We start from the raw sequence: 43,419 nt of genomic DNA, 5'->3' as shown, positions 1-43,419 counted from the left end.
TGTTTGGAAACAAACAGAATGCTATCGCTGCATAGTTGAACAGTGATGTTCAGCAGTGTTCAGCGTAAATGTATCAGATTCATGATGGCCCAATAAGGGATCCCCACAGCAATGCTATCGCTTCTGACCATTCCACCGTAGCTCCGTAGGTATCGCCCGTGTGTCCTCCCAACTGGCGGTAGATCCAGTAGCCCACGGCCCAAGCCCCCAGAGCGGATCCCAGCGTCCAGAGCAGCAAAGGGGGCCAAGCCAAGATCCCAGCCCAGCCCAACCCCCCGGTGATGGCCAGCACAAGCAGAGTGCCCGGCCACAGGGATCCCGGCAAGGAGGTGGAGTCCTTGAGGAAGCGGGCGGATCCCTGCTCTCGCAGATAGGGGTACAGGGCAATGGCGAGCAACTGGCCCCAACGCCCCCAGGCGGGCACCAGCAGCAAGAGGGGCCAAGCTCGAACGCTGCTCAGGGCAGCAAATTTCAGCAGCAGCAGCAGCACCAAGGCCAGTACCCCATAGGCCCCGGTGTGGCTATCGCTCATCACCTGCAGACGGCGGGATCCCTCCGGGTCTGCCTGGGCTGCCGGTTGCGGATCCCCTGTGTGGGGAGGCTTGTGGACATTGATCGCCAAGCCATCGGCAGTATCGGCCACCCCGTCCAGGTGCAGTCCACCGGTCAAGAGAACCCACAGGGCCAAGAGCAAAGCGGCCCGCACCGGATTGGGGAAAACCTGCAGCAGGATCCCAGCCAGGGAGAGGATCCCGCCCAGCAACACACCTACCCCTGGCAGCCAGGCGGCAATGCCCTCAAACGGCAAGTCTCCGACCCACCCCAGAGGCAGGGCCGTGTAGAAAGTCAAGGCTGCCCAGAAGCGCCGCAATCGCTCAGTCCTTGAGTCTGTGTAAAGGGATCCGCCAATCCAGCCCTCTGGGAGAGAAAATAGGAATCCTTGCGAACGGTGCGCCCCACCACAATGGTGAGCTTGACAATGGTGAGCTTGGCCACCAAAGCTCCGATGGCGCCCACCGCGGCCAACACCAGAAAGAGGGCTGCTTTTTCAGAAAGACTGGGATCCGCGGAGTCTGGTTCGAGTTCATGCTGAAGATCCTCCATCGCGCGGGTTGGCAGTTCCAACTCAGTCTGCCTTAGGGGGCCGGGAACTCTCTTGGATCCCTTGCCCCGGCTCTCCCTGAGAGCTAGAAGGAATGGGCCCCAGAGTCACCGGATGTATTCCTTCAACACGCTGTTGCGGTTGGGGTGGCGCAACTTGCGCAGAGCCTTAGCCTCGATCTGCCGGATTCGCTCACGGGTGACATTAAAGATCTGGCCGATCTCCTCCAGCGTTTTCATGCGGCCATCATCCAAGCCGTAGCGCAACTTCAACACATCCCGTTCGCGGGCGGTGAGGGTTTCCAAAACACTTTCCAGATCTTCTCTGAGCAAGACTTTGGCCACCCGATCCTCCGGCGTCTCCCCATCCGACTCGATAAAGTCTCCCAGCCGAGAATCCTCTTCCTTGCCGATGGGGGTTTCCAAAGAGATGGGAAGCTGGGCCGACTTGGCGATAAAGCGCAACTTCTCGATGGTGATCTCCATGCGGGTGGCGATCTCCTCTTCGGTGGGCTTGCGGCCCAATTCCTGGGAAAGCAACTTGGTTACCTTTTTGATGCGGGAGATCGTCTCGTAGAGGTGGACAGGCAGGCGAATGGTGCGGGATTGGTCGGCAATGGCGCGGGTGATGGCCTGTCGAATCCACCACGTCGCATAGGTGGAGAACTTGTAGCCCTTCTCGTGGTCGAATTTCTCGGCTGCCCGGATCAGGCCCAGGGATCCCTCCTGAATCAGATCTTGAAAAGACAGGCCCCGGTTCATGTACTTTTTGGCGATGGACACCACCAAACGCAGATTAGACTGCACCATCTTTTCTTTGGCCCGCCGCCCCCGATGCAACCGCCGCCGAAATTCCGGCAAGGACATCTTGACCTCTTCTGCCCAGAGGGTGTCCGGCACCTCTTCTGGGTCTGACCAGAGGCCCATACGCTGAAAAACGGCCTCGCGAGCGCGCTCTAGCTCCAGCAGATCGGCAATTTTTCGGGCTAGCTCGATTTCTTCATCGGCCCGCAGCAGCCGGATACGCCCAATTTCTTGCAAATAGACCCGGATAGAGTCATCGGTGTAGGGCTTTTTCTTACTGGCCGCCTTGCGCTTTGAGCGACCTTTGGCACCGGCGGCGGCAGTCTCTCCATCCTCCTCTGCTGCCTCTTCGTCGTCGTCATCCTCATCAAAAGCATCAGTGTCACCGGTATCCAGTTCGCTCTCGAGGGTATCTGTCTCCGTGTCCAACTCCAGGGTGCCAGAAGGTGGATTTTCCAGATCCGATTCGAGAAGAGCTGTTTGACCAGATTTCACCAATTCCTTTGCTTGAGCCATGCTGAGTTCCTCGTGATCCTAATCACAGACAACTAAAGGTGACTAAGGGAGCTTAGACGCCAAAGGGAGAGGAGCAAGTTGCAGCCCTGCTGCATCCCACAACGCCAGAGTGAGGGAGCCGATATCCGCAAGCCAAAGCCTGAGTTGCCCTAGGCAAGCCTGCCCGCTTCTGGATAACCAATTGCTCGGGTCAATCTGGAAGCAGATATCGCTCATGGGGCTCAACTGAACTGGCGCAAGACCCGTCATCTTGGTGGGCGGAACCTCTCAAGATGGCGAGAGGTGGATCTTTCTCTTCGCCAATCCTGCGACGGAGTGCGAGGCACTTCACTGGGGGGGCGGAACATTCAGCACCTCAACCACTCCAACCCGCGAGGAGAAGATCGCTCTACAGCAGGCGGCAAGTGACCCTGGGAGGAACACTTGCGAGCAACTGTAGCCGTTCACACCAAAACGTCTTCCCTAAATTAGCCCGACCTGGGGGAAACAGCAACGGGGCAGGCAAAGAAAATGTTAAATTCGCCTCAACAATGGCCAGAATGGAAGCCCTGGCCAGGGATCCATCCTTCGGCCTAGTCCGAGCAAATGGCTCGATGCTAACTTAAATCAGACTCTAGGTCGATGACACCCTGCCTGACTTTGACTTCTATGACCCATCCCTTCCTGCAGCATCTCCAGGAACGTGTGATTGTCTTTGATGGGGCGATGGGATCCTCCCTCCAGGCCCAGAACCTGACGGCAGCGGATTTTGGTGGGCCGGAGCTGGAGGGTTGCAACGAGATGCTGGTGCTGACCAAGCCGGAGGCGGTGGAGCGGGTACACCGCGGCTTTCTGGAAGTGGGGGCCGACGTTGTTGAGACCAATACCTTTGGGGCTACCTCCATCGTTTTGGCCGAATATGGGATCCCGGAAAAAGCCTACGAGCTGAACGTGGCGGCGGCGCGACTGGCCAAGCGGGTAGCAGCCGAGTTTGCGACGCCGGAAAAGCCCCGTTTTGTGGCCGGCTCCATTGGCCCCACCACCAAGCTGCCCACCCTGGGGCACATCAGCTTTGATGAGATGCGGGCTGCCTACGAGGAGCAGGTGCAGGGGCTAGTTGACGGTGGGGCGGATCTGCTGATCATCGAGACCTGCCAGGACATTTTGCAGACCAAGGCGGCCCTGGTGGCCGTGCAGCAGGAGTTTGCCCGACGCGGGATCCGCCTGCCGGTGGTGGTGTCCCTCACCTTTGAGGTGCAGGGGACAATGCTGGTGGGCACGGAGATCGGGGCGGCTTTGGCCATCCTGGAGCCCTATCCCATCGATGTGCTGGGCCTCAACTGCGCCACCGGCCCCGACAAAATGGTGGAGCACATCCGCTACCTCTCTCGGCATTCCCCCTTTCCCATCTCCTGCATTCCCAACGCCGGCCTGCCGGAAAACATCGGCGGCAAAGCCCACTACAAGCTCACGCCGGAGCAGTTGCGCTTCCACCTGGAGCATTTTGTGCGGGATCTGGGGGTAGCGGTGGTGGGAGGGTGTTGCGGCACCCGTCCCGAGCACATTGCCGCCTTGGTGGAAGCCGTGCAGGGGTTGCGGCCCAAACGTCGTAGCATCGAACGGATCCAGGCTGCTGCCTCGATTTATGCCCCTCAGCCCTACCTGCAGGACAACTCGTTTTTAATCATCGGCGAGCGCCTCAACGCCAGCGGCTCCAAAAAGATGCGGGAGCTGCTCAACGCCGAAGACTGGGACGGCCTGGTGGCCCTAGCGCGGGAGCAGGTGCGGGAGGGATCCCACATCCTGGACGTGAATGTGGACTACGTGGGCCGGGATGGCGTGCGGGATATGCGGGAGCTGGTCTCGCGGCTGGTTACCCAAATCCCAATTCCCCTGATGCTGGATTCTACCGATTGGCAAAAGATGGAAGCGGGCCTCAAGGTGGCGGGAGGCAAATGTCTGCTCAACTCCACCAACTACGAGGATGGGGAAGAACGTTTCCTAAAGGTGCTGGAGCTGGCCAAAACCTACGGCGCCGGGGTGGTCATCGGCACCATCGACGAAGAGGGCATGGCCCGCACCGCCGACAAGAAGTTCCAGATTGCCGAGCGCGCCTATCGCCAGGCGGTTGAGTACGGGATCCCGCCCTACGAGATTTTCTTTGACCCCCTGGCTTTGCCCATTTCCACCGGCATCGAGGAAGACCGGGCCAACGGGGCAGCTACCCTGGAGGCCATCCGCCGTATCCGCCAGGCTTTCCCGGAGACCCACATTCTCTTGGGCATTTCCAACATCTCCTTTGGGCTCTCGCCGGCAGCCCGCGTGGTGTTGAACTCGGTGTTTTTGCACGAGTGCCGCGAGGCCGGCCTGGATGCCGCTATCGTCAGTGCCGCCAAGATCCTGCCCCTGAACAAGATCCCCGCAGAGCAGCAGCAGGTGTGTCGGGATCTGATCTGGGATCGGCGGCAGTTTAACGCCGTTCGCGTTAGCGGGACGGAGTCCTCGGGCATTTGCACCTACGATCCCCTGGCGCGGCTGACGGAGCTGTTTGCGGGAGTTTCCAGCCAAGAGCTGCGGGCAGCCAGATCCCTGGCCACGCTGCCTCTGGAGGAGCGCCTGCGGCGGCACATCATTGACGGGGAGCGGATTGGCCTGGAGGAGACCCTGGCGGAGGCACTGCAGAAATATCCCCCCCTGGAGATCATCAACACCTTTTTGCTGGATGGCATGAAGGAGGTGGGGGAGCTCTTCGGCGCTGGCAAAATGCAACTGCCCTTTGTGCTGCAGTCGGCAGAAACCATGAAAGCGGCGGTGAAATACCTGGAGCCCTTCATGGAAAAGGTGGGAGGGGAAGTGTGCAAAGGCACTCTTTTGATTGCCACCGTCAAGGGGGATGTCCACGATATTGGCAAAAACTTGGTGGACATCATCCTCACCAACAACGGCTACAAAGTCATCAACCTGGGCATCAAGCAGCCGGTGGAGAACATCATCGAAGCCTATGAAAAGTACAAGGCCGACTGCATTGCCATGAGCGGCCTGTTGGTAAAATCCACCGCCTTTATGAAGGAGAACTTGGAGGTGTTTAACGAGCGGGGCATCACGGTTCCCGTCATTTTGGGAGGGGCTGCCCTCACCCGCCGCTTTGTGGAAGAAGACTGCCGCCAGACCTACAAAGGCCAGGTGATCTATGGCCGCGACGCCTTCGTCGATCTCCACTTTATGGATCGGCTGATGCAGGCCAAAGCTGCCGGACGCTGGGACGACCGGCTGGGTTTTCTGGATGACTTGGAGCAGGGATCCCCCTCTGCCAATGGCCAGAAAGAGGCTTCTTGGGTTCCAGAGGAAACGGATCCCAGCCTGCCCCCTGCGGAGACCACCGTGGGAGCTGCTCCCGCCCTCACCCTCTCCGAGTCCCAAGACACCCGCCGCTCTGAAGCCGTTGCCCTGGAGACCGAGCGACCCATCCCGCCTTTCTGGGGATCCCAGGTTCTCACCTCAGATCAGATCCCTTGGCCGGAAGTCTTCTTCTACATCGACAAGCAAGCCCTGGTGGCCGGACAATGGCAGATTCGCAAGCCCCGCGACCAGTCGGCGGAGGAGTTTGCCGAGTTTATCGCCACCCAGGTGGATCCGGTGATCGAGCGCTGGAAAGAGCGGATCCTGGCAGAAGATCTGCTGCACCCCCAAGTGGTCTACGGCTATTTCCCGGCGCAGGCGGAAGGAAATACTCTAATCCTCTTCGACCCGGCCAGCTTCCCCGAGCTGTTTGCCCTGGAGCCCGACTCCACCACCTACTTCCAACTGCCGACGGTCGAGCGGCCCCAGCTTTCTCCCCAGGTGCGGGAGCTGGCCCGCTTCACCTTCCCCCGCCAAAAGAGCGGCCACCGCTACTGTATCGCCGACTTCTTCGCCGCTCGCTCCACAGGATTGGTGGATGTTTTCCCCATGCAGGCGGTCACGGTAGGGGCAGAAGCCACCGCCTATGCCCAGCGCCTGTTTGCCGAAGGCCAGTACACCGACTACCTGTATTTCCACGGCCTGGCTGTGACCCTGGCGGAAGCCCTGGCAGAATGGTGCCATGCCCGCATCCGGCGGGAGCTGGGGTTTGGCCACGAAGATAGCCCCGACATCCGCAAGATCCTGCACCAGGGCTATCGGGGATCCCGCTATAGCTTCGGCTATCCCGCCTGCCCCAACATTGCCGACCAACGGATTCTGCTGCAGGTGCTCCAGGCCGAGCGCATTGGCCTCACCATGGACGAAAGCGATCAATTGGATCCGGAACAGTCCACCACCGCCATCGTTGCTTACCATCCGGCAGCCCGCTACTTCAACACTTAGGCTTAGGCCCTCATCTCCAACCTCTCTCAGGGGGAGAGGGGGAACTGTCGAGAACGGCTAGCGGGATCCCAGGCGGGAGCGGCTGTTCGCGTCAGCGGTGCGGAGCACTCCGCAGGGGGAAGCCCACGACCAAGATCAAGGTAACCAGAATGATCAAGGTGGAGAGGGCATTGATTTCCGGGGTAACTCCTCGTCGCGCCGTGCTGTAAATCAAAATCGGCAGGGTCTGGCTTTCGGGGCCACTGGTGAAAAAGGAGATGACAAAATCATCTATCGAAAGGGTAAAAGCCAGCAAAGCGGCAGCTTGGATCCCTGGCATGGCCAAGGGCAAGGTGACATAGCGTAGCTTTTGCCAGGTGTTTGCATAGAGGTCATAGGCTGCTTCTTCCAGGGCGGGATCCAAAAGTTGGAGACGGCTGCGCACCACAATAGCCACAAAAGCAATCTGAAACGTAATGTGGGCCAAGATCATCGTCCCCAAGCCCAGCTCAAAGAGGCCCGTGTAAAAGCGCACAAACTGGTAGAACAGCAGCAGCGCGATGGCCATCACAATATCGGGGACGATCACCGGCAACAGCATCAGCCCCTGCAGGATCTTTTTACCGGGGAAGCGATAGCGATACAGCCCATAGCCCAGCAGGGATCCCAGCAGCGTGCTGACCAGCGTGCTGACCAACGCCAGGACGAGGGTATTTTGCGTGGCCTGCCAGACCAGGGCATTCTGAAACAGGGAAAGGTACCAATCGAAGGTAAAACCTGTCCACGCCAGGCCAAAGCGGGCTCGGTTAAAGGAGTAGACGGCGATCAGCAGAATTGGCAGGTAGAGAAAGCCATAGATGGCATAGCTCACGCCCCGCAGCCAGGTGGGTATCCTTGCCAACATTCGGCCAACATTCGTGTGTGATATCTCAGTTGTCTCTATCCCACTGTAGAGCAGACCGCCAAAATTGCAGCAACTCCCTAGGCTTTATACATCAGCCTGCAACCCTGTCTATCACGCCAAAGTCCGTGCCAATGTGAGGTTATCTGTGGCTGGATTTGTTGAATTGATGATGGGATCCCTGAAGCTGTAAAGACGGCAATCAAAGAACGTGAGCCAAACGAAATGTTTTGCTGTTCGCGTTAGGGGGACGGAGTCCTTGCCTTATTCGGGCAACCCGATACCTGTGACTGGGAAATTGGCAGCACAGGCATTCCCCAACGCCGGCAGTGGGCACTTCCGCGAGGATTGCTAAACTTAGGCTCGGAGTGGTGTGAAAAAGCTGCAACCCATGCCCAAAAGCAGTTCTGGTCGTCTTCGAGAAAAACAAAATCCAGAGGAACCGCACGCGAAAACCAAGGGTATGTCTCGGCCTGTCGGTCGCGTCAGCGGGACGGAGTCCAAACCGTTGCGGTGGGGCAATACGGCCTACTGGGAGGCGGCTGGGCTGATGTTGCTAGGGATCCTGCTGATCGTCTATCGCTGGCGGGGCACCCTGCTGATGTTGATCAATCCCGGCTATGTGAATGTGGCGTTGTTGGCTGGGCTATGTCTGTTGGGCTTGGGGATTGGCCGTTGGCGAGGAGCCAAAGTCCCTTCTTCTGAAGTCCATTCCTCGCTACTGGGGCCGCGGCTGGGCGCAGGACTGTTGATCCTGACGGCCCTGCTGGGGTTTTGGGTCGAGCCACGCCCGCTCTCCAGCCAAACTGCCCTCAACCGAGGGGTATCTCCATATCTGGGAGCATCTCGTAGCCAGCCGCAGGCTTTTCGCCCCAAGCTCGACCCCCGTCAGCGTACTCTGCTGGACTGGGTGCGCACCTTGGATGTTTACCCGGATCCCTACACCTATGAAGACCAGCCGGTGCGGGTGCAGGGGTTCGTCATTCCTGACGAGCGACCCGACCACTTTGTTATTGCTCGGTTTTTGGTTAGCTGCTGTGCTGCCGATGCTTACCCCGTGGGCTTGCCGGTGCGCTGGCCAGAGGCAGAGCAATTAACTGCCGACAGTTGGCTGCGTCTGGAGGGGCGCATGGCCGTGGAGCAGCGGGATGGCCAATCTCAGTTGGTAATCGCTGCCGAGCAGGTGGAGCCGATACCGGTGCCGCCAAACCCCTATGCCGACGAATAAGAGCAGGCGCTTAGATATCGGTTTAGATATCGGTTTCGCTCAGCTTAGCGCTCAGGTAATCGAAGGGCTCGGCCACAAAGCTGTAGTCTTCGCCAGAGCCAAGCAGCTCCAGGGTGCGGGTTTTCATGTTTTGAATGCCAATCACCGTCGGGGCGATGGGCACACCGAGGGAGTTGTAGGTCTCCCGTAAGCCGGCCAAGACTCGCTCATCCAAAATGCTGTTGTCGGCAGCCACCAGCGCGTAGGAAGCGTAGCGCAAGAAGTAGTCCATATCCCGCAAACAGGTGGCATAGCGGCGGGTGGTGTAGGCGTTGCCTCCCGGACGAATGAGATCTGGCACCTGGGCGAACATGGCCGCAGCAGCCGTTTTGACGATATCCACCGAGTTGAGATTGATCACGTTCACGGCCTTGATGCGCCGCAGCCCCGAGTCATAAAAAGCCTTGAGCGCATCCATTGCCTCCCGATCCAAGTAGCGGCCCGTCAGGTCGTAGGTTTTGATCAGTGTGGTTACGGCATCCCGCATATCCCCAGCTCCATTCTTGTGACTTTATTTTGTAAAGTAGCTTGAGATGAAAAAATGAGAAGAGATTTTGCCGGACAACATCCAAAGGTCAGCCCTGGAGAATTGAACCAGAGCCCGGCAACGGCAACGCTTCAGGCTCCCCTTCGCCCTCAGAAGTTTAGCATGCGGGGGTTTCTTTCCCACTTCCCTCTGAGACAATGGCCAATGTTGTTACAAAAATGTAACCTTTCTGCAACACTCTAGGGATCCGGCGACAACACCCGCAGCGGCTTGAGCTGGCCTGCCTGACCATACCCCAAGCCCAAAAACTTGCCCGCCTCGTCCAGCACCCGCAAAGTAGGGGCATCGACAACAGGCCGGTCGAGGAGAATGGCCCGACCCTGCAGCCACTGCTTCGCTTCGGCGGAAGAGAGCTGTACCGCACCCCAATCGGCAAATCCCCACTCGATGGGCAGCAGGGCAGCAGCGGGATCCCCGGATCCCTGCCATCTCTCCAGCGGCAGGCTTTCTGTGATGCGAAAGGGGCCACTTTGCAGCCGTCGCAGCCGGCTCATCAGCCCTCCACAGCCCAATTTTTCCCCCACATCGCGGGCAAGGGCACGAATGTAGGTGCCGGGGCCACAGGCAATTTCTAGATCCACTTCCGGAAAGTCTCCGGCTCGCCAGCCCAGGATGCGCAGTTGCCGAATGACCACCCGTCGGGGTTCCAACTGGAGTTCTGCAGCCTCTACGCCGGCCCGGGCCAACTGGTAGAGCTTTTTCCCCTGCCGCTTAAGGGCGCTGTAGAGGGGCGGTACCTGCCAGATCTCGCCGGTAAACTCCCGCAAACACTGCTCCACCTGCTCGCGACTCAACCCAGGACAAGGGGATCCCACCCGGATCTGCCCTTCGGCATCGTCGGTGTCGCTGCGCTGTCCCAATCGGAAGGTTGCTTGATACACCTTATCCCCCGACAAAAACGACAAAAAGCGTGTTGCCCGTCCCACCGCAATCGGCAAAACCCCCGTTGCCGCCGGATCCAAGGTGCCCCCATGCCCCACCTTGCGGGTGCGCAAGACCCGCCGCACCACTGCCACACAGTCGTGGGAGGTGAGCCCCGCCGGCTTGTCCAGGTTGAGAAAGCCCTCCAGGGATCCCATGCCAGGCATAATATGCATCAACAGTTAAGATTTGTAACTGAGCTGCCCCAGCGCTTAACATGGGGTTAACTTCCGTCTCCAAGTTTGAAGCACCTATGGCTCAGTCTGACCTGTTCTTTCAGCCTATCTGGCAACGCCTCCTGATGATTGCCCCCTTTTTCCTGTGGGGCTCAGCAATGGTGGTGATGCGAGACGCCCTCTCCGAGACCACCCCCCTCTTTATTGCCATTCTGCGGTTGTTGCCGGCAGGGATCCTGGTTCTGGCCTTTCGGCTCTGGCAGGGGCGGGGTTCTGCGTCTCACGCCTGGCATCCCAGAGGGCTGCGCGGCTGGCTATGGGTGTTGGCGTTTGCGCTGGTGGATGGCACATGTTTTCAGGGATTTTTGGCCCAAGGGCTGAAAGAGACAGGGGCGGGCCTGGGATCCGTGCTCATTGACTCGCAGCCGCTGGCGGTGGCTTTGATGGCCACCTGGTTTTACCGCGAGCGGATGGGATCCCTGGGCTGGCTGAGCCTGGGGCTGGGAGTTTTCGGCATTGGCCTCATCGGCCTATCCGGCGAGGGATCCCTGCAGTTGGGGGCCGGCGTCGTTTGGATGTTGATGGCCTCCCTGTCGATGGCCATCGGCACCGTGATGATGCCCAAGGTGGCGGAGGTGGCGGATCCGGTGCTGGCGACGGGCTGGCACATGGTGTTGGGCAGCCTGCCGTTGATCCTGCTGTCAGCACTAACAGAAACCCAGCAATGGCAACACCTGAGCGGGATCCACTGGCTGGGCCTTCTCTACGCTTCGGTGATGGGGAGCGCCTTGGCCTATGCCCTCTTCTTCTATTTCGCCTCTCAGGAAAACCTCACCGAGTTCAGTTCCCTGACCTTCCTCACCCCCATCTTTGCCCTGCTGTTTGGCAGCACCTTTCTGGGGGAATCGCTGACGCGGCTGCAATGGCTGGGAGTGGGCATCACTCTGGTCTGTGTGTACTTGATTAACCACCGGCAAGAATGGCAGGAGCGCCTCCACCTGGGCTGGAAAGGGATCCTCTCAGAGCTGGGTTTAGACTGGCTGGTGAGCGCCTTGAGCACCGTCGAGATCCGCGATGGCAACCCCGACTGATCAAAGCTTGGGCAGGGATCCCTTAGGGGGGCAAGAACCCCATGGCCTCTCTCACCCTTTGTAGCGTTTGCTCGGCGATGGCCCGGGCCTTAGCGGCATTCTCCCGAATCAGAACGAGCAGGTGGTCGGGGTTGCTCCACAGTTCCCGGTAGCGCTGCTGAATGGGCTCCAGGGCAGCGATGATGCTGTCGGCAAGGAGGGGCTTGAACTGCCCCCACCCCATCTCGGCACACTCAGCCGCCACCACCTCCTTGCTTTTGCCGGAGGTGAGCATGTAAATCGTCAACAAATTGTGGGCTTCGGGACGAGCCGGATCGTCAAAGGCAATGCCCCGAATGGGGTCGGTCTTGCATTTTTGGATCTTCTTGCGGATGGTATCCGGGTCATCCAGCAGATGGATACGGCTGAAATCCGAGGGATCCGACTTGGACATCTTGCGCGTACCATCGGTCAAGCTCATTACCCGCGCCCCCTCCGGACGAATCAGGGCCTCCGGGATCAAAAACACCTCTCCAAAACGGTCATTGAAGCGGCGGGCAATATCCCGACACAGCTCAATATGCTGCCGCTGATCCTCCCCCACCGGCACATACTTGGGCTGGTAGAGCAAAATATCTGCCGCCTGCAAAATCGGGTAGCTGAACAAGCCAACGCTGGTCTCCTCCCCCTGTTTTTCCTTCTTCTCCTTGTATTGGATCATGCGCTCCGCCCAGTTCATGGGGGTGATGGTGTTGAACAGCCAGGCCAGCTCCGTATGGGCAGGCACGTGGGACTGGACGAATAGCACGCAATGCTCCAGGCTGAGACCGCAGGCCAAATAAAGGGCAAACAGCGAACGGGTTCGCTCCCTCAGCAGCTTAGGATCCTGAGGAACGGTGATGGCGTGTTGATCGACGATGCAAAAAAAGTTCTCGTAGTGCTCCTGCTCGGCCACCCAATTCTTAATCGCCCCCAAGTAATTGCCCAAATGCAGTTCGCCAGAGGGCTGAATGCCAGAAAGGGTGCGCGGCTTGGCCATAGGGAAAGCAGATCTCAAACGCCAACAAGACGGAGGACAAGAGCAAGGAAAGTCTTTTTCAGGATATCAAGAGAGGCGCAACCTGTTGGTTCATGATGGAAGGAAGATGCCCAACCGCACACCATGTCAGACTCTGAACCCGAACTGTTGCGTGCTGCCAACCACTATGTGCTGCTGATACCGGGCTTGCCGGAGCAATTTCTCAGCCCTGAGGAATTGCAGGAGTTTCTCATGCGGCTGTTGCAGGAACATCCCCACTTGGTGGATGCAGATCTGGCCCGCTATCCCACCCCTCAAGCGCAGGCACAGCGGCTGATCGACACCGCCTGTGAGATCGAAGTTTCCCCCGGCGAAACCGTGCAGTGGCATCCTGTGCGCCTGAGCAAGCGCTCCTCGACACGGTCTTAACAGGCTCGGAAGTTCCTTGACAAGGCCGTTTGTGGCCTCGTCGCGACAGCGTTGCAGTTCCCCTGCCGCAGGCATAGCAAAAACCTCACCAGAGGTGGGGCGGGCAGTACGGGGTTGTGTTTCGGATCCCGCCTTGGGCGTGATACAACGCAAGAGTAGAGATCCTTAGTCCTAAACTTAAAAGGGGTCAGCCATGCCGCGCAGCATGAAGAACGACAACTTCATTGACAAGACCTTCACCGTCATGGCCGATCTGATCCTGAAGCTGCTGCCAGGGGTGAGTTCCGAGGAAAAGAAAGCCTTTGCCTACTACCGGGATGGCATGGCCGCTCAGAGCGAAGGAGAATATGCCGAGGCCCTAGAAAACTACAGAGAAGCCCTCGCCCTCGAGCAGGGGGAAGAAGACCGCAGCTACATTCTCTACAACATGGGCCTGATCTACCAGAGCAACGGCGAGCTTGACAAAGCCCTCGACCACTACCACCAAGCTCTGGAGTTAAACCCAAGACTTTGCTCTGCCCTGAACAACATTGCCGTATTGCTGCACCACAAGGGCGAGCTAAGCCTGCAAGCCGGGGATGAGGAAACAGCAGAGGCCCTGTTCAACGAGGCTGCCCAGTACTGGATTCGGGCCATTCGCATTGCGCCCAACAACTACATCGAGGCCCAAAACTGGCTGAAAACCACCGGGCGCGCCAACCTGGAGGTGTACTGAGCTTTCCTGCAGAAGGACTCCGTTCCGTTAACGCGAACGGTTGATCTCGGCTACCCTGGGCTAAGTCAAGTCGATAATCTGGGAGCCGGAGGAGAGGATGCTGAAACGGGAAGAAGTCCAACATGTTGCTCACTTGGCTCGTCTGGAGCTGACCGAGGAGGAAGAGATCCAGTTCACAGAGCAGCTAACAGACATCTTGGCCTACGTGGAGCAACTGAAGGAGCTGGACACGGAGGGGGTAGAGCCCACCTTTCACGTCCTGGACATGGAACTGCCCACCCGCCCCGATGAAGTTGAGCCCTACCCGGATATCGAAGGGATCCTGGCCAACGCCCCTGATCGAGCTGACATGTTCTTCAAGGTGCCTCGCATTTTGGAAGAAGAAGACTGACATGGGTCGGCAGGGATTCGAACCCTGGGCCAATCGGTTAAAAGCCGAGTGCTCTACCGCTGAGCTACCGACCCAAGTTTGCAGCTTTGTCATATTAGCAAAGCTTCTGTCACATTCGCAAAGGTTCTGGCCGTATCCCCAAAAATCTTGCTATGCTGGACTCAAGTCAACCCTGGGGCTGTAACGGTTTCGACGGGGTGGCGAACATGGGTTCATGATGCAGGTCGGGATTGAGCTTATCCCGTTACCACCAGGCTCAAAAAAGTACGTGCGAACAACGTCGTACCCTTTGCTCGTAAAGCAGCTGCTTTGGCTGCCTAAGGCTCAGTAACCGAAAACTTACTCTGAGCTCGAGGATCTGCTCACGACCCCGTTAAGTGGGCGGATCACAACCCCAACGGGTGCAGCTCTCTACTCCGGCTCCGTCGAGGGAGAGACTAAGATTAGGCGGAGAACTCCCATCGCCGGGATCCAAACGGCGATCCCCGCCTCGAGGGTCAAAGAGGCTAAACCTGTGAATGAGTGATCCCTCAGTACCCATCTCGGACACGGGTTCGACTCCCGTCAGCTCCATTTCCCAAAGTTGAACAATGCCCAGAAGTTCCTACACAGCAAGGCTTCTGGGCTTTTTGATATTCTTGACAGCCCACCCAAATCCGTTGGATCCCGATTCGGTCAGCGCGATGAGGGACAGGGGGTGGATATGGCGCTCACTGCTGGTTGGAATGACTCAAGCTGCAGCAGCCTTTGATCTTTGGCGGAGGCGGGGGCACATCCAAAGCCGGGTTGCACTCAAAGAAGCCCAGGGGCTTGAGCATAAAGCCGATGTAGCTAACCGGCATCACTGGCCAGTCCTCGGTGCGGGGGAAGTGATTGCAGCCAAAGCTATACCAGAGCACCAGGCGGGTGTTTTCCAGGGAGCGGTTCGCTTGCGTCCATTGCACCAGCCCTTCGCCACCGGGATGTTGGTTGGGGTAGTTCCCTGCTGGGAACTTCTCGCCGGGATGGTAGGGCGTGGCCCAGAGGTGGTGGGCCAGGTATCCTGCCCGTCGGTGCAGCCAAGAGTCGGGGTGGGCCAAAAGCTGGACGTTTTCCCCCGGCATCAGTTTGTAGGCCACCGGCTGTCCCAGGCGGTTGTGGCGATTGGGGTTGACAATCTTCCAATAGCGGCCCCGCAAGGGATCCACCGTTTGCTTAGCCTCCTGCTCGGTTTTGAGCAGGGTGGAGCGGGCGCGAAAGGCGTTGCCGTGAGGGTTATCCGGCCCCAGAGGCAGAGGTTCTGCATGCACTTCGTAGAGGGAATTGCACGGCCCATCCACTGCCATATCCAGGCGAACGGTGAAAAAGTGCTGGTGGTTGAGGCCGGACAATTGGGGTGCCACCAAGACGCCAAACTCCGGCTCTTCCCCCGGCAACGTGGCGCAAGTGTTGATGATGCCGGTGAGCTTGGCTTCAAACTCCAGCGTGCCATCCTGGTAGAAGTACCAGAAAAAGCCGTAGTCGTAGTTGCCAATGGTGGTGAAAAAGGAAAGCACCAACCGCCGCGAGCGCCGCACCTGCGCCCGTTCCGTGCGCCAGTCGGTGTGCTTCCAGAGCACCCCAAAGTCCTCCTCGTGCATACAGACGGCATTTTTCAAAAGCATGGGCTCACCGCTGTTGGTGGGCAGCCAGGCATCGAAGTAGTAGATTTCCCCCAGACAGTCGCAGCCCAGCTGCAGGGAATTGGCCTGCATGCCAATGCCGTATTCCCCCACATCGAAGGCATTTTTGCGACAGTGGGGATCCCGCGGATCCCCGTAGGGCACCACCATCTCGGCTACCGAAGCCCGATAGAGAATGGGGCGAAGGCGGCCTTGATCCTCGTAGCTCACCTGGTGGAGGACGAGCCCCTCTCGCGGGTTAAAGCTGATGCGCAGATCCCACTTCTGCCAGCGGATGTGGTGGCCGTCCACCTGGAAGCTCACCCCTTGGGGCTGAGTGATTTCTAGCGGCTTCAAGTCTTGGCGAAAATCTTTGAAAAACAGCTCGTCGAAGTTACCGGACTCCGGCGGCAAGGGCCACAGACCCCGATCCTCCACCTTGACAACTTGCATGCGGTTGAGGTCAATCCAGGGGTAGAGCCCCTCGATGGGGCGGGCATAGCCGTTGTCGCAAGGGGAAGTACGTAGGAAACAAAAGCCTCGCACCAGCCGCCGCCCTTCTTCTTCCGGGATCCCGAAGTAGCCCACCGTCCAGTAGTCCACCATCACCAAATCCACATCGGCAATCCCCCGCCGCTGCAGAGCCGCCAAAAATTGGGGATCCTCCTTGAGCAGGCGGTCGCAGGCGTACACCTCATCGTCGAGCAGAGGGGGCTGCACGCCCGCAATGAGCTGCCAAGAGCGCACCTGCTGTGTTGACAGAGAGACCACGGCTTCGTAGGTGTTGCCAGCGGCGGGATCCAACAGCACCACGAAAGCCTGCCGATCCCACGGCTGCCCCGGCTGCCAAGTTTCCATCCAAGGCCGATCCGGCTCGTGTAGCTGGATGGTTACAAAGCGCCACTGAGAACTGAGGGGCCGTTGCCGGCGCAGGATCTGCACCACCTGCCGCATTTCCTCGGCGCTAAGGGGATCCAAGGGGTGGCCTTGGGGCAATGAAGCCTGGCCAAGCAAAGCAGATTCACTCGACTGGCTATGTCGATCCAAACTGGGAGAAACTTTACAAACCACAGCAATAACCTTGAATTCTTCGGTTGGAAAATGATTGAGTTGAGCTAGGAAAAAATAGGGAGAAGTCTGCTGAGAAAGGTCAAAGGGATCCCTTCGCTCGCCATGCCGCGGGCCAGCCCATCAACCCAACTCAGAGAATCCAGAAAACCTAACAGCAGGCTAAACAGACTATCCTGTTGCCATCGCCAACATCGGGCAACTTTGCAAGAGATACCCAGGGAAAGGAAAACTTAAGCCAAAGCCCAAGGAAGTGAAGACAACCTCGGCCCTGCTAATTGTCCAGATCTAGCAATCTTCTGTTTCCCCGTCCGCTAACCAAATGAAGAGGGCAACGGCACCTTGAGAAGCCGCGCCAGGGCGAACAGGAAACCGTCAACCCATCGGGAAAATCTGAATACAGGTCTTACTACAGATAAACCCAAACTCGAGAGCAGGAGAAGTTTTCTGTGATTAAATGTCAGGCTTAACGTTGCACAGGAAAGCATAAAAAAGAGAAAACGCTTCACGCAGGCTAAGGGCAAGCTCACACCGAGAAGGCACAACCCAACGTCGACCTCTCCCGAAAACGCAAAAATGTCTCGAAACTTGCCCCAACCCTACCTGCCAGGGGGATCCCACTGCTTGGGATCCGAAATGCAACTGACGATACTATAGCAGAGGCACCCCCCTTTCCCACAAGCCCGGCCCAAAGCCTCCCGGTCGCATCAGCAGGGTGTGACCCTAGGCCTTCTCCCCGTGAAGTTGAAGTCCAGCTCAAGTTGAAGGTTTGGTGTCGGAGAACACATATCTAAGAGTTACCCTGGAGCCATGCTTAAGGTTAGCAATTTCTAACAGTTCGAATAGTAGGATCTCCCAGGTTCTCTGAAAATTGTCCACAATGAGGCAGGGCTCATAGAATCTGGTGAGGGAGATGGCTTCAACTCGATACCGCCTGGTGCCGGTGCGGCCAGGAGACGGCAGCTTTTATCCAGAGCATCTCTATTTGGCCTTAGAAGCCACCCAACTGGGCTATTGGCAACTGGATCTGCGCACCTGGGAGTTGAGTGCTTCTCCCCAGTGCAAGGCCAAATACGGGCTGGATCCCGGCCAAGATTTCACCCTGGAAGTGTTTTTGCAGCACGTTCACCCGGAAGATCGCCAAAGGGTGAAAGAAGCTTTGCAGACGGCTGGGCCCAGGGTGGTAGAGGGGGATCCCAACTTTTCGGTGGAATATCGGGTTTACCAGGCCGACGGCCAGATGCGCTGGCAGCTTTCCCAGGGGGTTGTCCTGCTGGGGCCGAAAGGGGATCCCGGCCAGGTTGTCGGCGTGACCCTGGATATCAGCGAGCGCAAGCAACTAGAGGCCACCTTGGCTGAGCGGGAGCGTCGCCATCGCCAGATCCTGGAAGCCCTGCCCGACATGCTGCTTCGTCTGGATCGCCAGGGCCGCTGTCTGGAGTTCAAGCCGCCCAGCCATTTTTCTGTCCCCCATCCCCCTGCCTACTACCTGGGCAAAACTCCTGAAGAGCTGTTTCCTGATACCGGTTGCACCGGTGGGGCGGAACCCATAGCCCAAGCCATTCGCGAGCATCTGGAGCTGGCCTTGGCAACCCGGCAAGCTCAAGAGATCGAATACCCCTGCCCAGAGGGATCCCCTCAGCCCCAATATCGCCAGGCCCGCATCGTTCCCTTTGGGGAAGATCAAGTGCTGGTGATCATCAGAAACATCACCCCTCGCAAGCAAGCTGAGCTGAAACTGCAGCGGCAATTGCAGCGAGAAAGACTGTTTAATCAGCTCATTCAGGCCATCAACACCTCTCTGGACTTACCCACCCTATTTGATGTGGCGGTGCGGGAAGTGGGGGCAGTGTTGCAGGCAGCACGAGTTACCCTTTATCAGTACCTGCCCGCTGAGGCCGTGTGGTTGGGCATTGCCAGCCATAGCCGATTTCCTAATTTGCCCAACAATCTGAACCTGCGACTGCCGGATAGCAGGGATTTTATGGTTTTCGATCATTTGAAACGGCTGCAAATTTTTCATGTCCAGGATCCGGAGCAGATTGCCGATCCCTTTGCCATTTATGAGAAGCGAGAATACCAACTGGGCCCTTGGCTGGTGATCCCGGTGGCTTGTCAGGAACAAATGTGGGGCGGGCTATCGCTGCGGCGCCTGACTTCAGATCCGGATTGGCAAACCGATGAGATCGAGTTGGCCAAGGCTATCGGGGAGCACCTGGCAGTGGCCATTCAGCAGGCAGAACTTTATCAAAAGCTGCAGCAGGCCAATGCCGAATTGGATTACCAAGTACGGGTGCGCAATGCAGAGCTCGAACAAGCTTACAACGACGAAGCGCTACTCCAGCTCATCACCGAAGAAATTCGCTCCACTTTGGACGAACAAAAAATCTTGGAAACGGTGGCCCGAGAACTGGCCCTGAGCTTGAACCTATCCAATTGCGCCATTGCCCTGTATGACCCAGAGCGGCAGGTCAGCGTTTTGGCGGTGGACTATTTGGCCGGAGAAGGGATCCGGCGCTTTCCCCTGGAGATCCCGTTTGCAGATTTTGCCGATGTGCTTCGTCAGCTCCGGCGCGGACAGCTTTGCCACTTCAGCAATCTCCATCACCCCTGCTGGCCTAACCATGACCGCTGTACCCTGATCGTCGCCCCCATCTGTGAAAAAAGGGATCTGGCAGGGCAAGACGAGGAACTGCTTGTTTTGGGGAATATTTGTGGATCCCGTCCACCGGGGCAGATATTTACCGAGCGGGAACAACGGCTTATCCAACGGGTAGCCGGCCAATGTGCCATCGCCATTCGCCAAGCACGTCTTTATCAGACAATTCAGCGTCAGGTGCGGCAGTTGCAGGAGCTCAACCAACTCAAAGATGAGTTTCTGCACATGGTCTCCCACGAAATGCGCACACCTCTCACCAACATGAAGCTGGCTATTGGGTTTCTATCTAAAGCCAACCTAACTGAGCGGGAAAGGCGCTACTTTCAAATTTTGGAGATGGAGACCAACCGCGAGCTGGAGTTAATCAACGACTTATTGGAATTGCAAGCCATCGAGTCCGGAAACAAAGTCCTCAGACTTACCTGTTTATCTCCCCAGGAATGGATCCCCAATCTTTGCGAGCCCTTCCGGCTGCGGGCTGCCCAACAGGGCCAACAGTTCCAGGTGGAATGGGATCCCGACCTTTGGCTCCTCTGCACGGATGAGAGCCTCTTGTCGCGGGTGGTCAGCGAGCTTTTAAACAATGCGTGTAAGTACACCCCCACTGGGGAAAGCATCTATTTGAGTGTGAGCCAGGCTAACTCCAATGGCCGTCCCGGCTGGCTGATCACGGTGCGCAATACAGGGGTGGAAATTCCTGCAGAAGCGTTGCCCCGCCTTTTTGAAAAGTTCTATCGCCTCCCCCAGTTGGATTGCCGCAACGCCGGGGGAACGGGCTTGGGTCTATCGCTGGTTCAAAAGGCAGTGGAGCTGATGGGCGGATCCCTGCGGGTGGAAAGCCACTCCCGGCAGGTGATGGTTCAGATGTGGTGCCCCCATCAGGGCAGCTTGTCGGAAACCCAAAACAGAGCCCAGCGCCTTGCGCAGGACTCGAACCTGCAACCATCGACTTAGAAGGTCGGTGCTCTATCCATTGAGCTAGCAAGGCCGAAGAAAAGGATGCAGAGCCATTATATCCCCGACCAAGTTCCCAATCCCCAACCCTGCCCACCTGCCTCTGGCTTGGATTTCCGCAGTGTTGTTTGGGCAAATTGCGCGGTTTGCCTTGGGGAGCCAGGGCGGGATCCCTTCACCATGGGAATGTTGGTTTTCGCTCAGGATATGAACGTCAAAGAGATCGTCTGCCAAGCTCTTGGAATGGGACGTCTGGGCGTCTCTCAGGAAACTTGACTGTACGGATAAGGAAGACTTGCAGACGGCAGATGCTTTGAGCAGATGCTTTGATCAGTGCCTTTTTGGATGGCGCTGTGCAGCGGGAGAGCCACAACTGGGCTCCCTGTGAATCGATCCCTTAAAATGGGCGAGCCGAAAGCAGAAAAGTACTCGTTTGAGTTCGAGGATCCCATGCAACCGAGCTATTGCGTCGGAGATAAGTCCAAAATGGGTGTTGAGGTGTCGAAAATTGGGATCCCCATGCCCTTGCTCCCTGATCCTGGCTCAGTTGGGCGAAAGAAAGCTTCTTCCGGCACTCAAGCTCTGTCTCCGGCAGCCAAGCGCCTGTTGCGCCTCTACCACGGCGGTAGCTTCATCTTTCTGGGCCTGTTGTGGCTGGTAGTCGGGATCCCCAGTCTCTGGGCTCTGCGAGCGGATATAGCCCGCCTGTGGGATTACTTTACTTGGACGGGCCTGCGATATGCCCTGTTTCACCGCCCAGGATGGCCCACCTTGGGGTTATTGCTCTGTGTCAGCTTCACGATGGGGATCCTGATTGCCCAAAGCCGCTATGAGCTGTTCGGCCTGTATCCGGTGGAGCGTCTCATGCTGGAGCAGCAATCCCGCTGGATCCTGTCCTTGCCGGTGTGGCATCCGCTGCGGCGCTGGTTGGTGCGCAGGTTGGATACTCAAGATTAGGTTTTGGCTGCTACTTGGGATCCCTGCCGGCACCGAGGCAAAATCTCGTTTGCGTGCGGCTGAAATCCCGCACAAGCACCACTTCCGAAGCAGCAGGAGAAGTCAATCACGCCCACCCAAAGCCTCAGCCTGGGATTTTTCCGAGGAAGCCACAGATAGCTTCACAATCCGGGCCAGCCGAGCCTTACGACGAGCGGCTGTGTTTTTGTGCAGGACGCCGGTTTTGGCAGCTTTATCAATGCGGCTGAAAGCAGCACTCATCGCCGCCTGGATTTCCTGCAGAGTTTCTTGCTGTGGGTTGGCGGCATAGGCAGTTGAGAGGGAGATCACTTTCTTCATCAGAGCGCGCACCATGGCTTTGGTGGCTTTGTTGCGCAGCCGATTCCGCTCTGCGATCTGAACGCGCTTGATGGCAGATTTGATGCGTGGCATGGTTGAAGGGGAAGTTCCAGCGAAGATCCAGCATACCATCAGAGCTGGAAGCTCCACCAGTTCCTATTGTTCTCCGATGGGATCCCCATGTTCCAAGATTGCAGCTCGCAGATCCGCTTTAACCCACCTGCCCTTTTCTACGGGGTTGCCGCTTGCGATTTGGATCGGGATGGGGCCTTTGAGCTGTTTGTGTGCGGGTTCCGCGGCTCCAATCGAGTCTTGAAGTGGGATGGGCAAACCCTGGTGGATCAAGCAGACGACACCCTGGCCGATGCAGGGCGCATGGCAATTGGGGTGGCTGCCGCCGACTTTGACGGGGACGGGCAGGAAGAACTTTATGTCTTGAACACCGATACCTTCGGCGGGCGCAAGCGCTTTGGGGATCGCCTCTTCGACTGGCAGGGATCTCGCTGGGTGGACCTGTTCTCCCTGCCGCAAAACCAAGATGCCCTCAACTTGACGGCAGGTCGCTCTGTAGCTTGTGTGGATCGTCTTGGCCAGGGGAGCTATGGATTTTTCGTAGCCAACTACGGCGGCCCTATGCGCCTCTACGAGTTGGGCCCTAACCAAATGATCGCCGATGTGGCGCCAGAAGCGAGACTCAATCGGGTGACGGGCGGGCGGGGTCTGGTGGCCTTGCCCTTGGTCTCGCAGCGGATGGACATTTTTGCCGTCAATGAGCAGGGGCCCAACTTTCTGTTTCGTAACCGGGGAGATGGCACCTTTGAAGAGATTGCCGCTGAGGTGGGCCTAGCAGATCCCGACGAGCATGGGCGCGGCGTGGCAGCGGTGGATCTGGATGGGGATGGACGGCTGGATTTGCTCTATGGCAACTGGGAAGGCCCCCATCGCCTCTGGATCCAGGCCCCCGGCGGTTTTTTTAAGGATGTAGCCCCCCCGGAGTTGGCTAGGCCCTCCCGCATTCGCACAGTCATCGCTGCCGACTTCGACAACGACGGCTATCCGGAGCTGTTTTTCAACAACATCGGCGAGCCCAACCGTCTGTTTGCATGGCGCTCAGGCCGTTGGCAAGCCATTGACATTGGAGATGCTGCCGAGCCGCAGGGATTGGGGACAGGAGCAGCAGTGGCCGATGTGGATGGGGATGGTCGTCTGGAATTGTTGATTGCCCATGGGGAGTCTGGCGCCCAGCCTCTCAGCTTCTATCGCCCTCAGGCCAATGCCAACAACTGGCTGAGAGTTCTGCCCCTCACCCGCCAGGGAGCCCCGGCCCGCGGCGCGTTGGTAAGGCTGCTCACCTCCACCCGTACCCAGATCCAGGCCATCGACGCCGGCAGCGGCTACCTCTGTCAGATGGAGCCGGTGGCCCACTTTGGCCTGGGATCCGAAACGGGGGTCAAGGAAATCCAGATCCAGTGGCCGGATGGGAAACAGTTGCAGGTGGCCCACCCACCGGTCAACCAGCTTTTGCAGATTCCCTATCCCCACTAGCCGCCAATCTGAGACATGGTGCGCCGGTAGGATCCCTGGCTGCCGGTGTCCCGTCCTTTGAAGTTGATGTCCGGCTTGATGTCCAGCAGTTCTCGCACCTGCTGTCTTAGCCTTTCGGCAGGGATCCCAGCTCGCAGCGGATCTCGCAGGTTGATTTGGCCGGATTCGTTGAGCAGGCAAGGGCGCAGCCAACCGTCGCTGGATAGCCGCATGCGGTTGCATCGATCACAAAAGCACTCCGACATCTGGCTGATAAAGCCCAAGGTGCCTTTTGCCCCTGGGATGCGAAACACATCCGCCGGCCCATTGCCGGCCACAAACCCAGGTTCCAGGCCAAAGCGAGCGCGAATTCGCTGTCGCAGCACCTCAGACTCCACCCAGCCGGCCTGCTGAAAGAGGGCGGCATTGCCAATGGGCATAAACTCGATGAAGCGCACATGCCATTGCCGCTCCAGGGTAAGGGCAGCCAGATCTTCCACTTCCGATTCGTTGAGCCCAGGGATCACCACCACATTCAACTTGAGGGGATCGAACCCCACTTGGTGGGCAACTTGGATCCCGGCCCAGACCTGCCGCCAGCGATCCCGCCCCGTGATCAGTCGAAAGGTCTCGGGGTTGAGGGAATCAAAGCTGATGTTGATGCGGCGCAGCCCCGCTTCATAGAGGAGTTGAGCTTTTTGGCTGAGGTTGAAGCCGTTGGTGGTAAGGGCCACATCTCTCACCCCAGGCAGGCTGCACAGGGCCCGGATGAGATACTCCAGCCCCGGCCTCAGCAGGGGTTCGCCGCCGGTGAGGCGAAAGCAATCGATCCCCAACGGCAAAAACACCTCTCGAACCAACGTGAGGATTTCCTCATCCGTTAAACGCTCTGGGGCTTGCAGCCACGTCAACTCCGCCTCGTCAGGCATGCAGTACTGGCAGCGGAAATTGCAGCGATCGATCAAGCTGATGCGCAGATAGTTGACGGTCGGCATGGCAAGCTGGGCCAGGAAAAAAATGGCAACCTTTCCCCTCAAGGGCACTTTCCGTCGCTTTTGGAAAACCTCCCAGAGTCTTCATCCGTGAAGGCAGCGAGAACCGTCTTGAGATTTTAGCTGGCGGGGGCAACACCTCCAGTTTGCAGGATACTGCGAGGATTGAGGTGCAAATCTCTACCCAGATTCATTGCAGTGCTTCGCGTGCAGCAGGGGTGGTGAAGCAGCGAGCCAGCAGAAAGAACAATCCCTCCATCTCCGCTGGCTGCTCAGCCTATGGCTTTTGTGTGATGACCGACAAAGGCGCACCGCCACAGGAAGGCAGGCAGCAGGTGGTGATACACAACGCGCCCATCACAACCCTGACCATGAGTCCACCCTCAAGGCGCAGGGTTCTGGGCAAGCCTATGGTGGAGGCCGGTCATGGGCAGTTCCTGAACTCGGCGCTGCCCTGGGTTGGGTTCAAGCGGGGCAAGGCTGGAGCCAGAGAGAGGGCGGCAGGCACCTCTCAGGAGTGTCCGGCGTGGGGTGAGGCGCTGAGAACCCGCTGGTATGAGTGCTCTTGTGGCTGTTGGCTGCCCAGGGATGTTGCCGGTGGGATGGTGCTGCGGGATCGGGTTGGGGAGCGCGGTGAGGTGCTCGCCAGGGGGACGAAGTCCTCAAAGGCCCCTGGAGAGGTTCTGGCGGGGATGTCCTCTAGGGCATCGGGTCAAGACTCGGTGAAGGGGGAATCTCCTGCTACTTGCTTTGCGTTAGCGGGATGAGCGTCAAAACTGGGCTTGGATGCGGTCAAACAAGGCCCCATCGGCAAAAAAGCGGCTTTGGACAACCTCCCAGCCTCCCAGGTCGGCGACGGTAACCCGCTTCTCAACAGGAGGGTACCGCCAGGCAAACTCTTGGGCCACCGTCGGCTCCACCGGGCGAAAGCCCACCTCGGCAAAGGCCCGCTGCGCTTCTGGGGTGAATAGGTAGTCCACAAAGGCTTCGGCCACGGCACGGGTACCTTTGCGATCCACATTGGCATCCACCACGGCTACGGGGTTGTCGATGGAAATGTTGGGATCCGGCACCACATAGAACAGGGATTGGCCGCGCAGGCTGGCCAAGATCACCTCATGTTCGTAGGTGAGCAGGGCATCCCCTTGCCCTTTCTGGAAAAAAACATCGGTGGCCTCTCGTGAGTCCCGCGGCAAAATGCGGACATTCTTGTAGACCTGGGTGGTGAAGGCCAGGGCCTGAGGTTCAGGGACAGCGCTCCAGAGGGCTAAAAAGTTCCAGCGAGCCCCCCCTGAGGTTTTGGGGTTGGCGGTAACCACCTGCAAGCCTGGCCGAGCCAGATCTTGCCAAGAGCGGATCCCCTGGGGGTTGCCCTCCCGCGTTACAATTACTGCCACCGAGCGGGTGACGATCCCTTGGTTGGGGGTACGGGCTTCCCATCCCGGCTGGATGAGACCCGCAGCCACGAGGCGCTCCACATCCAAAGCCAGGGCCAAGGCCACCACATCGGCATCCAGCCCGTTGATGACCGCCCGCGATTGCGTTGCTGAGCCGCCGTAGCTGCTTTCTACGCGCACCCGTTGCCCCGTTTTCGCCAGCCAATCGGCCTCAAAAGCAGGGATGATCTGCCGGTAGGCATCCCGCGTCACCGCAAAGGAGGCCAGGAGAATCGCTACTTCCTCTCTGGATCCCCCTGAGCCCATACCGCTGACACAACCACTGAGGCCAAGAAGAAGGCCAAAAATTAGGGATCCCATCCCCAGCCACCGCCCCATGCTCACCGGCAGCCTGCGGATCCCGCCTGTCTTTGTAACCTCCATAGCCGTCCTCAAAACCTCGGGCCGCCCTCGCCCCCAGCCTCTCTCCGACAGAGGGGCTCCGCTTGCTGTAGGCGGAAGGAGCAGGCCCTTGTTCCTATTCTACGGTAAGCCGGTCGGCAAACCGTTTTTATTTAAGGATCCCTAGGCAGGACAGGGGGTGGGGATCGCCGCATCGACAGCGAGATCCAGCGTGGCCTTGAGAATGCCAGGATCCTCTGGAGAAGGGCGCAACTGAAACCCCAGCCGCTGACACAGGCGGCGCATGGCCTCGTTTTCGCAAAGAACCTCGCCGGTGAGGTGCTGGATCCCTTCGCAGCGGGCCACCTGAATGAGGCGGGTCAACAGCTCTGTGCCAATCCCTTGCCGTTGGTAGGGATCCGCCACCAGCATGGCAAACTCTGCTTCTTGGGGAAAGCCATGTTTTCTGGAGAGGCGGCTGATGCCGAGGATTAAGGACTTCGTCCCGCTGACGCGATTGGCCTCTGGCTCCTGTTTTTCTGCTACTAAGGCAATCTCGCGGTCGTAATCGTTAAAGCAAATGCGGGTAAGGCGCTCGTGGGCGATGCGGGCGCTGTATTTGATCGGGTGGAAGTAGCGCAGATAGACGCTGTAATCGGAGACGTGGCGGTGAAAATCGATCACCAAAGGCTCGTCTTCAGGGCGAATGGGGCGAATGGTGATGCCGTCCCGGAAGCTCCAGATGTACTGGGTGGGATAGGGGCGGATGGCCAAGGGCACCTGGGGATCCTGCTCGGTTCGCAAAATGACGCGGGCATCGAGGGCCACCAACCCCTTGGCAGAAGCCAGCAGCGGGTTGATGTCAATTTCTCGGATGTCCTGCTGCTCGGCCACCAGTTGGCTAAAGCGCACCAAGAGCTGTTCCAGGGCCTCCAGATCGACAGCTGGGCGTCCGCGTACCCCCCTGAGGGCCTTGTAGATGAGGGTGTTTTCCATCAGGCGCCGCGCCAAGGTGGTGTTGAGGGGGGGAAGGCCAATGGAGCGATCCTGAAACACCTCCACCAGTTGTCCGCCACTGCCAAACAGCAACACCGGCCCAAACTGGGGATCCTGGCTGCTCCCCAGGATCAGCTCATAGCCATCCGTGTCCACCATCGGCTGCACCGTGACCCCCTGGAAGTGCTCCGGCCCCGCTTTCTCGCTGACGTTGCGGAGGATTTGCCCGAAGGCCCGGCGCACCGCCTCAGCATCGGGCAGGTTGAGCTGCACGCCGCCCACATCGGTTTTGTGGGTGAGGGTGTGGGAGTAGAGCTTCACCACCACTGGGTAACCCATGGCCTCGGCAGCTTCCACTGCTGCTTCGGGGCTCTCGGCCACCCGCGTCGGCACCACGGGGATCCCGTAGGCGGCCAGGATTTCCTTAGATTCGACCTCCGTGAGAAGCGTGCGGCCTTCCCGCCTCGCCTGGGCAAGGGTTTGCTGCACTTTTTCCTGCTCCACTGGCCTGGTGGGAGCCAGGGTGGGGGTTTCGTAGAGGGCCTTGAGGTTGTCACTAAAGCGCCACAGATGGCTAAACACCCGCGCCGCTTGATCCGGGTAGCGGTAGGTGGGGATCCCGGCTTGGTTGAGGATGTGCTCGCCCGCATCCACGCCAGCTCCCCCCATCCAACTGGCCAGGATAGGCTGCCGGGATCCACTGCGCCGCCAGGTCTCCACCACTTTCTCGGCAGTGGCCGTGGGATCCGTCATGGCTTGGGGGGTGAGGATGACCAGGCAACCCTGGCTGCCGGGATCCCGCAACACCACTTCCAAAACTTGGGCAAAGCGCTCCGGATCGGCATCCCCCAAAATATCAATGGGATTGCCGTGGCTCCAGTGGGGGGGCAAGAGCTGGTTAAGCTGCTCCAGGGTTTGGGGGGAGAGCTGGGCCAGGGATCCCCCGGCGCGGATGAGGGCATCGGTGGCCAGCACCCCTGGCCCGCCGGCATTGGTGAGGATGGTCAGGTGAGGGCCCTGAGGACGGGGCTGTTTGGCCAGCACCTCCGCCAGGTCGAAGAGATCTTCAATGTGATCCACCCGCAGCACGCCGCAACGGCGGAAGGCCGCATCCAAAACCGCATCGCTGCCGGTGAGGGAGCCCGTGTGGGAAGCGGCTGCTTGGGCTGCCGCCTGGGTGCGCCCCGCCTTGATGACAATGATGGGCTTGCTCAGGGCCACCTCTCGGGCCGCCGACAAAAAAGAGCGGGCATCCCCGATGGATTCCATGTACAAGACAATGCTGTGGGTATGGGGATCCTCGCCCAAGTAGTCGATTAAGTCTCCCCAGCCCACATCCAGCATCGATCCCAGAGAGATAAAGGCGCTGAAGCCCACATTTTCCTGCAGGCTCCAGTCCAGGATCGAGGTGCACAGGGCCCCACTTTGGCTGATGAAGCCCACATTGCCGGGCCGGGCCATCTGGGCAGCAAAGGTGGCGTTTAAGCCCGTGTGGGGGTTTTGGATCCCCAGGCAGTTGGGGCCAATCAAGCGCAGCTTCCCAAGGACTCCGTCCCGCTGACGCGATTGGATAGTCTGCTGAATTTGCTTCTCCAGCTCCCAGCCAGCAGGGCCCGTTTCCTTGAAGCCTGCTGAAAGAACAATGGCGCCCTTGACCCCGGCTTCTACGCACTCCTGTACCACCTTGGGCACCCCCGCTGCCGGAATGGCGATAATGGCCAGATCCACCGGCTCCGGCAGAGCGGACAGCCGCTCGTAGGCCCGGATCCCCAACACCTGGTGCCGCTTGGGATTGACCGGGTAAACCGTGCCGCCAAAGGGGTGGCTAATGAGGTTCCACAACACCGTCCGCCCCACGCTGCCCTCCCGCTCCGTGGCCCCCACCACCGCCACCGAACGGGGCAGAAAAATGGGATTCAGGGGATGGGATCGGGCCCTCCAGATATCCACACTGGGATCCAGTCGTTGCCACATACCCTACTCCTTAGGCCAACACTGGTTCCGGCTGGTGGTAGAGGGCAGAATCCACCCGGCAGCCCCGATAGGCCAAGACGTACAGCTCCTTCATATCCTGGATGAGGGGGTAGCGGGGGTTGGCGCCGGTGCATTGGTCGTCAAAAGCCTGCTCCGCCATCGCTTCCAGACGGTCGTAGAACGCCTGCTCGCTCTCGCTAAGGGCCTCGCGAATGCTGGCCGGGATCCCCAGCTTCCGCTTGAGCTCCTCGATGGCCTCAATGAGGTGCATGACCTTTTCATCGTCATTGGTCCCGCCCAACTGCAGGTAATCGGCAATCTCGGCATAGCGGTGCTTGGCGTTGGGATAGCGGTATTGGGGAAAAATGGCCTGCTTAAAGGGGGCGTCGGTGGCGTTGTAGCGGATGACGTGGGTAATCATCAGGGCATTGGCCAGGCCGTGGGGCAGATGGAAGGTGGATCCCAGCTTGTGGGCCAGGGAGTGGCACACCCCCAAAAAGGCGTTGGCAAAGGCCATGCCGGCAATGGTGGCGGCGTAGTGGACTTTTTCCCGCGCTTCGGGATCCTCGGCGCCCTTCTCGTAGGCCCGCGGCAGGTAGGTCATCAGGAGCTTGATGGCCTGCAGGGCCAGCCCATCGGTAAAGTCGCTGGCCATCACCGACACATAGGCTTCCAGAGCATGGGTGAGGGCATCGATGCCGCCGTAAGCCGTTAGCTTCTTGGGCATCTTTAAGGTGAGATCCGGATCCACAATGGCCATGGTGGGGGTGAGGGCGTAGTCCGCCAGGGGGTATTTGATCCCCACCCGGTCATCGGTCACTACGGCAAAGGGCGTCACCTCGGATCCCGTGCCGGAAGTGGTGGGGATGCAGATGAGCTGAGCTTTTTGCCCCAGTGGCGGCAGCTCGTAAACCCGCTTGCGGATGTCCATAAAGCGCATCGCCAAGCCATCAAACTCCACCTGGGGCTGCTCGTACATCAGCCACATCACCTTGGCCGCATCCATCGGGGATCCCCCACCGACCGCAATAATCACATCCGGTTGAAACTGGCGCAACTGCTCCAGACCGCGATTGACGTTGCTGAGGGTGGGATCCGGCTCTACATCGTGGTACACATCCCAGCTCACGCGAATCTCATCCAAAACCTGGGTGATGGGATGCAATATGCCCAACTCAAAGAGCGGCTTATCGGTCACCAAAAAGGCGCGTTTTTTGCCGGCCAATTCCCGCAGAGCAATAGGCAGACATCCGGGCTTGAAGTAAACCTTGGGCGGGATCCGAAACCAGAGCATGTTTTCCCGACGTTGGGTTACCGTTTTAATGTTGAGCAGGTGGCGCGGCCCCACATTCTCGGAGATCGAATTGCCTCCCCAAGTGCCACAGCCCAAAGTCAGAGAGGGATCTAGCTTGAAGTTGTAGAGATCCCCAATGGCCCCTTGTGAAGAGGGAGTGTTGATCAAGACTCGACCGGTTTGCAGGGCATTTTCAAAGTAGGCAATATCGTCCCGATTGGCGGGATCTGTGTACAAAACAGAGGTGTGTCCCCGCCCGCCGAAATTGACCAGTTGGACAGCAACATCTACGGCGCTGTGGAAATCGTTGGCGCGGTAGAGGGCCAGAACAGGGGCCAATTTTTCGTAGGAGAAGGGCTCCTCCGGCCCCACCTTCTCCACTTCCCCAATCAGCAGTTTGGTGCCTTCGGGTACCTGGATACCGGCCAGGGCAGCGATGGTCTGCACCGACTGGCCCACAATGGCCGGATTGAGGCGACCGTCTTTGAGAAGGATGCGGCGCACGGCTTCGATTTGTTCCGGATCCAAAATGTAGGCCCCCCGATGGCCGAACTCGGCCTTGACCTGCTCGTAGATGGCATCCACCACCACCACTGCCTGTTCTGAGGCACAGATCATGCCGTTGTCGAAGGTCTTGCTCAACAAAATCGAGCTGACAGCCATGGGAATATCGGCACTGGCATCGATCACTGCCGGGGTATTGCCCGCTCCCACCCCCAAAGACGGGTGGCCCGAAGAGTAGGCCGCTTTAACCATGCCAGGCCCGCCGGTAGCCAAGATCAGCTTCACCTCAGGATGCTGCATCAAAGCCTGGGACAGCTCGATGGTGGGCTCATCGATCCAGCCAATGAGCCCCACGGGAGCACCCGCTGCCTCGGCGGCTTCCTTAACCACTTTGGCTGCGGCAATAGTACATTTTTTGGCGCGGGGATGAGGGGAAAAGATAATGCCGTTGCGGGTTTTGAGGGTGATCAGAGCCTTGAAAATTGTCGTCGAGGTAGGGTTGGTTACCGGCACAATACCTGCCAAAAGCCCTACTGGTTCAGCAATGCGCTCGTAGCCAAAGCTCTCATCCCGCTCGATAACCCCGCAGGTTTTCTCGTGTTTGTATTTGTTGTAAATGTATTCCGAGGCAAAGTGATTTTTGATCACCTTGTCCTCCACAATACCCATGCCGGTTTCCTGTACCGCCAGCTTGGCCAGCGGGATCCGTTCGTTGTTGGCAGCCAGAGCGGCTCTGTGAAAAATCCGGTCTACCTGTTCTTGGGTGAAAGTTGCATATTCAGCTTGGGCAGCCTTCACCTGCTGGATCAAGGTTTCCAGCTCGGCTAGATTGGTTACTGGCATCGGTGGATCCCTCCAAAACTCATCAAGACTTAGACGATAGGAACAATTGACAATCGGATAGTTGGAAATAGTCGAATAACCCGAATGGCAATCTAGGCGCCAACAGGAGCAGGAACTTGGATTTCGGTGGTCAGGGTGGGGGGATGGGTGAGCGTATTGTGAATGATGCAGGCATCAACTGCTTTTTCCAGCCCCTTTTGATGCCTTCCGTCCAGCGGGATCCCAGTTTTTACACGAATGTGAATGTTGTCTAGGCGAGCCGGATGCTCAACTTTCTCCGCCGTGACCACCACCTCTAGTCCACTGGGATCCAACTGCCGAGCTTCCAGATATTTGACGGCATAAAAACCAACACAGGCGCCCAGAGAAGCCAGAAACCATTCCGGCGGCGTCATTCCCTGATCTCGACCGTGATTGTCCAAAGGCTGGTCGCTGAGAATGCGGTGCCCTCGGCTTTCCGCTTGGAACTGAACACCATCGCGGTAGGTGACGCAAACTTCCATTGGGGATCCCTCCTCTTGGGGTATTCTTCAGTTCACATAGAGTCCGTAAAGTTAGCCTGGGGATCAACTTGGATTCCAGTCAGCTCAGGGCCAATCTGGAGACGGTGCAGAGATTAACTGTGAATCACTTCGGATCTAAGCGTGACCTGGCTATGCTGACCCAAGCCGCAACTGCAGAATTGTCAAATAGCCACCAGTCCTTGATCCCGAAAGATTTGTAAGGCGTGATTCACCTGTTCGGGTGTGGGTGGATTGACATCGGCGAGGGTGTAAGGCAATCCCAATTGCTGCCATTTGTATTCCCCCATCTTGTGAAAGGGCAAAACTTCCACTCGCTCCACGTTGGATAAGGTGGCCACAAACTCGGCCAGACCCTTAATGTTTTCCTCGGGATCCGTCAAGCCGGGAACCAGCACAAAACGAATCCAGGTAGGCTTGTGGATCTGGTCTAAATAGCGGGCCAGATTAAGAGTGGGTTCTAGCGAGACGCCGGTAACCTTTCGATACAGCTCCGGCAGATAAGACTTGATATCGAGCAACACCAAATCTGTATGATCCAACACAGGTTTTGCCGCTTCCAGTTGAACATAGCCAGAGGTATCCAAAGCCGTGTGCAAGCCCAACTCATGGCAGCGACGGAAGATCTCGGCCACGAAGTCAGGTTGCAGCAAAGGCTCTCCCCCGGTAGCCGTAACTCCCCCCCCTCGCAAGTAATTCTTGTAACGTTGGATCTCGGCAATTAAAGACTCAACCGTAACAAGCTGTCCCGCCTCCGGATCCCGACAGTCAGGGTTGTGGCAATACAAACAGCGAAGTGGACAACCCTGTGTAAAAATTACGAAGCGGATTCCTGGCCCATCGACGGTGCCACAGGTTTCCACCGAGTGAATGCGCCCAGCAATTGGTGTCAGGGGGTTCATAACGGTATCCATACTTTTATCCTGGATGACTTTTGCAAAATATCAATCAATCTTGAGGTTTTCTTCCAGATTGCTAACTCAGGTTAAATAGAACACAGTTTCCATTTCTCTTTGGATTAGGTTGGGACTAGATTTTTTTAGATCCCTAGGGTCTTTTAGCTAGACCGCTGCTATCCTGGCTGGAAGGGAGAAAGGGGGATAAAAAGCCGAAAGGGCAGCTTGGGGATCCCACCCAGCTCAGACCGATGGGTCGTGTGGGCTAGGCACGGAGGTATCCACCGTGATGCCGTGCAGGCGGTGGGCCTTGGGATCGAAATCCTTCGGGAAATGGGTATAGGCATCGAAATCTGCGTGATCCAACAAGGCTCCTTCTAAGAGCGCCCCTCGAAAATCGCTGCCAAAGAGGAGACATCCCCGCAAATCGGCTCCCGATAGGTTAGCTCCGCTGAAGTCGGCAAAACTGAGATCGCACCCCCGCAAATTAGCCCCCGCCAAGTTGGCCCCACTGAAATCGGCATAGCTGAGATCGGCACCGGCCAAATGGATCCCCTGCAGCTCAGCCCCCTGCAAATCGATCTCCCGAAAATCGCGCCGTCCTGAGGCATACTGGCTGACCAGATCCGCAGCGCTACAAACAGTCATGATCATCGGGCCTCCTCGGTTATCGATGGGGGATCCCTTCCATCGACCCCGGTATGGGCGGACTTCAGGGATCCCCAGGCTGGTCTTTTAGCAGTGTTGATGGAACGTGCGGTTAATGACATCCAGTTGCTGCTCGCGGGTGAGCTTGATGAAGTTCACCGCATAGCCGGAAACCCGGATGGTGAGCTGTGGGTAGAGCTCCGGGTGCTCCATGGCATGCAGCAGGGTCTCGCGGTTGAGAACATTGACGTTGAGGTGGAAACCGCCATCCCGCATGTAGCCATCCAGCAGCCCCACTAGATTGGCAACCCGCTCCTCCGCTGTGCGACCTAGGGCCGCCGGCACAATCGAGAAGGTGTTGGAGATCCCATCCAGAGCGTCGTCGTAGGGCAGCTTGGCCACCGAAGCCAGCGACGCCACCGCTCCCTTGGTGTCCCGGCCGTGCATGGGGTTGGCCCCTGGGGCAAAGGGCTCGCCCGCTCGCCGCCCGTCGGGGGTGTTGCCGGTTTTCTTGCCGTAGACCACGTTGGAGGTGATGGTGAGGATGGACTGGGTGGGGATGGCATTGCGGTAGGTCTTGTGCTTGCGCAGCTCGGCCATGAAGGTCTGCACCAGTTGCACCGCAATGGAGTCAACTCGGTCGTCGTTGTTGCCGTATTTGGGGAAGTCGCCCTCCACCGCGTAATCCACCACTAGGCCCCGCTCATCCCGGATGGCCCGTACCCGCGCGTATTTGATGGCGGATAGGGAGTCGGCTGTTACCGACAGGCCGGCCAACCCAAAGGCCATGGTGCGCAGCACGTCCCGGTCGTGGAGGGCCATCTCCAGGCGCTCGTAGCAGTACTTGTCGTGCATGTAGTGGATGATGTTCATGGTGTTGACGTAGGTCTTGGCCAGCCAGGCCATCATCTGCGCCATGCGCGGCCACACCTCGTCGTAGTCCAGGACATCGGCGGTGATGGGGGCGAAAGCAGGAGCCACCTGCTCGCCGGAGATCTCATCCCGACCGCCGTTGATGGCATAGAGCAGGCACTTGGCCAAGTTCACCCGCGCCCCAAAGAACTGCATTTGCTTGCCGATGCGCATGGCCGACACGCAGCAGGCAATGCCGTAGTCATCTCCCCAGTAGGGGCGCATCAGATCGTCGTTTTCGTACTGGATGGAGCTGGTTTCGATGGAGACCTTGGCGCAGTAGCGCTTGAAGGCTTCCGGCAGCCGCTCCGACCAGAGCACGGTCAAGTTGGGCTCGGGCGCTGGGCCAAGGTTGTAGAGGGTATGCAGCATGCGGAAGCTGGTTTTGGTAACCAAAGGCCGCCCATCCAGGCCCATGCCGCCGATGCACTCGGTAACCCAGGTGGGATCCCCGCTGAATAGCTCGTTGTACTCGGGCGTGCGCAAAAACCTGACCATGCGCAGCTTCATAACAAAGTGGTCAATGAGCTCCTGGGCCTCTTCCTCGGTGAGGATCCCGGCCTGCAGATCCCGCTCGATGTAGATGTCCAGGAAGGTGGACACCCGCCCCAAGGACATGGCCGCCCCGTTTTGCTCCTTGACGGCTGCCAGGTAGGCCAGGTACAGCCATTGGATGGCTTCGCGGGCGTTGGCCGCCGGACGGCCCAGGTCAAACCCGTAGCGGGATCCCATCTCTTTCAGCTCTTGTAGGGCCTTAATCTGCTCGGAGAGCTCCTCCCGCAGGCGGATGGTCTCTTCGTCCATCGTGTCCAGGTCTAGACTGGCTTTTTGGGCCTGCTTGTCTTCGATGAGCCGATCCACCCCGTAGAGGGCCACCCGCCGGTAGTCCCCAATGATGCGACCCCGACCGTAGGCATCGGGCAGGCCGGTGATGATCCCGGAGCGGCGGCAGCGGCGCATCTCTTCGGTGTAAGCATCAAAAACGCCGTCGTTGTGGGTTTTGCGGTACTGGGTAAAAATTTCCTTGGTGCGGGGATCCAGCTCGTAGCCATAGGCTTTGAGGGAAGACTCCACCACGCGGATGCCGCCAAAGGGCATGATGGCCCGCTTCAGGGGTTTGTCCGTCTGCAGCCCCACAATTTGTTCCAGCTCTGGGTCGATATAGCCAGGGGCGTGGCTGGTGATGGTAGAGGGAACGGCAGTATCGGCATCTAGGATCCCTCGCTCTCGCTCCAGAGCCATCAAATCCTTGACCTTGGCCCACAGCCGCTGGGTGCGCTCGGTGGCTGCAGCTAAAAAGGTTTCATCGCCGGTGTAGGGGGTGTAATTCCGTTGAATAAAGTCTCTGACATCGATGCAGCGCTGCCAGGATCCCGGCGCAAAATCGCTCAAAACTTTTTGACCGGCTGCGTTGGATCCTGTCCTTGGTTCCGCCTTCAATTCTGTAGGTGATGCTACAGAACGCTGCACACTGGCAACCATAACAATCCTCCCGGCTATTACGCCTGATAATCTATCGACAGAGCGAGGCAGCACCCCGGCCTTTGCCCCACGCAGGCTTAAAAAAGAGCCAAAGAACTACCCAATCTCTGCAAGGCTTCCAGGGATCCTACGAAGGGCTTTTAGCAACTCCTCTGTTTCTTTTTTGGGCGTTCTAAATACACCTCGCCTGATTTAATTTTAGTCCCTTGCGCTCTGAGGATATTTTCGGTCGCGTGGTTTTTTAATCTTATTTTTATCCTATTTTTTAACACTGTCTTAATGCCTTCTTAATGTTGTTTTACGCTTTTCCATCGGCAAATGGCGGGCCTATGCTGAGGTAGGGCGGCCCAGGTCGCCTGTTGCCGTGAGAACGTCAGGACACTCGACGTTCGCGTTAGCAGTGCCTTGCTCTATGAACCAGTCCAATCGAATCGTCCAAGGGATCCATCACCTGCACTTCTATCTTTGGGATCTGCCCCGTTGGCAGGAACACTTTTGTCAGGTTTGGGGCTTCCGAATGGAAGGACAGCTCGGCAGTACCCTCTGTCTGCGTCAGGGATCCCTGCGCTTGCGCCTATCTCAGCCGGCTCACGCCGGGGATGAGGTGGATCGCCATTTGCAGCAACATTCCCCTGGCGTGGTGGATGTGGCCTTGGCGGTGGAGGAGCAAGAGCTGTTGGGCTTGGCAGAGCTTTTGCAGAGGCGAGGAGCCCAAGTGGAGTGGATCCCGGCAGAAGACGAAGGCTGCCCTGCTCTGTGCCTGCGCACTCCTTATGGACTCAGGCATTCTTTGATCCCCAGCTCAGGGATCCCCGATTCAGCCCCTGCCGAGGAGAACTTGTTTTCCCACTGGGATCACCTGGTATTGAACGTGGAGCGGGGATCCCTGCAGGCAGCGGCAGATTGGTATGGGCAGGTGCTGGGTTGGCGGTCTCTGTATCGCTATAGCATCCGCACCAACACCTCTGGCCTAGAAAGTGTGGTGGTGGGAGATCCTGAAGCCGGGATCCAGTTGGCCATCAACGAGCCCACCTGTGCCGCTTCCCAGATCCAGGAGTTTTTGGATGCCCATCATGGCCCTGGCCTGCAACATGCGGCGTTGCATAGCTCGGATATCGTTGCCGGTGTGCGCCGGCTGCGACAGGGGGGCGTAAACTTTCTGCAGGTGCCGTCGGAGTATTACACAAACCTGGCAAGGGAGCTGGCTTCTGGAGCAATACTCCGTTCTGGTGGGTTGCCCCCCGCCATCTCCTGGCACGACTTGGTGGAGCAGCAGCTCCTTTTGGATGCCACCTTGCCTGCTTCTGATTCCCCACACCCCCCCCTGTTGTTGCAAACCTTCACTCAGCCTCTGTTTGGTCGGCCCACGTTTTTTTTCGAGGTCATCCAACGGTTGGGTGGAGCCACAGGCTTTGGCGAAGCCAATTTTCAAGCCCTGTTTGAAGCTCTAGAACGCCAACAGCGACAACGGCAGAAGGCTCGGGCCTGTTAACACCCTCGTCAACGCTCTGGGGATCCAGTGGGAGCACCAGGGGAATGTCTCCAGTTAATCAACACGATTGATTGCCCCTGAGTTTCCAGCCGACCGTTCGGGTATGCGGAAGGCGGTCAACTCAAGACAATTGGGCAGCAACGGCTTTCAACAGGTGTTTTTGGTCAACGGGCTTTGTCAAATAGGCATCGGAGCCAAAGCATAACCCCTGTTCAATCTCTTCGGGAGAGATTTTCGAGGAGAGAAAGACGAAGGGGATGTGAGCCGTGGACTGATCCCATCTCAGAGCATCCAGCACCCCATAGCCGTTCAGCTTGGGCATCACCACATCGCACAACACCAAGTCCGGCATCAGCGTGCGCACCATCTGCAAACCCTCCTCTCCATCGGTGGCCGCCACCGCGTCGTACCCCGCTCTTTGCAACACCTTCTGCAGGTAGGTACGGATGGAGGGTTCGTCTTCAATCACCAAGATGCGTTTGGACATAACTTTGTAAAAAAGCAAGCAAAAACCCAGCCCAGCCTGTCGGGCCCACTATCCACTTCCCGGAGCAACAGAGATCCGAGTTGATGCAGGAGCAAGTAAAAGAACTATAGGGGCAGTGTAGGGAAACCCTGAGGAAAAAAACTCCGCCAAATCGCTCATTCTGGGATCCCACGGCTCTGCAAAAATCCTGGTAGCGTGAGGGACAACTTTCCTTGTCCGTAGATTTGCGGTTATGCCAGGTAGCCCAAACTCCTCTCCTCCTTTGGGAGAGGGGCCGGGGGGGAGGGCAGCCTATTCTGAGGTCAGTTGTCGTTCCATCAGGCGGGCGAGAGCGGCGGTGGGAGTGGTCTGCCCTTGCAGCAACTGGTGAACCTCTTGAGTAATGGGCACGGGGATCCCGTGTTGGGCGGCAATTTTTACAACGACCGGAGCTGTGTAAACGCCCTCGGCAGTACCCTCCATTTCGGCCAAAATCTGCGACAAAGGCTTGCCCTGGCCCAGCCCGTAGCCCACCCGGTAGTTGCGACTGAGGGAACTGTGACAGGTGGCCAGCAGATCCCCCAACCCCGACAGGCCGTTGAAGGTTTCTGCCCGTGCCCCCAGCTTGGATCCCACCCGGATCATCTCTGCCAGGCCGCGGGTAACCAGAGCCGCACGGGCATTGGCCCCCAGTTGCAAGCCATCACACACGCCAACAGCGATGGCAATGACATTTTTCAGAGTGCCACCCAGCTCCACCCCCAACGGGTCACTGCTGGTGTAGAGGCGGAACCGCTCTGAAGAAAGGGCATACTGCACCTGCACAGCGGCCCAGGGATCCCGGCTGGCCACCACTGCTGCTGCCGGCAAGCCTTGACGGATCTCCGCCGAGAGGTTGGGCCCCGAAAGCACCACCAGGGGCTGCTCCGGGAAGGTGGCCCCCCAAATTTGGGTAGGGGTCAGAAGCTGCAGTGGATCCAACCCTTTGGTGGCCGAGACCAAAATTGCCTGCGGCGGGATCCCCACTTGGCGCACCGCTTCCACCACAGGGCGCACCCCCGCCATAGAGACGGCTGAGATGAGGATTTGGGATCCCTGGAGCACTTCTGCCAAATCCAGGCCCTTGCGGCGATTCCAAACCCGCACCCGGTGCCCTTGCCCCTGAGCCAGCATCGCCAGGGTACTTCCCCAAGCCCCGGCTCCCAAAATGGCAACGCTTTGCGGGGATGTTGGGCTTTGGCCTTCTGCGCTAGTGTTCATCTAATCTGTTCACCCGCAGACTTTCTCTTAAGCTTTCTTCGTAGGATGCCTCTCAAAAAGCCTGCGCCGGCAAAGGGAAGACCGGCGACAAAGGTTAGTATGGGTGGATACCAAATCATGGGTTAGCTCGAGAGCAGACGACATGGCAGAAGCAGGGATCCCCCGCCTTCCTCCTGAGGTAGCTGCCAAAATGGGAACCTGGCAGCACGGGTATGCCCTTACCAATGGCATTCAACTGCACTACGTCACCCAAGGGGAAGGGGAGCTGGCGATCTTGTTGCACGGTTTCCCGGAGTTTTGGTACTCCTGGCGGCATCAGATTCCGGTGTTGGCGCAGCGGTTTCGCGTGGTGGCACCCGACATGCGCGGCTACAACGATTCCGACAAACCGGATCACGGCTACGACTTGGATACCCTTACTGAGGATATTCGCGGCTTGCTGAGCCACTTTGGGGCTCAGAGGGCGGTGGTCGTAGCCCACGATTGGGGGGGAGCCATTGCCTGGCACTGGGCGCAATTTTTTCCTGAGGAGATTCGCAAGCTGGCCGTCCTCAATTCTCCCCATCCGGCCTGCTTTCGCCGGGAATTCTTGAGCAACTTGGATCAACTGCGCCGCAGTTGGTACCTGTTCTTTTTTCAATTGCCTTGGCTGCCAGAGTGGGTGCTGCAGTGGGATTTGGGAGATTGGGTGCGCCGCATTTTCCAGGAAACCTCGGTGCGCAAAAGCGCCTTCACCCGCCACGACCTCAAGCTCTACCAAGAGGCCCTCTCCAAACCCAAGGTTCTCACCTCTGCCCTCAACTACTACCGCCAGCTGTTTAACCTGCCCACTTTGCAGAACCTGTTTTTGCAGCCCATGCGGCAAATCCTCGCCCCTACCCTGCTGATTTGGGGAGAAGAAGACTTTGCCCTCAGCCGCGAGCTAACTGAGGGGATGGATCCCTTTTTCCCCAACGGCCTGCGCAAGGAGTACATCCCCGAATGCGGCCACTGGGCGCAGCAGGAAGCTCCGCAAACGGTCAATCGGCTGCTGATGGAGTTTCTCTAGCGGGCCGGGCTTGGGATCCGCCCTTTACCATCTCCGAGAGTTCACCCTAGAATAATCCACTGAGTTTATGGGAGAACCGGCATGGCCCTGGACTATCCATCCCATCTGCGCTACGTGGACACCCACGAGTACATCCATGTCGAGGATGATATTGCGGTGATTGGGATCACAGCTTATGCCGTCGATCAACTGGGGGATATCGTTTTCGTGGGCTTGCCCGAAGAAGGGACAGAGATTGAAAAAGGGGAAAGCTTTGGCTCGGTGGAATCGGTCAAAGCCGTCGAAGATCTCTATGCCCCTCTTTCTGGAGAGGTGGTGGCCGTGAATACAGCGGTGGTGGAGAGCCCCGAAAGCCTTGCCGACGATCCCTATGGCGATGGCTGGCTGATCAAGGTGCGCATTGCCAACCCCGAAGATCTCGAGGACACCATGAGTGCCGAAGCCTATGCCAGCTTGGTAGAGGGATCCTGAACCCCAACAGGTGGCCTCGAGCTACAGCAAAGTCTCTCGGTTACCCCCCTCAGCTTTGGCCCGGTAGAGGGCTTTGTCGGCAGCAGCCAGCAGACTTTGTGGGTCAGTTCCTTCTTCCAGCTCCAGCAGAGAGGCGATGCCCACGCTGCAGCTCAGGGAGATGATCTCCGCTTCCACCTGCACCGACAGGGACTGGACGGCCTGCCGCAAGCGTTCTGTCAGCCCCAAGATTTGCGGGTTTGGGATCCCGCGCACCAGCAGGGCAAACTCATCGCCCCCCAAGCGGGCCACCAGATCGTCTTGGCGAACGTGAGCTTGCAATCGCCGCGCCACCTGGATTAAGGTTTGATCCCCAGCCCAGTGCCCCCAGCGGTCGTTGATTTGCTTAAACCCATCCAAATCCAGATAGAGCACGTGGAGAGGAATTTGATGGCGAAGAGCAAAGGGGATCTCCAGCTCCAGTTGCTTCAGGAAAAAACGTCGGTTATACAGACCGGTTAGCGGGTCATAGAGGGCAGCAGTGGCCATTTGCAAAAAGAAGGCTTCTTCTGCCGCGTTGTAGTAGGCAAACTTGAGGGTGCTGGCCCCCACTTGAATGTAATCTCCATCCTTCAGGAGAACGCGGCTGACGCGCTCGCCGTTAACATATGTGCCGTTGAGGCTCTCCAGGTCGGTGAGAACATAACCTTCATCTTCTCTCTCCAGCCGACAGTGCTGCCGGGAGACGGCGTGATCCAAGAGCTGGATATCCGCGCAGTGGCTGCGCCCCAAAACCCCACCCCTTGCCAAGGGAAACGTCATGCCCACATTGGCACCGCTGAGCACCGTCAGAAAGGCCCCAACCGGCCCGGCCTGGGATCCGCGCTCGTAGACTTCTGAGGGAATCTGAGTGGTTGGCTCCTCTGGCATCAGAGAGAGAGGATCGATAGGCATGGAGAGACCCAACGGGTTGTGCAGGTTAGCAGTAAGCACTCGTTATATCCGTATTATGCCGGTTTTCCCAAGGGCGCATTTGGGTAGATGGGGGTCGTCTTGCCGGTTCTGATCTGTAAACCTGCGGAACTCTGGAGTTTATCATTTACTATCTCCTTTTTTCCCAATCTTCTAACTTCTGAAGAGTCGCCGAGGCAGCCTAGAATGGGGCTGGGATCCCTGAGAGGAGGAGTGGGGCATGATCAGGCCCAATTCTGCCCATCTATTGACTCCGGATTTTCGCCTCAGCCTGTCGGTGTTGGCTTTGGCGGTACCGTTGTTCTGGCTTTCGCTTTGGGCGGGGCTGGGGGTGGGTCTGTTCGGCCTGTTTTTGATGGTGCAGACCTCTCTGATCGGGCTGGCCTTTACCAGGACGGCGCTGCAGGTCTACAGCGGCTCCAAGCGCATCCGCGAGTTTCCCTACAGCGAGTGGCAGGATTGGCAAATTTTCTGGCCGCCGCTGCCGGTGTTGTTCTTTTTCCGAGAAACCAAAAGCATTCATTTTTTGCCGATGCTGTTTAACCCTGCTGAGCTGAAGATGTGTTTGGAAGAGCGGGTGGGTCATCTCCACGCCCAACATCGGTCTCAAGGATCCCCGCCGATTGCTGGTCCGGGTAGCTCCCGCCGATGAGTGGCTCCGCCTTGTGGGTTTGGCAGCAGGCAGAGAGATGGCGCTGGCTGGAGTGTCAGCTTTTGGCGGAGTGGCCTCACGCTTTTGGCTCTCGCCAAGGTCATCCCCATCCCCCATCTCAGTTGGCCGCCCGGCTGCAACTGCCCCCTGAACAGGCCGCGTGGGGCCATCAGGTGCATGGCTGCAACTGGGTTTGGGCAGATGGGATCACCGAAACCTTTGGACACAAACGAGAGCAGGACTGCTCTGCTGGTCAAGGGATCTCTACCCGTTCTCAGGCGGATGCGGTCATTGCCCGCCGCCAAGGGGATTCTGCCTGGGTCTGCACCGCTGACTGTGTGCCGATTTTGGTGGCCAGTCGAGAATGGGTGGCGGCCATTCACGCCGGGTGGAGAGGCACTGCTGCGGGGATCTTGTCCAAGGTGCTGCAGGAGTTTCTCCGGGCGGGGATCCCTGCTGCTGGGATCCGCGTGGCCATCGGGCCTTCCATTTCGGGGTCGGTCTATCAGGTGTCAGAGGAGGTGGCGGAGCAGGTGCTGCAAAGCCTACCCCTAGGGCTGGATGCCCGCGCTGCTCTCTTGCCCGATCCTCTGCCTGGCAAGGTTCGCCTGGATCTGCGCTGGGTCAACGGTGCCCAAGCCCAAGCCAAAGGGATCCCCCCTGAACACATTGCCGTCAGCCCCCATTGCACCCTCAGCCAACCCCAAGATTTCTTTTCCTACCGCCGCGATGGATCCCTGAAGGATGAGCAGGGCCGTCATTGCGTGCAGTGGTCGGGAATCGGCCTGCGGTCGTAGGCAGACTTGACCCAGTTCTGCCCGGAGGAACGGGAAGTAGTGGCTATAATTGCGCTCAAGACAGGGCTGATACATTTACGCTGAACACTGCTGAACATCACTGTTCAACTATGCAGCGATAGCATTCTGTTTGTTTCCAAACA

At 58.3% G+C, this 43,419-nt stretch carries 34 protein-coding genes, 2 tRNA genes and 1 other RNA gene; 15 read left to right on the top strand and 22 right to left on the bottom strand.

Translation table 11 applies throughout. The annotated features are described in order from the left end of the window. Positions 1-79: 79 nt before the first annotated feature. The 3 genes from NW842_RS06940 to rpoD form a co-directional block, all read right to left on the bottom strand. The gene (locus NW842_RS06940; protein ID WP_414332560.1) at positions 80-871 is read right to left on the bottom strand and encodes an adenosylcobinamide-GDP ribazoletransferase; all 792 of its coding nucleotides are present in this window, start codon (positions 869-871) and stop codon (positions 80-82) included. Beyond that, entirely contained in the window at positions 847-1,104 is a 258-nt protein-coding gene (locus tag NW842_RS06935) for a hypothetical protein (protein WP_148202754.1), read from the bottom strand. The genes NW842_RS06940 and NW842_RS06935 overlap by 25 nt, the downstream gene beginning before the upstream one ends. 105 nt (positions 1,105-1,209) lie before the next feature. Further along, on the bottom strand, positions 1,210-2,421 hold the full coding sequence (gene rpoD, locus NW842_RS06930; RefSeq protein ID WP_414417736.1) for an RNA polymerase sigma factor RpoD: 1,212 nt from the start codon (positions 2,419-2,421) through the stop codon (positions 1,210-1,212). A gap of 648 nt (positions 2,422-3,069) precedes the next feature. On the opposite strand from rpoD, the gene metH reads away from it, so the two are divergent. Next, positions 3,070-6,744, top strand: coding sequence for a methionine synthase (gene metH, locus NW842_RS06925; protein ID WP_414417735.1), 3,675 nt, complete (start codon positions 3,070-3,072; stop codon positions 6,742-6,744). Between the two features lie 91 nt (positions 6,745-6,835). Here metH and NW842_RS06920 read toward each other — a convergent pair whose 3' ends face one another. Beyond that, positions 6,836-7,627 (bottom strand): ABC transporter permease, encoded by a 792-nt coding sequence (locus NW842_RS06920; RefSeq protein ID WP_414417734.1) that lies wholly within the window; start codon positions 7,625-7,627, stop codon positions 6,836-6,838. A gap of 460 nt (positions 7,628-8,087) precedes the next feature. Between NW842_RS06920 and NW842_RS06915 the strand changes: the two genes are divergently transcribed. Beyond that, positions 8,088-8,852, top strand: a complete 765-nt coding sequence (locus tag NW842_RS06915; protein ID WP_414417733.1) for a TIGR03943 family putative permease subunit — start codon at positions 8,088-8,090, stop codon at positions 8,850-8,852. 22 nt (positions 8,853-8,874) lie between these two features. Here the strand turns inward: NW842_RS06915 and apcB are convergent, their stop codons facing one another. After that, on the bottom strand, positions 8,875-9,378 hold the full coding sequence (apcB, locus tag NW842_RS06910) for an allophycocyanin subunit beta (protein ID WP_011433791.1): 504 nt from the start codon (positions 9,376-9,378) through the stop codon (positions 8,875-8,877). Between the two features lie 239 nt (positions 9,379-9,617). After that, positions 9,618-10,517, bottom strand: a complete 900-nt coding sequence (gene truB / locus NW842_RS06905; protein ID WP_414375200.1) for a tRNA pseudouridine(55) synthase TruB — start codon at positions 10,515-10,517, stop codon at positions 9,618-9,620. A gap of 95 nt (positions 10,518-10,612) precedes the next feature. Between truB and NW842_RS06900 the strand changes: the two genes are divergently transcribed. Then, a complete protein-coding gene (locus tag NW842_RS06900; protein WP_414375191.1) occupies positions 10,613-11,626 on the top strand; it encodes a DMT family transporter in 1,014 nt (337 codons plus the stop codon). 22 nt (positions 11,627-11,648) lie between these two features. Here NW842_RS06900 and trpS read toward each other — a convergent pair whose 3' ends face one another. Further along, positions 11,649-12,644, bottom strand: coding sequence for a tryptophan--tRNA ligase (gene trpS, locus NW842_RS06895; RefSeq protein WP_414375193.1), 996 nt, complete (start codon positions 12,642-12,644; stop codon positions 11,649-11,651). 123 nt (positions 12,645-12,767) lie between these two features. On the opposite strand from trpS, the gene NW842_RS06890 reads away from it, so the two are divergent. The 3 genes from NW842_RS06890 to gatC all read left to right on the top strand — a co-directional run bounded on the left by NW842_RS06890 (position 12,768) and on the right by gatC (position 14,158). After that, positions 12,768-13,052 carry a chlororespiratory reduction protein 7 gene (locus NW842_RS06890; RefSeq protein ID WP_414407248.1) on the top strand — a complete coding sequence of 95 codons (285 nt, stop codon included), beginning with the start codon at positions 12,768-12,770 and terminating at the stop codon, positions 13,050-13,052. A gap of 193 nt (positions 13,053-13,245) precedes the next feature. After that, positions 13,246-13,767, top strand: a complete 522-nt coding sequence (locus NW842_RS06885) for a photosystem I assembly protein Ycf3 (protein WP_414350803.1) — start codon at positions 13,246-13,248, stop codon at positions 13,765-13,767. 97 nt (positions 13,768-13,864) lie between these two features. Beyond that, positions 13,865-14,158 (top strand): Asp-tRNA(Asn)/Glu-tRNA(Gln) amidotransferase subunit GatC, encoded by a 294-nt coding sequence (gatC, locus tag NW842_RS06880; RefSeq protein WP_414375197.1) that lies wholly within the window; start codon positions 13,865-13,867, stop codon positions 14,156-14,158. Positions 14,159-14,160: 2 nt separating this feature from the next. Here gatC and NW842_RS06875 read toward each other — a convergent pair. Further along, positions 14,161-14,232: transfer RNA gene (locus NW842_RS06875), tRNA-Lys, on the bottom strand. 100 nt (positions 14,233-14,332) lie between these two features. Here NW842_RS06875 and ssrA point away from each other — a divergent pair. Further along, positions 14,333-14,734, top strand: a transfer-messenger RNA (tmRNA) gene (ssrA, locus tag NW842_RS06870). A 134-nt stretch (positions 14,735-14,868) separates the two neighbouring features. Here the strand turns inward: ssrA and NW842_RS06865 are convergent. After that, complete coding sequence (locus NW842_RS06865) at positions 14,869-16,869, bottom strand: primary-amine oxidase (protein WP_414417732.1); 2,001 nt, start codon at positions 16,867-16,869, stop codon at positions 14,869-14,871. A gap of 910 nt (positions 16,870-17,779) precedes the next feature. Here NW842_RS06865 and NW842_RS06860 point away from each other — a divergent pair. After that, on the top strand, positions 17,780-20,479 hold the full coding sequence (locus NW842_RS06860) for an ATP-binding protein (RefSeq protein WP_414417737.1): 2,700 nt from the start codon (positions 17,780-17,782) through the stop codon (positions 20,477-20,479). On the opposite strand, the gene NW842_RS06855 is transcribed toward NW842_RS06860, so the two are convergent. After that, a tRNA-Arg gene (locus NW842_RS06855) sits at positions 20,441-20,513 on the bottom strand. The genes NW842_RS06860 and NW842_RS06855 overlap by 39 nt on opposite strands. 485 nt (positions 20,514-20,998) lie before the next feature. Here NW842_RS06855 and NW842_RS06850 point away from each other — a divergent pair. Beyond that, positions 20,999-21,436 (top strand): hypothetical protein, encoded by a 438-nt coding sequence (locus NW842_RS06850; RefSeq protein ID WP_187147245.1) that lies wholly within the window; start codon positions 20,999-21,001, stop codon positions 21,434-21,436. A gap of 102 nt (positions 21,437-21,538) precedes the next feature. Here NW842_RS06850 and rpsT read toward each other — a convergent pair whose 3' ends face one another. Continuing rightward, complete coding sequence (rpsT, locus tag NW842_RS06845; RefSeq protein WP_414331315.1) at positions 21,539-21,868, bottom strand: 30S ribosomal protein S20; 330 nt, start codon at positions 21,866-21,868, stop codon at positions 21,539-21,541. A gap of 87 nt (positions 21,869-21,955) precedes the next feature. Here rpsT and NW842_RS06840 point away from each other — a divergent pair, with 87 nt between their 5' ends. After that, entirely contained in the window at positions 21,956-23,320 is a 1,365-nt protein-coding gene (locus NW842_RS06840) for a CRTAC1 family protein (protein ID WP_414375001.1), read from the top strand. On the opposite strand, the gene moaA is transcribed toward NW842_RS06840, so the two are convergent. The 8 genes from moaA to pflB form a co-directional block, all read right to left on the bottom strand. Next, positions 23,317-24,294: a GTP 3',8-cyclase MoaA gene (moaA, locus tag NW842_RS06835; protein WP_414417731.1), complete on the bottom strand. Its 978-nt coding sequence runs from the start codon at positions 24,292-24,294 to the stop codon at positions 23,317-23,319. The two genes, NW842_RS06840 and moaA, sit on opposite strands and share 4 nt — an antisense overlap. A gap of 767 nt (positions 24,295-25,061) precedes the next feature. Beyond that, the gene (locus NW842_RS06830) at positions 25,062-26,111 is read right to left on the bottom strand and encodes a sulfate ABC transporter substrate-binding protein (RefSeq protein WP_414417730.1); all 1,050 of its coding nucleotides are present in this window, start codon (positions 26,109-26,111) and stop codon (positions 25,062-25,064) included. Between the two features lie 141 nt (positions 26,112-26,252). After that, positions 26,253-29,039 (bottom strand): GNAT family N-acetyltransferase, encoded by a 2,787-nt coding sequence (locus NW842_RS06825; RefSeq protein ID WP_414417729.1) that lies wholly within the window; start codon positions 29,037-29,039, stop codon positions 26,253-26,255. Between the two features lie 10 nt (positions 29,040-29,049). Further along, positions 29,050-31,680: a bifunctional acetaldehyde-CoA/alcohol dehydrogenase gene (gene adhE / locus NW842_RS06820; protein ID WP_414417728.1), complete on the bottom strand. Its 2,631-nt coding sequence runs from the start codon at positions 31,678-31,680 to the stop codon at positions 29,050-29,052. Between the two features lie 92 nt (positions 31,681-31,772). After that, positions 31,773-32,183: an OsmC family protein gene (locus NW842_RS06815; RefSeq protein ID WP_414343934.1), complete on the bottom strand. Its 411-nt coding sequence runs from the start codon at positions 32,181-32,183 to the stop codon at positions 31,773-31,775. A 182-nt stretch (positions 32,184-32,365) separates the two neighbouring features. Further along, positions 32,366-33,115, bottom strand: a complete 750-nt coding sequence (pflA, locus tag NW842_RS06810; protein ID WP_414417727.1) for a pyruvate formate-lyase-activating protein — start codon at positions 33,113-33,115, stop codon at positions 32,366-32,368. Between the two features lie 225 nt (positions 33,116-33,340). Further along, on the bottom strand, positions 33,341-33,751 hold the full coding sequence (locus NW842_RS06805; protein WP_414417726.1) for a pentapeptide repeat-containing protein: 411 nt from the start codon (positions 33,749-33,751) through the stop codon (positions 33,341-33,343). Between the two features lie 81 nt (positions 33,752-33,832). Beyond that, positions 33,833-36,139: a formate C-acetyltransferase gene (gene pflB / locus NW842_RS06800; RefSeq protein ID WP_414417725.1), complete on the bottom strand. Its 2,307-nt coding sequence runs from the start codon at positions 36,137-36,139 to the stop codon at positions 33,833-33,835. A 412-nt stretch (positions 36,140-36,551) separates the two neighbouring features. On the opposite strand from pflB, the gene NW842_RS06795 reads away from it, so the two are divergent. After that, positions 36,552-37,631 carry a VOC family protein gene (locus NW842_RS06795; RefSeq protein ID WP_414417724.1) on the top strand — a complete coding sequence of 360 codons (1,080 nt, stop codon included), beginning with the start codon at positions 36,552-36,554 and terminating at the stop codon, positions 37,629-37,631. Between the two features lie 121 nt (positions 37,632-37,752). Here the strand turns inward: NW842_RS06795 and NW842_RS06790 are convergent, their stop codons facing one another. Then, on the bottom strand, positions 37,753-38,118 hold the full coding sequence (locus NW842_RS06790) for a response regulator (protein ID WP_414355726.1): 366 nt from the start codon (positions 38,116-38,118) through the stop codon (positions 37,753-37,755). A 291-nt stretch (positions 38,119-38,409) separates the two neighbouring features. Beyond that, complete coding sequence (locus NW842_RS06785; RefSeq protein WP_414417723.1) at positions 38,410-39,357, bottom strand: NAD(P)H-dependent glycerol-3-phosphate dehydrogenase; 948 nt, start codon at positions 39,355-39,357, stop codon at positions 38,410-38,412. Positions 39,358-39,460: 103 nt separating this feature from the next. Between NW842_RS06785 and NW842_RS06780 the strand changes: the two genes are divergently transcribed. After that, positions 39,461-40,405: an alpha/beta fold hydrolase gene (locus NW842_RS06780; protein ID WP_414351599.1), complete on the top strand. Its 945-nt coding sequence runs from the start codon at positions 39,461-39,463 to the stop codon at positions 40,403-40,405. A gap of 81 nt (positions 40,406-40,486) precedes the next feature. Next, a complete protein-coding gene (gcvH, locus tag NW842_RS06775; RefSeq protein WP_414351600.1) occupies positions 40,487-40,876 on the top strand; it encodes a glycine cleavage system protein GcvH in 390 nt (129 codons plus the stop codon). A 21-nt stretch (positions 40,877-40,897) separates the two neighbouring features. Here gcvH and NW842_RS06770 read toward each other — a convergent pair whose 3' ends face one another. Continuing rightward, positions 40,898-41,809, bottom strand: coding sequence for a diguanylate cyclase domain-containing protein (locus tag NW842_RS06770; RefSeq protein WP_414417722.1), 912 nt, complete (start codon positions 41,807-41,809; stop codon positions 40,898-40,900). 238 nt (positions 41,810-42,047) lie between these two features. Here NW842_RS06770 and NW842_RS06765 point away from each other — a divergent pair, with 238 nt between their 5' ends. After that, on the top strand, positions 42,048-42,479 hold the full coding sequence (locus NW842_RS06765; protein WP_414355723.1) for a DUF3119 family protein: 432 nt from the start codon (positions 42,048-42,050) through the stop codon (positions 42,477-42,479). After that, positions 42,476-43,276 (top strand): peptidoglycan editing factor PgeF, encoded by an 801-nt coding sequence (gene pgeF, locus NW842_RS06760; RefSeq protein ID WP_414417721.1) that lies wholly within the window; start codon positions 42,476-42,478, stop codon positions 43,274-43,276. The genes NW842_RS06765 and pgeF overlap by 4 nt, the downstream gene beginning before the upstream one ends. The last annotated feature ends 143 nt before the right edge of the window (positions 43,277-43,419 follow it).

The organism is Synechococcus sp. R55.4 (assembly GCF_047461935.1).
GTDB lineage: Bacteria > Cyanobacteriota > Cyanobacteriia > Thermostichales > Thermostichaceae > Thermostichus.
Note: the sequence above shows the minus strand (reverse complement) of the source record. Positions and strands in the feature narration are given on the sequence as shown.

Coding starts and splice junctions, on each gene's coding strand:
- NW842_RS06860 (WP_414417737.1), top strand. CDS start 17,780: ATGGCTTCAACTCGATACCGCCTGGTGCCGGTGCGGCCAGGAGACGGC.
- trpS (WP_414375193.1), bottom strand. CDS start 12,644: ATGGCCAAGCCGCGCACCCTTTCTGGCATTCAGCCCTCTGGCGAACTG.
- NW842_RS06890 (WP_414407248.1), top strand. CDS start 12,768: ATGTCAGACTCTGAACCCGAACTGTTGCGTGCTGCCAACCACTATGTG.
- NW842_RS06770 (WP_414417722.1), bottom strand. CDS start 41,809: ATGCCTATCGATCCTCTCTCTCTGATGCCAGAGGAGCCAACCACTCAG.
- gcvH (WP_414351600.1), top strand. CDS start 40,487: ATGGCCCTGGACTATCCATCCCATCTGCGCTACGTGGACACCCACGAG.
- NW842_RS06825 (WP_414417729.1), bottom strand. CDS start 29,039: ATGTGGCAACGACTGGATCCCAGTGTGGATATCTGGAGGGCCCGATCC.
- metH (WP_414417735.1), top strand. CDS start 3,070: ATGACCCATCCCTTCCTGCAGCATCTCCAGGAACGTGTGATTGTCTTT.
- NW842_RS06805 (WP_414417726.1), bottom strand. CDS start 33,751: ATGATCATGACTGTTTGTAGCGCTGCGGATCTGGTCAGCCAGTATGCC.
- NW842_RS06850 (WP_187147245.1), top strand. CDS start 20,999: ATGCCCTTGCTCCCTGATCCTGGCTCAGTTGGGCGAAAGAAAGCTTCT.
- NW842_RS06785 (WP_414417723.1), bottom strand. CDS start 39,357: ATGAACACTAGCGCAGAAGGCCAAAGCCCAACATCCCCGCAAAGCGTT.
- gatC (WP_414375197.1), top strand. CDS start 13,865: ATGCTGAAACGGGAAGAAGTCCAACATGTTGCTCACTTGGCTCGTCTG.
- pflB (WP_414417725.1), bottom strand. CDS start 36,139: ATGGTTGCCAGTGTGCAGCGTTCTGTAGCATCACCTACAGAATTGAAG.
- NW842_RS06790 (WP_414355726.1), bottom strand. CDS start 38,118: ATGTCCAAACGCATCTTGGTGATTGAAGACGAACCCTCCATCCGTACC.
- rpsT (WP_414331315.1), bottom strand. CDS start 21,868: ATGCCACGCATCAAATCTGCCATCAAGCGCGTTCAGATCGCAGAGCGG.
- NW842_RS06795 (WP_414417724.1), top strand. CDS start 36,552: ATGAACCAGTCCAATCGAATCGTCCAAGGGATCCATCACCTGCACTTC.
- moaA (WP_414417731.1), bottom strand. CDS start 24,294: ATGCCGACCGTCAACTATCTGCGCATCAGCTTGATCGATCGCTGCAAT.
- NW842_RS06830 (WP_414417730.1), bottom strand. CDS start 26,111: ATGGAGGTTACAAAGACAGGCGGGATCCGCAGGCTGCCGGTGAGCATG.
- NW842_RS06885 (WP_414350803.1), top strand. CDS start 13,246: ATGCCGCGCAGCATGAAGAACGACAACTTCATTGACAAGACCTTCACC.
- pflA (WP_414417727.1), bottom strand. CDS start 33,115: ATGGATACCGTTATGAACCCCCTGACACCAATTGCTGGGCGCATTCAC.
- NW842_RS06765 (WP_414355723.1), top strand. CDS start 42,048: ATGATCAGGCCCAATTCTGCCCATCTATTGACTCCGGATTTTCGCCTC.
- adhE (WP_414417728.1), bottom strand. CDS start 31,680: ATGCCAGTAACCAATCTAGCCGAGCTGGAAACCTTGATCCAGCAGGTG.
- NW842_RS06920 (WP_414417734.1), bottom strand. CDS start 7,627: ATGTTGGCAAGGATACCCACCTGGCTGCGGGGCGTGAGCTATGCCATC.
- NW842_RS06935 (WP_148202754.1), bottom strand. CDS start 1,104: ATGGAGGATCTTCAGCATGAACTCGAACCAGACTCCGCGGATCCCAGT.
- NW842_RS06900 (WP_414375191.1), top strand. CDS start 10,613: ATGGCTCAGTCTGACCTGTTCTTTCAGCCTATCTGGCAACGCCTCCTG.
- NW842_RS06840 (WP_414375001.1), top strand. CDS start 21,956: ATGTTCCAAGATTGCAGCTCGCAGATCCGCTTTAACCCACCTGCCCTT.
- NW842_RS06815 (WP_414343934.1), bottom strand. CDS start 32,183: ATGGAAGTTTGCGTCACCTACCGCGATGGTGTTCAGTTCCAAGCGGAA.
- rpoD (WP_414417736.1), bottom strand. CDS start 2,421: ATGGCTCAAGCAAAGGAATTGGTGAAATCTGGTCAAACAGCTCTTCTC.
- apcB (WP_011433791.1), bottom strand. CDS start 9,378: ATGCGGGATGCCGTAACCACACTGATCAAAACCTACGACCTGACGGGC.
- NW842_RS06915 (WP_414417733.1), top strand. CDS start 8,088: ATGTCTCGGCCTGTCGGTCGCGTCAGCGGGACGGAGTCCAAACCGTTG.
- truB (WP_414375200.1), bottom strand. CDS start 10,517: ATGGGATCCCTGGAGGGCTTTCTCAACCTGGACAAGCCGGCGGGGCTC.
- pgeF (WP_414417721.1), top strand. CDS start 42,476: ATGAGTGGCTCCGCCTTGTGGGTTTGGCAGCAGGCAGAGAGATGGCGC.